Raw genomic sequence first — 57,671 nt, 5'->3', positions numbered from 1 at the left:
ATAAAAGATAAGAAAAAACAATTGTTACAGAAGCAAGAAGTCGCTTTGGAAAATAGATAGATTTTTTGTTTTATCTATGTAATGAATACAATGTTTCAGAAGGGTATTAGGGCTGTTTTATGGATAAGATATCGGATGCAGTAAGCGAAGCTCTAGAAAAGGCTTTTGAGCTCGCTAAATCACAAAAAAATCCTTACGTAAGCGAAAATCATTTTCTTAAATGTCTATTAGAAAATACTGAGTCACTATTTTATTTAATTATTAAAGAAATTCAAAGCAATCCTAAATTGCTTATTTCTGCAGTCGATAAGGCTCTATCGTTAGAACCTTCAGTTGTTGAAGGAGACTCTATGCCGAAACCTTCTCCAGGGCTGCAAAGTCTACTTTTAGATGCCAAACATGAGGCAAAAGATCTCGGAGATACTTACCTTTCCGGAGATCATGTATTATTAGCTTTTTGGAAATCCAACAAGGAGCCTTTTGCTTCTTGGAAAAACACGGTAAAAATATCCTTAGACGATCTTAAGAAACTCATTATTAATATAAGGCGTGGCAATCGTATGGACTCTCCTAGTGCGGAAAATAATCTCCGAGGCCTAGAAAAGTATTGTAAGAACTTAACTTCATTAGCGAAAGAAGGAAAGCTGGATCCTGTAATTGGTAGGGATGAAGAAATCCGTCGTACAGTTCAAGTGTTATCACGAAGAACTAAGAATAACCCCATGCTCATAGGGGAACCAGGAGTTGGGAAAACTGCCATAGCGGAAGGCTTGGCGTTACGCATAGTTCAAGGCGATATTCCTGAAAGTTTAAAAGGTAAACAGCTCTATGTTTTAGATATGGGAGCGTTAATCGCAGGAGCAAAATATCGCGGGGAATTTGAAGAACGCTTAAAAAGTGTGCTTAAAGATGTAGAATCCGTTGATGGGGAAAGCATTTTATTTATTGATGAGGTGCATACTCTTGTAGGTGCTGGAGCTACCGATGGAGCTATGGATGCTGCAAATTTATTAAAACCGGCGTTAGCACGCGGAACTTTGCATTGCATTGGTGCGACTACTCTTAATGAATATCAAAAGTATATTGAAAAAGATGCCGCTTTAGAACGGCGTTTCCAACCTATTTTTGTAACAGAGCCTTCTTTAGAAGATGCTGTGTTTATTCTTCGTGGTCTTCGTGAGAAGTATGAAATTTTCCATGGCGTACGTATTACCGAGGGAGCATTAAATGCTGCCGTTCTTCTTTCTTATAGATACATTCCTGATCGTTTTCTCCCTGATAAAGCGATCGATCTTATTGATGAAGCTGCCAGTTTAATTCGTATGCAAATTGGTAGTTTACCTCTACCTATCGATGAAAAAGAACGCGAGCTCGCAGCATTGATTGTTAAACAAGAAGCTATAAAACGCGAAAAAGCTCCCGCCTATCAAGAAGAGGCTGAAGCTATGCAACAGTCTATAGATCAGCTTAAAGAAGAACTTTCAGTCTTGCGACTACGTTGGGATGAGGAAAAAAAACTGATTTCCGGTCTTAAAGAAAAAAAGAATTCTTTAGAAAATATGAAATTTTCTGAAGAAGAAGCAGAACGTATTGCCGATTACAATCGCGTTGCGGAGTTACGCTACAGCTTGATTCCTGCTCTTGAAGAAGAAATCCGTAATGATGAAGAAGCATTAAATCAAAGAGATAATCGTTTGCTTCAAGAAGAGGTAGACGAGCGTCTTATTGCTCAAGTAGTAGCAAATTGGACAGGAATTCCTGTGCAAAAAATGTTAGAAGGTGAAGCAGAAAAACTTCTTGTTTTAGAAGAATCATTGGAAGAACGTGTTGTAGGTCAACCGTTTGCTATTGCTGCGGTAAGCGATTCTATACGTGCTGCACGTGTTGGGCTGAGTGATCCTCAACGGCCTTTGGGGGTATTCCTATTTTTAGGCCCTACAGGAGTCGGAAAAACAGAGCTTGCTAAAGCCCTCGCGGATCTTTTGTTTAATAAAGAAGAAGCGATGGTACGCTTCGATATGACTGAGTATATGGAAAAGCATTCCGTGTCCAAGTTGATCGGATCGCCTCCAGGTTATGTAGGTTATGAAGAAGGCGGAAGCCTTTCCGAAGCTTTACGTCGAAGGCCGTATTCTGTTGTCCTCTTCGATGAAATCGAAAAAGCAGATCGGGAAGTTTTCAATATTCTTTTGCAGATTTTTGATGAGGGGATTCTTACAGATAGTAAGAAACGTAAGGTAAATTGCAAAAATGCTTTATTCATTATGACCTCGAATATAGGTTCTCAAGAACTCGCCGATTACTGCGTAAAAAAGGGGAGTGAGGTAAGTAAGGATACTGTGTTGTCGGTAGTTGCTCCGACATTACGGAAATACTTCAGTCCTGAGTTCATCAATCGTATTGATGATATTCTTCCTTTTATTCCTTTAAGTACCGAGGATATTGTAAAAATCGTCGGCATTCAGATGCGTAGGGTTGCCCAACGCATGTTAGAAAGACGTGTAACGTTAACTTGGGATGATTCTGTCATACTATATCTCAGTGAGCAGGGGTATGACAGTGCTTTCGGAGCACGACCCTTAAAACGGTTAATTCAGCAGAAGGTAGTTACACTATTATCGAAGGCTTTACTTAAAGGTGATATTAAACCGGACACTTCTATAGAGTTAACTATGTCCAAAGATGTCATACTTTTCAAAAAAGTTAGTGGTTAATTTTCAAGAAGTACGCTCTTCGAGATTCCCCTTGATTGTGACAACGAGTTTTTTCGTGTTGTAAAGAGATCCTTAGCCTAACAGGCTGAGGAGGCCCTACCCCGTGAGAGCGGGGTAGGAGAGGTGGATGAGATTAGAACTGGATCTTGGATCCGAGATCTACGTTATAGGTTCGAGAAGAGCCCCTGAGTTCGAAACCGAACTGGCTGAACAATTCTATGTTGTGACTTAAAGACAAATAATTTCCTGCTTGTAGTATGAAAGCACTTCGAGCGAGGTTATTAGCTTTAGTTACCCAGACGGCAGAGGTTGGGCTCACTAACAGAGAAGTGGTACAGTCAGGGTTGCTTCTTACGATATCTGGAGCATACGCAGCAGTGAGATGATAAGAAGCAGTATCATTATGAGCGAATCTCTCTAGTTTCACACCGATAGGCATAGACAGGTTGGTGAGATTGCTACTTTCGAAATATCTTCCCTGATCACTATTGTTTTCCTTAAAGTCATCTTGGTGCGCATGCACAAGTTGCAACTTCAAGAAAGGTGAATACATATCGAATATGAGAGAAGATTCTGTTTGGATAGGCACAGTTGCCCCAAGCTCGACTCCGAAACAATCGTTACCCCAATCACCCTTGATTTCTGAATACGTTGTTGTAAGAGGAGCGTAGGTAGTTGTCATGTTTGTTTTCATGTCATTTGAAGCATGACAATAAGTTAACTGTGCGTTAAGGACTAACGGAGCTTCCGCACCGATAGTGTTTTGTAGCAGATTCTGCCAAGCATTCCAGTAAGAGATGTGTTGATAATATAGGGAACCTGCATAAATATTGGCGTTGTTTTTCGACACTAAATAGTCTTTGTCCTTTCCGAAGAGCTGGCAGAAAGCTGCACTGAAAATATCATCAGAAGGAGTTTTTGCGTAGACGCCTAAAGCGTATCCGGCGCTATTGTGACGGAACTTGCGTTTAGTATCAGAACCACTTTTGTGTAGGAAGTTGGCTAGACCGGATACCCAGAATCCTCTATGGTAATCAGCACCATTGACGCTGAGATCCATTAAGTTTTGTATGGCACGGATATCCGAGAAGGAACCCCAAAGAGTGTTAGGAACCAAAGGTCCTTGACGTTCTGGGTTAGGGGAGTAGCCAGTTTGTTCCCAAGTTAGAGTGGCTGTTTGTTTCGTTGTTTCGTTGTTCCAAGTTACTGTCCAATTTCCTTGATAACCGTAATGAGTAGGAGGGGTATAGTTTTCTAGATTGGTTGTGGGTGCAGTAACTGTACTAGTGTTAGTTGTAGCTACTATTGCTGTGAAAGGTTGAGACGTAGCAAGAATGGGATATTCGTAAGCATTACCGTCAGTATCGACTAGATTGACAGCACTGATTGTAACTGTTTTATTTGAGGTTTGTGATGTGACTTTAGCAGGATCTGGAGCAACCCCCCCCCCCCCAACGAGGCGATGTTGATATCCAAATTAGTTAGAGTAATGGATTCTCCACCTGAGGGAGGCGTCTGTAACGTAGTTCCTAAATCCATGACAACAGTGCCTGCTGTCTGTGTGACTTTTTTTGCTTCTAAAGTGACACCATCCTTAAGGACTAAAGAACCGGAACCAATTTTCAAGGGTTGTTTGAAATATGATTGTAGATTGGCCGGAACCTTTTTCTCTTCATCGGATAGCCTTTCTCCTGAGAAAACTATCTTGCCTGTATAATTAGTGCCGCTTTCAGCTTTATTTAGCTCTATTGGGTCGCTAGTATCACCTTGATTAGCGATGGGGTCATAGAAGAAAATCCCGAAGCCATCTTTAGCTCTTAAATTGGTAAATTTCCCAGCAGAACCAAGATCGATGGAATTTCTTGTTACTGAACTATCACTAGTTTTAATGATTTTGTTTCCATCGAAGGTAATATCCCCGAGATCAGCGGTTAGGTTACACTCACTGCTGGTATCATCTAAACAAATAGCTCCGCCTTTAGGTGTCGAATCATGGGACACAGAGTTATTAGAAAATAACGTAGGCCCACCGGAAGTTATGGTGAGTTTTTGAGTAAATATAGCCCCGCCTTTGGTGTTAGAAGAGTTCTCTGAGAAAACGAGGTTCTGATTATTTTCTATTTTTAATTCTGTGGTACCACTGCTTGCTTTACAGTAAATGACGCCACCTTCTGTTTGCGAACAGTTTTTATGGAAGACAAGACTAGAGTTATCTTTGATAGTGGTATTCCCTAAAGTTTTAATAGCTCCGTAACCGGTTGTGCCCGGAGGACAATAAGCACATGAAAATAATGAAAATCCTGAGACGTCTAAGGTTTTCTCGTTACTACTAACATTAATGGCTCCTGGGTTACTGGCTTTAGTAGTAATATTATCAAAACACAAGGTATAACCATTTCCTACGAAGGCAAGGTTACCAGCAGTATCAGTAAAGCAACTATTGGTTAAGCCTTCTCCGCCTAACCCCGCATAGGAAATACATATATTCCCTGTACACGTGTATGTTGTCCCTTCAGATTTGGAGGTTTCTTTAGGTTCAAATTCTTTATCCCCAGCCGTCTTCCCATTATAGCTATCAGCAGAGGTTAAGGTTTTTTGCTCTGCGTCAGCAAAACATAATGAGTTCGAGACAAGTAGGCTCGAGGATATTAAGAACCAGTAGACTGGATGTTTCATAAATTCATGCTTTGGGTGATTTGAGATATCCCAAACCGATCATAAAAATAATTAAAAGTCAAGGGTGTTGGCAAGAGTAGAAAGAGGGAGGCCCTACCCCGTGAGATCGGGGTAGGAGAGGTGGATGAGATTAAAATTGGATCTTCGATCCGAGATCTACATTATAGGTTCGAGAAGAACCTCTGAGCTCGAAACCGAAGTGACTGAAGAGTTCCATGTTGTGACTTAAAGCGAGATAATTTCCTGCTTGTAACATGAAAGCATTTCGCGCAATATTGTTGGCTTTAGTTACCCAAACGGCAGAGGTTGGGCTAACTAATAGAGAAGCGGTGCAGTCAGGATTGCTTCTTATGATGTCGGGAGCATAAGCGGCAGTAACATAATAAGAAGCTGTGTCGTTGTTAGCAAATCTCTCAAACTTCATACCGATAGGTAGGGAAAGGTTAGTGAGATTGCTACTTTCGAAATATCTTCCCTCAGAGCTGTTGTTTTCCTTAAAGTCATCCTGGTGTGCATGCACAAGCTGGAGTTTTAAGAAAGGTGAATACATATCGAAGAGGATAGAAGATGGCGTTTCTATAGGTGCCATAGCTCCAAACTCGACTCCGAAACAATCGTTACCCCAATCACCCTTGATTTCTGTGAGTGTGACGTTTTTAGGAGTATATGTATTTGTCATGTTTGTTTTCATGTCATTTGAAGCATGACAATAAGTTAACTGTGCATTAAGGACTAACGGAGCCTCAGCACCGATAGTGTTTTGTAGCAGATTCTGCCAAGCGTTCCAATAAGAGATATGCTGGTAATAGAGAGAACCCGCATAGACGTTGGAACTATTTTTAGAGACGAAATAGTCTTTGTCTTTTCCGAAGAGTTGGCAGAAAGCCGCACTGAATACGTCTTCTGAAGGAGTTTGCGCGTAGACGCCTAAGGCGTATCCGGCACTATTGTGGCGGAATTTGCGTTTAGTATCTGAGCCACTTTTATGTAAGAAGTTTCCTAGACCGGATACCCAAAAACCTCTATGGTAATCAGCACCATTGACGCTGATATCCATTAAGTTTTGTATAGCTCTGATGTCAGAGAAGGAACCCCAGAGAGTATTCGGAACTAAAGATCCTTGACGTTCTGGGTTAGGAGAGTAGCCAGTTTGTTCCCAATTTAGAGTGGCTATTTTCTCTTGAGCGCCTGATCCTTGTGCCCAAGTTACCGTCCAATTTCCTTGATAACCGTAATGAGTCGGAGGGGTATAGTTTTGTAGATTGGTTGTGGGTGGAGTAATAGAGCCGCCAGAACCAGATTTTACTTCTATTGCTTTGAAAGGCTGAGATGCAGCAAGTATAGGATACTCGTAGGCATTACCGTTGTCATCGACTAGATTGACAGCATTGATTGTGACTGTTTTACTTTCAGTTGTTGCTTCGACTTTAGCAGGAGTAGGAGCGACCCCCCCCCCCCAATGAGGCGACGTTAATATCCAAATTAGTTAGGGTGATGGTTTCTCCACCTGAGGAAGGCGTCTGTAACGTAGTTCCTAAATCCATGACAACAGAGCCGGCTGTCTGTGTGACTTTTTTTGCTTCTAAAGTGACACCATCTTTAAGGACTAAAGAACCGGAGCCAATTTTTAAAGGCTGTTTGAAATATGATTGCAGATTGCCCGCAACCTTTTTTTCTTCATCGGATAATTTTTCACCTGAGAAGACAATCTTACCTGTGTAAGTAGTAGAGCCCTCTTCAGCTTTATTTAATTCTATTTCTGTAGATCCTCCTGTGTTAGAGATGGGGTCGTAGAAGAAAATCCCGAAACCTTCTTTAGCATTTAGTTTTGTAAACATCCCACCGGAGCCGAGATCTATAGAATTTCTTGTTACTGTACTATCACCAGTTTTTATTGTTTTGTTTCCGTCGAAAATAATATCCCCAAGATTAGCGGTTAGGCTACATTCACCGCCTGAATCTTTTATGCAAATAGCTCCGCCTTTAGGTGCCGAATTATGGGATACAGAGTTGTTAGAAAATAACGTAGGTCCACCTGAGACAATAGTGAGTTTATCAGCATAAATAGCGCCGCCGCTTGAAGAGGAGGAATTTTCAGAGAAAACCAGATTCTGATTATTTTCTATTTTTAATTCAGCTTCACTGGTTCCTTTACACTGAATAGCTCCACCGTCTGTTGTCGAGCAGTTTTTATGGAAGACAAGACTAGAGTTATCTTTAATAGTAGTATTCCCTCCAGCTTTGATGGCTCCGTAACCGGTTGTGCCTGGAGGGCAATAGGCACATGAAAATAATGAAAATCCTGAGATGTCTAAGGTTTTATTGCTACCACTAACATTAATGGCTCCCGGGTTACTTGCTTGTGTAGTAATATTATCAAAACAAAGAGTATAGCCGTTTCCTAAGAAGGAAAGACTGCCAGAGTTATCAGAAAAGCAACTACTAGACAAACCTTCTTCACCTAATCCTGCATAAGAAATGCACACATTTCCCATACACGTGTATGTTGTTCCTTGAGATGCAGAGGTTACTTTCGGTTGAAATGCTTGATTCCCCGCCGTGTTCCCATTATAGCTATCCGCAGAGGTCAAGGTTTTTTGATCTGCCTCAGCGAAGCATAAGGAATTCGAGGCGAGTAGGCTCGAAGATATTAAGAACCAGTAGACTGGATGTTTCATAAATTCATGCTTTGGGTGATTTGAGATATCCTAAACCGATCATAAAAATTATTAAAAGTCAAGGGTGCTGGCTAGGATAGACAAAGGGAGGCCCTGCTCCGCACATACGGAGCAGGGGAGGTGGATGAGATTAGAACTGAATCTTGGATCCGAGATCTACGTTATAGGTTCGAGAAGAACCTCTGAGCTCGAAACCAAACTGACTGAAGAGTTCTATGTTGTGACTTAAAGACAAATAGTTTCCTGCTTGTAGCATGAAAGCATTCCGTGCGAGGTTATTGGCTTTAGTTACCCAAACAGCCGAGGTTGGGCTCACTAACAGAGAAGCGTTGCAGTCAGGGTTGCTTCTTACGATATCCGGAGCATAAGCCAGGATGAGGTTATAGGAAGCGATATCCCCTTGAGAGAATCTTTCCAGTTTCACACCGATGGGCATAGATAGATTGGTGAGATTGCTACTTTCAAAGTATCTCGCCTGATCGCTATTAGTTTCCTTAAAGTCATCTTGATGAGCATGAACAAGTTGTAGCTTCAAGAAAGGTGAGTACATATCGAAGAGGATAGAAGATGGTGTTTCTATGGGTGCCATAGCTCCAAACTCAACTCCAAAACAATCATTACCCCAAGAACCTTTAATTTCAGAGTAGGTACTATATTTTGGAGCATATGTATTTGTCATTTGAGTCTTCATATCGTTAGAAGAATGACTATAAGTGAGTTGTGCGTTAAGAACTAACGGAGCCTCAGCACCGATAGTGCTTTGTAGTAGATTCTGCCAAGCGCTCCAATAAGAGATGTGTTGATAATAGAGAGAACCTGCATAGATATTGGAACTATTTTTGGAGACGAAACAGTCTTTGTCCTTTCCGAAGAGCTGGCAGAAAGCCGCACTGAATATGTCCTCTGAAGGAGTTTTTGCGTAGACACCTAAGGCATACCCAGCACTATGGTGACGGAACTTTCGTTTAGTATCAGACCCACTTTTGTGTAGGAAGTTGGCTAGACCGGATACCCAGAATCCTCTATAGTAGTCAGCGTTGACGCTTACATCCATAAGATTTTGTATGGCTCGGATATCTGAGAAGGAACCCCAAAGAGTGTTCGGGACTAACGAACCTTTACGCTCTGGGTTAGGAGAGTAACCAGTTTGTTCCCAAGTTAGAGTGGCTGTTTTTGTAGCTGTTTCGTTGTTCCAAGTTACTGTCCAATTTCCTTGGTAACCGTAATGAGTAGGAGGGACATAATTGGTTAGATTCTCTGTGGGAGGTGTGACTGTACTTGAGGAGGTTGTGGCTGTTATTGCTGTGAAAGGTTGAGACGTAGCAAGAATAGGATCTTCATAAGCATTACCGTCGGCATCGACTAGATTGACAGCCTTGATGGTAATAGCTTTACTTGAGTTTTTTGTTTCGAGTTTAGCAGGAGCAGTACCCCCCCCCCCCCCAACGAGGCGATGTTAATATCTAAATTAGTTAGGGTGATGGTTTCTCCACCTGAAGAAGGCGTCTGTAATGTGGTTCCTAGATCCATAACAACAGTAGAGCCTCCTGTCTGTGTAATTTGTTTTGCGGTTACAGATACACCATCTTTAAGTACAAGAGATCCTGCTGATAATGTGATGGGCTGATTGAAAGTAGAAGCTAGGTTGTCTGTTTGTTTTTTTTCTTCATCGGATAATTTTTCACCAGAGAAGACAATCTTTCCTGTATAATCAACAGTATCTTTTTCATTGATGTTTAGTGCACTAGATCCTCCTCCAGTAATAGGATCATAGAAGAAAATCCCGAAGCCATCTTTAGCACGTAGCTTTGTAAATTTCCCTGTGCCGAGATCTATCGAATTTCTTTTGACTGAACTACCATCAGTTTTTATTACTTTGTTCCCATCAAAGGTAATATCTCCGAGATCAGCGGTTAAGCTACATTCACCACTTGAATCTTTTATGCAAATAGCTCCGCCTTTAGGTGAAGAGTGGGATACGGAGTTGTTAGAAAATAACGTAGGTCCACCTGAGACAATGGTGAGTTTATCAGCATAAATAGCCCCGCCGCTTGAAGTGGAGGAGTTTTCTGAGAAAACAAGGTTGTTATTATTTTCCAGTTTTAATTCAGCGGTAGAGCTTCCTGATTTACATTGAATGGCGCCACCCTCTGCTGTCGAACAGTTTTTGTGGAAGACAAGACTAGAGTTATCTTTGATGGTAGTATTCCCTGCAGCTTTTATGGCTCCGTAACCAGTGGTTCCTGGAGGGCAGTAAGCACATGAAAATAAGGAAAATCCTGAGACGCCTAAGGTTTTATCGTCACCACTAACACTAATAGCTCCGGGGCTATTAGATGTAGTAGTAATATTATCAAAACAAAGAGTATACCCGTTTCCTAAGAAGGCAAGGTTCTCAGTAGCTGTGAAACAACTTTTATTTAGACCTGAATCTTTCCCTGCATAGGAGATACACACATTGCCTTCACAAGTATACGTTGTTGCTGATGAAGTTTCTTTTACACTGAACTCCTCAGATGTTGTATTTCCATTATAACTATCGGAGGGAGTTAAGGCTGTTTGAGCGTCTTCAGCGAAGCTCAAAGAATTCGAGGCAAAAAGGCTCGAGGATATTAAGAACCAGTAGACTGGATGTTTCATAAATTCATGCTTTGGGTGATTTGAGATACCCCAAACCGATCATAAAAATATTAAAAAGTCAAGGGGATTGTCCCTAACTTAGGCAGAACTAAAACCTCTTATATATGTGTATTTGTGATTGCAAAGATAAGTAGGCTTTTGGAAGATGATGAAATAGAAACTATTCCTTATTTCTTTTCATGATCTATCTGTGATCTAAATCATTAGTAAATAAAGAATCACAATATGAGAGAAACCGTGGTATAATTCTCGCATCAGTAAGTTCAGATTAAAGATACTCAGGAAGTACCATTTATGATGCCAAGGTCACTGTTTGCTGTTTTTGTGTTTGTTATTGCTATAGAAGGATTTGGCTCAAAGATATTTTGTGAAGGTACGACTATCCCGCAAGATCAATATGAGGATTTTTGGAATCTTGATCCCTACTGTTTGGAAAGCTTGTGTGCGTATTTTGTGATACATGGTGATCATCAAAGTAGAAAGAAACTAGAAAAATTTTTTCCTCAGCTAACTGTTAATGAACTAAAAACTTTATCTAATTGCGTTTTACTATCTAAAAATCCCGATTATGTTTTTTCAAAAGAAGATGTTGAAGTTATGAAAAAACTAAATCTGCAAGGGATCTCTTTTCTATGCCACAATGATGATGCGTCTTTTCTTCCTGAAAAAGATCTTGCGCGAGCTCTTGTATACGCTGAATTTCCCGGAGAAGAGGGAAAGAGTAAGGCCGAACATTATACACAATATTTAGATATTTTAGCTCTGCGTGCTTATATAGAACGTCAGCGACACTTAGATGGGGAACACAGTCCAGTAGGATCAGAGGCTTATCATAGAGCAACTATAGAAGCTCTGAATACGATTCTATTTTATGAAGAAGGGATTCGTTATCCATCGAAAAATGAAATGTTTTCCGATGAATTTTCTTTTCTATCTTCAGTAGCAGACCGAAAATTCGGTGTCTGCTTGGGGGTTTCTTCTCTTTATTTGTCTTTAGCGCAACGTTTAGATCTCCCTTTAGAATCCGTTACGCCTCCAGGACACATCTACTTAAGATACGGAGGGGGAAAGGTCAATATTGAAACAACTGCAGGAGGAAGACATCTTCCTACAGAGCATTATTGTGATTGTTTAAACGTTGATGAATTAAGAATACGTTCTGAAAAAGAGCTTATAGGCCTAACTTTTATTAACCAAGGGTCTTTTGCTTTGCAAAAGCAACAATATCATGAAGCTGATCTAGCTTATGAAAAAGCTAAGGAATATGTAGACGATCATGAACTCGAAGAGCTTTTGGGTATTGTAAAAATCCTAAAAGGTCAGAGAAAAGAAGGGGAGGCTCTTCTTAAAAGCTCTTCACAAGCACAGACGCTAGGGTCAGTAGCTCATGATTACTTGCAAGGGCACATAGATGAAGCCACATTGAAACTCTTGTTTACACATCCAGGATCTACATACGAAGAGGTCCTTTCTTACCAAGAGGCTTTAAAAAAGGCTGTGCAACGCTCACCCAAATGTTGTGAATCTCGTCGTAGACTGGCTTCTGTATTCCTTCATCTTGGGAAAATAGCTGAAGGCGTGGCTCTTTTAGAGCAGAGCGCTAAGGAAGCGCCTGAAGACATCGCTCTGCATTTGAAATTATCGAAGGTCTTTTGCGATCGTCATGATTATGCAAAAGCTCAAAAATATTTTTTAATAGCGGAAGGCCTATTGAAAGATAGGGGTATACAGGATGAGGATAAGAAGTCGTTTACTCTGTATCACGAAATTCGTAAAAAAATGTTTTCAATAGCACCTTGATATTAATACTTTGGTTTATTGAGATTAATATTAATTTTCTATATACTTAGTTATCCTTTATTTTATTATACATGTTTTATGGCTGCTAGTGTAGAGGGAAATCCAATACCTGCCCGATCGAGTGTTATGGATATTCGCTCTAGGTGTGCAGATCTTATATTAATAATGAACCAGAGAGCTTTGATTGTTCCGCGATGTAGAGTTATTTTAGAACTTGCGGCTGCTATCATAGGAGCAGGGTGTTTCGCGTTATCGATCGCCTCTGCAACTGGTTTCTTAGCTGTTAGTTTGAGTGTTTGGATAGTGCCCACAGGATGTGCTCTAGGCGCAGCTTTGCTAACTTTCGCGATTACATCCACTCTTTTACGACAGGGTGAACTCACTCGAGAAAGAGAATGGAGAAGTATTACTATGCGCTGGTATGACTTAGTAAGTGAAGGATGCATACAGCCTAAAACACGCATAGGACACCCTAAGACTCGCCTAGGAAATACAGCTCATCCTTCTTGAAATGGAGGTGTACTTAAGACGAGTGGATAATAAATTTTTTATTATCCTGTGTTTATGTTTTTTCCTGAAGATGTTTCAATAGAAAAATTATAAATCAATGTTTTAGGTGTATTATGTCGTGTCAACAACTCGTTTCGGACATACGTGATGGTTTAGGTTTTAGTGGTTTTACTTCTGCTCATCTCGTGCAGAATAAATTGTCTGTTAATGTGACTCGCCTGGTGATGACCTTAGTCGCCATGCTTCTTGGTTTAGGTGCTTTAATCTGTGGTATTGGGACTTGCACAGCAGCAGCGCTTACCGTTATTTCTTTAGCTGGTGGTGCTTCTATAGCCCTAGGACTAGTCTTGCTGATGTTAGCTAGCTATTGGGGGTACGGTGCGATATCTAGTTATCGTAATAGATCAGCACAGCTTGCCCAAAATGCATAAACCCTCTAATTCAGTTTCTCAAGCAGAGTGTCAGATTTATTGAGATCAGTAACTCAAGTTTGTTGAAAACCGTTCTATAGTTTTAAGACGATAGAACGGTTTTTTTTATGCGTGAATGTCTTCACGAGCTGATTTTCAATAAATATAGGAAGCGCATAGATATGCCTAAGGGTATGTGTCTCTCCAGTTCACCAATAACTTCTTCTTTGTGATGGTTCCCAAAATGCTTTCATGCTTTGGTTATCCCTATGTAGGCAGCTCTGGTTGGCTTCTGTTTTTATATACTTAAAGCTTAACATTTTATATTGTTCTTTTGAAATTTAAGATAGGAGATGGTTATGGGTTTCGTATCGAACTTCAGCGTAGCTGCTAATGGTTTAGGAAAAATTGATTTATCAAAAGACGCTATTCCTGCTTTTAATAAAAACGAGAATTTATGCTCCCATGTAACCCGAGTTGCTATTGCAGCACTAGTAGCCATCGTAGCAGTAGCATCTCTTATTGTAGGTTGCATGAGCTGCTCTGTTGGTGGAACAGCTGCATACTGTGGTGTTGTTACAATTGCTACATCTTTGGTTGGACTTGCTTGGTCTGCTATTGCATTAAAACGTATGTTTATTAAAGGATAAGATAGGATGTCACCCTTTGGAAATTACTCTATAAAGGGCTTATCTTAGATTAGGGAGAGTCGACTTTTCTTAGAGCATCTCTCTCCCTAGTAAGGGCAGGATGTATGACGATTTTGGAGAGTACTTGGATTTGATAAATCGGCATTTTCCCCATTGTAGCATGAATCCTTGCCCGTAGACTCTATTTACAGATGCATTTTTGAGAATTGTACTACAGTTTTCATGTGATTCATCTTCTCTTTGTCTATGTTTATATCGAAACATAGAGTGGTTGGAGAAGCCACTTGTATCCCGACAGTTTTAAATAAATATGGATCTATTTTTAAAGAAAAGTAGGGGTTCTTGGGATATTTCTAGCTTTATAGAAAAGACTTTTTCTTTTTTCATAATTTAAAAAATATCTCTCTAGTGCTTCAAGAAAATAGATGTGTTTTTTGAAGAGGATGATCAAAGTTTTGTAGCAGGTAAGATTTGCTCTAGAGCGGTTTCTTTCTCGTTATTTTTATAATCAGAGAGGAATCTCTGATTGAATGTTTGAATCTTGTTATATAATCTATGTGCTGTCTCTGGGTATTTATGAAAATAGAGAGGTTTTGATGCCTTTTATTGAAAATGTGAAAGATGTTTTTGGCGGTTTAGGGAGTTGTGATCTATCCGTAGACAAAATCCCTGCATTTAGAGCAGAGCGTAGATGTGTAGATATCAGTAGGGTGGTTATTGCTATTGTTGGCGCTATATTTTCTATTGCAATTTTAGTTCTTGGAGTGACAGCTTTAAATTTATGTTGTCCGACTTCTGCATTGGCAGGCGGATGTGCCATTGTTTCGGGGATCCTTTTATTGTCTTGGGTTGTAGTCATGATTCTTCGTTTATGTGGCGTGGGGAAAATTACTAAAGAACCTTTGGTAAGAGTTGCAGGTATAGAAGAAGGAGATAGGGCCGACCGCGTAGTGACCGATATGCGAGCTGCCGAAGTTTGTAGTTAAGTGACTATAGAAATAACAATAGATTGTAACTAACTGTGGTTAAGAGAGAGTGATGAGCACACAATCTTTTCGCGTGTTGTTTATTCTTAAGAACAAAGAAGGACTTTAGGAGAATCTTTCCAAAGTCCTTCTTTGTTATTCTTGTATATTGCAATCATCCCTTTCCCTTACTATAGTTAGCTCAATATAAGCAGAAGATAGAAAATCTCAAAAAGGCAAGGAGTTTGCTCCATGGAAAGCGAGCAGAATATTGGAATTGAGTTTTTAGGTGACTATAAGATTCTCTGTTATTTGCGAAAGGACTTATGGTGCCAAGATATCCTTGCTGAGCACCGTTTTATAAAAAAACGGTATATTTTAAAACTACTGCATTCGGAATTTTCCTCATCAGAAGCATTTATGAATGCTTTTCATGAAACTATTATAAAATTAGCAACAATAAAACATCCTGGCATTCTCTCTATAGAAAATGTTTCACAAGCAGATAATCAGTATTTTTTAGTCACTGAAGAAAAAGAAGTTCCCACGCTTTCCTTAAGTCAATATCTTTCTAGTTTCCCTCAGGGATTATCAGAGTTAGAAATTCAAGAGATTGTTGTACAGTTGGCAGAGGTTTTAGATTATGCACACTCTAGAGGGTTAGTTCATGGTGGCCTGAGTTTAGACTCTGTACATGTGGATCTTTCAGGAGAGTCTCCTACGGTGTTTTTACCTGAGTTAGGATTTTCTTTTTTGCTCAAGGATCACTATACTCAGCATCTTTTAACAAAGTTTCCAGAGAGATCATCTTTAGATAAGTTAAAGGAATTACTTGTATTTCAAGCTCCAGAACCTATGTCAGGAACAATTTCTGAAGATGTTTATGCTTTTGGAGTGATTGTTTACTTTTTATTATTTAGAAAGTTCCCTCAGGGAGTCTTTCCTTTGCCATCGGAAGCTTTCCCTGATTACATTTATTCATGGGATCAATTAATTAAATCCTGTTTGAGTTATTCTATAGATAAAAGACCCAGGAAACTGACTCCCTTAATTGTAAAAAAAACACTGGGAGAACAGCTCCTTACTGCGAAAATGCAGTGTAAGGAAGAACAATTGAGGGAAATCAGTGACGAACCGCAGGTCCCTAGCGTTGCGAATATTTACCGGGAAGGTGAGAGCAGAATACATCAAGAATCTTCTGATCATTCAGCCTTTGTTCTTGTAGAAGCAAAATCTATAGACGAAGCTATGGATACTTCTGTAGATTCTAAGGAAGAGGTAGTTAGGGAAGACGAAAGCTATGCTAATGCATTGCAGTCCTTATTAATACGCGAGCCTGTGGTTAGCCGTTATGTAGAAGAAGAAAAAGAAGAGGTGAAACCTCAACCCTTGCTCACAGAAATGGTATTTATCGAGGGAGGAACTTTTATCCGGGGGAGTCGTGAAGGACAACGAGACGAACATCCTGTACATGAGATTTTCCTGCAGAGCTTTTTCTTAGATATCCATCCTGTGACTAATGAACAATTTGTGCGTTATTTAGAATGTTCGGGAAGTGAACAGGATAAATATTATAATGAGCTTATCCGTCTTAAAGATTCACGAATACAACGGCGTTCAGGCAAGCTGGTTATCGAGCCAGGTTATGCTAAACATCCTGTTGTTGGTGTTACTTGGTACGGTGCTTCTGGCTATGCTGCTTGGGTAGGGAAGCGTCTCCCTACAGAAGCTGAATGGGAAGTAGCCGCGTATGGAGGTGTTGCTCAACAGCGTTATCCTTGTGGTGAAGAAATAGATAAGAGCCTGGCGAATTTCTTTAGTTCTGATACAACAGCAGTCATGAGTTATCCTGCCAATGCCTATGGATTATATGATATGGCAGGAAACGTCTACGAGTGGTGTGAAGATTGGTATAGCTATGATTTCTATGAACTTTCTGCTCAAGAATCACACGCGCCTCAAGGCCCTGCTCAAGGAGTGTACCGCGTCTTGCGTGGGGGATGCTGGAAAAGCTTAAAAGATGATCTCCGTTGTGCTCATCGTCATCGTAATAATCCTGGTGCGGTAAATAGTACCTATGGCTTCCGCTGCGCAAAAGGAGTTAAGTAAATACTGCATGCAAAGTACATATTCCAGAGAACAATATCTCTCTCTGTGTAAAGATATCGAAGAAGATGATTATCGCTATTATGTTCTTCATAATCCCACAATCTCAGATTATGACTATGATATGAAAATGCGGCAGCTTCTTTCTATAGAAGCGCAGCATCCTGAATGGAAGGTATTATGGTCTCCATCGATGCGTCTTGGGGATCGAGCTTCAGGAAGCTTTCCTATTGTAGCTCATGCCCACCCCATGCTTTCTATTGCTAATGCCTATACTTTAGAAGAGCTTTATGAGTTCTTTTCCCGTATGGAGAAAGCGTTGGGGTATACCCCGAAATACACTCTAGAAATAAAAATAGATGGTATTGCCGTAGCTCTTCGTTATGAGCAGAGAGTCCTTTTACAAGCTTTAAGCCGTGGGAATGGACGTAAGGGAGAGGATATCACAGCAAATATCCGTACGATACGCACGCTTCCCCTACGTTTATCAAAAGAGGCTCCAGAATTTCTAGAAGTTCGAGGTGAAGTATTTTTTTCACGAGCAACTTTTCGTCAGATTAATGCGGCACAAAGGCAAGCGGAGAAACCTGAATTTGCTAATCCAAGAAATGCTGCTGGTGGCACTTTGAAATTGTTGTCTGCTAAGGAAGCAGCACAAAGAAACTTAGAAATTTCTATTTATGGATCGTTGGCAGAAGAGAATAAGCGATCACATTATGAGAATCTCCTGTTGTGTAGAGAGTGGGGATTCCCCGTATTGGGTCAGCCACGTCAATGCCAAACTATCGATGAAGTCGTCGCCTCTCTCCATGAGATAGAAGCTTTGCGAGATCAACTTCCCATGGAAATCGATGGTGTGGTGATCAAAGTAGATGATATAGAAGATCAAAAAGTCTTGGGAATGACGGCGAAGCATTATCGCTGGGCACTCGCATACAAGTATGCGCCAGAACGCGCTGAAACTATTTTAGAAGATATCTTAGTTCAAGTAGGCAGAACGGGAGTATTGACCCCAGTGGCTAAGCTGCGACCTGTAGTTTTGTCAGGATCTAGAGTTTCTAGGGCTTCTCTATACAATGAAGATGAAATTGAGAGAAAAGATATCCGTATAGGTGACACCGTATATGTAGAGAAGGGCGGAGAAATTATTCCTCAAGTTGTTGGTGTTTGCCTAGAAAAGCGTCCGGAAGGCTCACAGCCTTGGGTTATGCCCGAATACTGTCCTGTGTGTCATGGGAAGGTAACTCGCGAATCCGATAAAGTTTCTGTTCGTTGTACGAACCCCCTGTGTTCTGCAGGAGTTATTGAAAAAATCCGCTTTTTTTGTGGAAGAGATGCTTTAGATATTGATCATCTTGGTGAAAAGGTTGTTACGAAGCTATTTGATTTAGGGTGTATTCATCGACGCTGTGATATTTTTCAAATCACTGAAGAAGATCTCCGCCATGTTCCAGGATTTAAAGATAAATCCATAAGAAACGTCCTTAAAAGTATAGAGAAAGCTAAAAGTGTGCCTTTAGATCGTTTTCTTACTGCTTTGGGTATTCCTTATGTGGGTATAGGCGGAGCCAACGCTCTTGCACAACATTTTCTTTCTTTAGAGTCTGTGATGTCTGCCTCTTTGGATGATCTAAAATCTGTAGAGGGAATTGGAGATAAAGTTGCAGAATCTATAGTTGCTTATTTTAATCAACCAGAACATCGCGAAGAGATTCAAATAATGCTTTCTCTAGGGGTGCATGTTTTACCTTACCGCAGGGAAAGTTCTTCGTGTTTAGGGAAAACCTTCGTAATTACGGGCAGTCTTGAAAAATTGACGAGATCCGAAGCAGAAACTTACATTCGCAATTGTGGAGGTAAGGTAGGTTCTTCCGTGTCTAAAAACACCGACTATCTTGTTGTGGGCAAGGATCCTGGGTCCAAGTTACAAAAGGCCCAAGAACTGGAAATTCCCATTCTTAGTGAGGATGAGCTGTTAAAAATTCTTTACTAAAGTTACATTATCCCATTTGTTAAGTTCTTAATTATTTTTATTAATTAAAAATTATAAGAACAATCCTTACATATATGATTTAATATAAATTCTTTTAGAGTTACAATGCTTATCTGAAAGTTTAATTTTTTCTTAAAATTAGTATATTTTTGAGGTTGTCTGTGTCTATTTTTCTAGTTAATGGAGACACTAATCAAAATTCTCTGAGAGAACAGCTGGATTCTGTTTCCTCACCATCTCCATTGAGCCCGGAGGCACAAGGCCTGCGCGCGGGATTAACAACTCAGCAAGCTCTTTTAGAAGCTGTAGAGGGAGAGCTCTCCTCTATGGAACAAACGGATCTGAAAAAGATGCGTTTGTACAAGATTGCCCTGATTATTTTGACACTAGTAGGACTAGCAATTCTTTTTGTTATTCCTGTAATGATGATTTTCAATATCAGTTTATGGATCCCTGTCGTTATTACACTAGGTGTGTCTTTATTTAGTGGGCTTGTCAGCACGAAATTACGCGCACGTTGTCAAGAGATCAGATCAAAATATCGTTCTTTACAGGTGTATCACCGACATCTGCTCAGTAAGCATCAGGATTTAAGGAGCTCGACGTTATCTAAGTATCATATTGAGATGCCTAAGGGGGGATCTTTAAAAGAGAAGCTCCTTGCTAAGCTACGTCCAGACATGAGCCAAAATACCTATGATGGAGGAGCCAATCTTGATAAGACTCTTGGGATATCTGGGGAAATTAACTCACGTTATCAATGTAACGCACTTTTAGGTATTGATAGGGTTGATGATGCAGCCTGGCAAAAACGCCTTTCTGATGTGTTGAATGCTAAGGTCGAGTTATTAAAAAATAATTCCGCATACTCTGCTTTACGCACACTTTCTAACTCTGCTCTTCAAGAAACTGGGGTAAATTTGCCGGCACTCCTCCCAGGAGCAGATTTCGTAGACCTTGCAAAATCTTTGATGAGTATCTGCGGATTTGGAAATAAAGTAGGCCTGGAGATTCGTCAGACTATAGACCAGTATGAGCGCACATACTTATATAGCAAGACGCTGTCGTCCTGGTTATTAGATATCACACCGGCTACACGTTTATATTTATCTCAAGAACAACAAACTGTGGATATGACCTTAGATATATTCACAAAGCTGCAAACGCATATAACTAAGGTCCAACTTGCAGATTGGTTAGAACAGTTTGAATCTTGGAAAATGGATGTATATGCTTTATCCGAAAATCCTACGTTAGCTGATCTACATCAAAAAATTAAAACCGGCGCTCATAAGCTAAATACTCATGAGAGTATCGACTCTGCGCGTCAGTTGATGGTTAGAAATATTTTAGATCAGCTTGAGAATATCATTACAGAACACTCATCCGGGAATATTGAAGAGGCAAATACGATAAAAACAACTCTGCAATCATCGATACAGACAGAGGTGAAGAGCCTACGTAAATTCCTAGGGGATAGGCATGCAAATGCTGCAGATTTATCTAATAAAGTGCAGACAGAGTTGATCGGGTATCTTGCGAATCTTGGCAACCTGAGTTCTTTATTTGATAAAATCCATAGGTGTATACAGCTTGGAAAGTTTGTCCGTATGGACATAGAGAAGGCTGTCAAAAAACATCCTGATAATCAGCGTGTGAGAATTCTGAGTTCTATCAACCAACTGTTAAACTTAGTGAATAAGGATAGTTGGGGGGCTGTATCTACGAAACCTGTGGAAGAGATTCTCCAAGAAAAGCAGGCAATTATTCAAGACTTAGGAAAAGCCCGTCAGAAGGTTGAAGAGTGGAGCGAGAAGTATAACACCTTTAAATCTCAAAAGATGTCTCTAGTCTTGATGAGTGATTTCTCAGAGAACTATTCTACTATAGAGTGTGAAATTGATAATTTAAGGACATCGCATCATCAAGCTGAGGCTGTCACAGAGTTTATAGACAGATGTCGTACTTTCTTGGATACGACCTATGATGCTCTTGGAGGGGCTGCTGCTCTTCCTACTAAAGAAGATATAGCTGCATGGGCCGAAGAGTTTAAAGCTCTTATGGGAGAGTTGGACGCTATTATTCCTGACGTTCAGAGTATTGGGCAAAGAATTCAAGTTGAAGGGACAACTACAAAATCCTTGTTATGGCAGGCACTGACCAGTAGAGAGTCTTCATTAAAGGAAGCATCCAAGAAGAAGGAAGGAGAGCTCGTAGCCGCTATTAAAGCGAATCAACCGGGAACTCAGGAAAATATCGATGTTTTACTTGATTCAGGTATTGATCATATACAAGCGATCCTCGAGGAGATGACTCATTTAGAGCAATCTTTAAGTTCTCCCGATAATATTGCTGTTGAAGAGGTAATACGCGCATCTAATCAGCTATTTTCAGTTATACGTGATCCTAGATCTGATAAGTTAGCAGATTTAGAAACAGTATTGTCATCCTATGGTGAACAGAATGTCCCTACCGCGGTTGCAGAACTTGGAGAGATCGCCGAGAGTACAGCGCAAACGGTTAGTGATGCTCAGAGTGTAAACAAGAGCTTCTGGGAAACACGCAATAAAGACTTAAGCAATTTCTTGAGTCAGGTACAAAAAATAGCCAGTAAGTGGAACAAAACACAGTCTTTGGTGACGTTTGTCTTGGGTCTGGGTATGCTGATCGCCAGCTTATCTCTATTGTCTCTGCAAATGGTATGGTTGCCGATAGGTCTTAGTGCTGCGGCACTGGTCTTACAAATCGTTCCCATGGTTTTTGACCACATCATCGAGAAGAAAACTTTTGATGTCCGTGTAGCATCATTAGCTAAAGATTTACTACCTGCAACAAAGATTCTCCCTTCAGAATTTAATAATCCCGATGTGGAGCGTCTTTCTCGAGTTCAAGATATTTTACAACTAGAAGGTTTTGAGTATAGCTGGGCTAGGGGAGTAATTCGTGATTTAGATAGAGATCCTTCTAATAAGAAGGACGATTTCAAAAAATCTATCCAAGATCTTAAAAGTTTTTCAAAATCTTTAGATAAAAGGATTCAGAGACGCTTCGGCACTACAGATCTTCAAAGTGTTATAGATCGTAAAAAAGCAGCTGAGGAAACCGCTAGAGTCCAAGAGTCATTAGTTCCTGATCAAGGGGAAGCCGCGGATCACATAGATCACATTGTTCCGCAACCCACAGATGCTGCTAGAGAAATGGTCTTAGCTAGTGGTCAACGACGTTTAGATGAGATTACTGTAGAGATCGGTCGACTAGAAGAAGAGGAAAACAAGATAGTCAACTATCGCATGCGTTATGATAATGAGATGCTAAGTTATCGTCAGCAGATGTCTTATAAAAATCAGCTACAACAGCGTCTTGAAAATACTAAAGCACAGTTTCCTGAGTTAGAACAGACGCTTGTTGAGAGTCAAGCTGTGGCGGATGTCCTATCTCAAATAGTGTCTCAAATACCAGATCAGCAAGTCGATACTAATGAGGTAAAGAGTAGGGTAGACACTCTTACTCAACTGATGTTTAGAATTGCTGACCCAGATGCTTCTGATGATATTGTCAACGAAGCTAAACGTTTATTCGATAATCTAGTTAAAGAATCTGCTGAAGCTGGGTACCTGCACGAGATTCAAAATGCATTAGAACTCTCTTCCTGCTTAGGGAAAAATGACGTCAGACTTGATCAATACCGTAGGGATCAGCTAGCACGTTTCGAAGTCTCTAGGGCAAGAACTTTAGACGATCTATCTCAAAGAACGGTTGTAGGTGAGCAAGAGCTCCAAGTGCGTAAGAAAGCATTGGAGTACTTAGGTATGAGTCACATCTCTCCATTCTTGGAGTTTTCTTCTCCTATTCCTGGTAAGGGATGGTCGCTAGCTCAAGATGCTCTACAAGAGCTTCAGCTCTTAAAGCAAAAAATTTCTAACGGAGAAGAAGTTTCCATAGAAGAGTATCGCAAAGCAAAAAGACTACTTGCTTCTTACTTAAGAGTAGAAAGAAACTTATCCCCGCTAGCTTATGGGACGTTGCTAGGAGACGAAAACTTCGTTAGAAGTACACAAATTATCAGAGAAGGGAAATCGCTCCAAGAGGTTGTGACGGTAAACGCAACCCTGGGTAGACACCACTTGTGTTCTTTAGCATCGCAACGTATTGATAGTTGGATAATGAAGAATGTACAAAAGAGAAGAAATACACGATTAGTTGCTAGTTTACTAGAACGTATCCGTGCTAATGAGAGTGCAGACGGTCAGAATCAGGATCTATTTCGTAATGTGTACGAGACATTCTTGCAACAGCCGAAGTATATTTTGACGCGTTTGGTGAAAGATTTCAAAGTCAAAGCACTGATGGCCACACAAAAGATACAAAATGCTAAAGAAATCGAGAAACAATACATGATGGCCTCGAGTATAGTTGGCGAAAAAGATAAGATGTTTGCCCAGGGCCGTGCGGCATGGGAAAGAGAACTAGAAGTTTTATCTCAAGCTCTTCAAGAGTTACAGGAAAGAAAACGAGCATTAACTCAAGAAAAAGTTACGCTAAGTAATGCGTTGTACCCCAGCCATTCCTAGACCTTCTCGGGTTAAGGAACAAGAATCGCCATAGTACAGAGTAGTCAATCTGGAAGAGGTATTTAGAAAAGTAGAAAAACGTTGTAGCTAGAGTGCGCGCTTAATCTATTTTTTCTGTTGCGAATATCCGCAATAGATAGGAGATAAGTTCATGTAACTTGAATTTATGAGTTCTATAGCCGATGTAACAATCGGGACGGATAATAAATAATGAATCCGGATTTGCATGATAAAGATTAGCAATCTTTTGATCTTTAGTCACAATGACCTCTAACCATTCACCATACTCTTCTTTAAGAGCTTGCTCTAGATCCGTACGTTCTTTAAAGAAGATGAGTAAGTGTTTGGTACTTTTTAAACTGTCTAGTAGATAGCTGCCATTATCCAGTTGAGCATTAATGGCTCGTATGCCAGGACCTGGACCAAGAATTTCTTTATCTTGTGAAGACATCTTAATAATATCGCTATTTTGATATTTCAATGCCTTATGGGGGGGATAGTAATACTCTCCTCCAGAAACATCCAATTGACGGCAACCCTTTAAAAAATAATACATCAGAGCGGGTGCATAAAGATTGGAGAATAATAGATTTTTAGCTCGTCCTTGCCTCTTTTCGCTAAGATGCGGAAGAATGTTCCCAATCTCATGTTCTTTAGCTGTGATGAGGTATTTTGAGGCAGCCTTTTTTACCACAGGGATAAGCTTCCATGTTAAGTTAAAAGCTGTATGGATATTGGAATTTATTCCTGTAAGATAAGAAAAATTCAGATTATTAGCTAAATTACCCACAAATAGAAAGTTGTTATGGTCTGCAGGATACTGATGAAGAACAGATTTGATATGGTGATGTTCATCAGTAACAGCAAGATTGTAATTATAGAGTAATTTCTGCTTTTGCTTTACTGATAGGGGGTAAGAAGTATTGCTAAGACACAACTGCTTAGTGCCTTTCTTGTGATTATAAAAAACAAAATTTAAGAAACTTTTTGAGCTAGGAACCAGGTGAATATGGCTTTCTTCAAAAGGTTCCCCTTCATCACAATCAACAAAAAGGACTTCTTTTACTTGCTTCCGAGGTTTTAATTGATTTTTAAATAGATCGCGAATGTCAGGATCACTGTCAGCTTCGCTGGCAATAACCCATTTCGGGTTGTAAATTTCCCGATTTTCGAAATTTTGTGATGTTTTCGTACTCTCAATAAAAATGCTATTGTCTACCAAAGTCACAGGACGTGTTCCCCAATGGATCGCTCCACCATTTTCCTCGAACTTACGAATCAAGTGTTTGGTAAACTCTTGATAAGAAGTGGATAAAGCAAACGGAAAACGCGATTCTGATGCTTGATTAAACTTGAACAATACAGTGCGCTTTTTCCAATGATAGCGGGCTCCGAAGAGTTTATGCCCTTTTTCTACGAAGTCATCGATTAAACCTGCATTATCTAGAAGTTCTAAAGAAGAGCATGATAAAACAACAGGAAGATCCCTAAGATCTATAAAATCGGGTTCATCTGCAGAATCCCGATGGTCGATCACTTTTGCAAGAATGCCGTGCTGAATGAGCATGTTTGCTAAAATGAGACCTGTGGGGTTGGCGCCTATGACTAATACATCTGTCATATCGATCTCTATGAGTAGAAGACACGAATAAATCCTAGTATAGGGAAAAGGATCTGATGAATCAAGCAGGGAATATTTTTAGAAAAGCTCACAAAGTCCTTTCTTTCTGAGAAGTATTTTTAGAGATATCAGCCAAAGTTAAAACAGTCTCTATAGATGGCTATGGAAGTATTTGACTATATCTCGAATGATCTCCTGCATATGGGGAGACGTACCTAAATTGTGATCCGTATTTTCATAGATTTTAAACTCTGTATTCCCTGGAGCTGTATTTTTAAATAAGTCTATTTGAGTTAAAGATACTAAGTTATCTTCTCTACCCTGTAGATGTAAAATAGGGATTCTTGTAGGAAGAGAGTTCAAAACAATATGATCTTGAAGAGAGAGAAAAGCGCTCACGTCTTCTTCGCAAATGACTAAAGGAGCCGTGCCAAATCCGAAATCCTTTCCCAGGTTATCCACAATACTCGTATTGTCGTTCACCGACTCATACATTTCTTTAAATAAAATTGCTCCATCAGCAACTGGAGCCCAGAGGCTGATTGCACGAATCTGAAATTGGGAAGGACAGTAAAATTGTGCCAGATGTAAAGCAGTGTGGCACCCTAGAGAGAAAGAGGCAATACCCAGCCTAAAAGGATGAACTTCAGGGTACTGGATTACAGTACTAAGAATATCCTCACCGTTTCTGAGATAGGTTTGAATAGGCACTTCATGAGCAATACCCTCGCTATTTCCGCACCCAGCCATGTCAAAGCGTACACAAGCTATACCCGACTCAACTAGAGCGCGTGCAAGCTTTCTATAAGATCCTGTCAAGCCACCGACTGTACTTCCACGGAATCCGTGAAATAAAATAACAGTAGGATAACCACCTTCAGGCATAGGAGTCGTTGGTAAGTGGAGTGTGCCTACAAGGTTATGCTTACCACTTTGTATATTTACAGCCCGGCAGATTTCGTTTTTTGGAGTCTGCGTTCTGTTAATTACAATCAAGCTCTCAGGGATTTCTGGGAACCCAGGGATTTTAATTGATTCAGCTTGAGATGCATTAGCTACTATGAAAAACAAAAAAATAAATGCGAATAGTTTGCTCATTTTAACTAACATGAAAAGCAACCTAATTAAAAGATAACTAAAATAGGGTTTTATATTTTTTTTGTCAATGTATTGGGGAAAAGCGGGACAAGGGTATAACAGAAGCGAGTTTTTTATAGAAAAAATTTCATGCTTTTCAGGTTTTGATTAGAAGATTCTTGTATTTTCATCGAGTGAAGGATACACTAGCCTCTATTTTATTTTAAAAAGATCTCTTTGTCAGGATATTATGCGGTACGATCCTAGTTTAGTAGAAAAGAAGTGGCAGCAATTTTGGAAGGAACACAAGAGCTTTAAGGCAGACGAAACTGCGGATAAGCCTAAATATTATGTATTGGATATGTTCCCCTATCCTTCTGGAGCAGGCTTGCATGTCGGACATCTTATAGGGTATACCGCGACAGATATTGTCGCACGATACAAGAGAGCTAAAGGATTTTCAGTTTTACATCCTATGGGGTGGGATAGCTTTGGCCTGCCTGCAGAACAATATGCTGTGAGAACAGGAACACATCCTAGGGAAACTACAAAAAAAAATATAGAGAATTTTAGAAAGCAACTTTCTGCTATGGGGTTTTCCTATGACGAGGGGAGAGAGTTTGCTACTAGTGACCCTGATTACTACCGTTGGACTCAAAAGCTCTTCCTTTTTCTATATGAAAAGGGGCTTGCCTATATGGCAGATATGGCAGTCAACTATTGTGAAGAGTTGGGGACTGTTTTAGCTAATGAAGAGGTAGAGAATGGTTTATCCGTAGAGGGAGGGTATCCTGTAGAGCGTAGAATGTTGCGCCAATGGATTTTACGCATTACAGCGTATTCAGATCAGCTATTGCAGGGTTTAGAGGATTTAGATTGGCCAGAAAATGTTAAACAGCTCCAGAGAAATTGGATAGGGAAGTCGGAAGGTGCTCTCGTACGCTTTGAAGTAGATAACGGAAACTTTTTGTCAGTATTTACTACACGTCCTGATACTTTATGTGGCGTATCGTTTCTCGTTATGGCTCCAGAACATCCTGAGATAAATCACCTAGTTTCTGAGGAACAGCATAGTGCTGTAGAAAACTATATTCGCTGTGTGCAAAGTAAAAGCGAACGTGAACGTATCAGTGAAACTAAAGTAAAAAGCGGAGTGTTTATAGGAGCCTATGCTAAGCATCCGATCACAGGTGCTCCTTTACCTATCTGGGTTTCAGATTACGTGATCATGGGATATGGTTCCGGAGTGGTTATGGGCGTCCCTGCTCATGATGAAAGAGATCGCGAGTTTGCCAACGCATTTGCTCTACCTATTTCTGAGGTGCTTGATGACAACGGACAGTGTATCCATAGTAATCATGGGGATTTTCTTCTCAATGGCCTGAGAGGCAAAGAAGCTAGCGATTATGTGATTGCTTATTTGCAGAAGAAGAATTTGGGAGAAGGTAAAGTTGTTTATAAGCTGCGTGATTGGCTATTTTCTCGCCAAAGGTATTGGGGAGAGCCAATTCCTATTATTCATTTTGAAGATGGGACATGCCGTCCTTTAGAAGATGATGAACTTCCTTTACTTCCTCCTGAAATTCAAGACTACCGCCCCAAGGGTTTTGGTCAAGGGCCATTGGCAAATGTCAAAGAGTGGGTAGAAATTCATGATGTAAAAACTAACCGTAAGGGAAGACGTGAAACACATACGATGCCTCAATGGGCAGGATCTTGCTGGTATTACCTACGTTTTTGTGATGCGCATAATTCTCAAGCACCTTGGTCTAATGAAAATGAACGCTACTGGATGCCTGTAGATCTGTATATTGGAGGGGCAGAACACGCAGTTTTGCACTTACTGTATTCTCGCTTTTGGCATCGGGTGTTTTATGAAGCCGGATTGGTCTCGACTCCAGAACCCTTTAAAAAGTTAATCAATCAAGGTTTAGTTCTTGCTACATCATACCGAATTCCTGGTAAGGGGTATGTTCATCCTGAAGACGTTCGAGAGGATAACGGCAAATGGACTACTGCTTCTGGAGAAGAATTAGAAGTCCGTCAGGAGAAGATGTCGAAGTCTAAGTTAAATGGGGTGGATCCTCAAACCCTAATAGATGAGTTCGGCGCTGATGCGTTGCGTATGTATGCTATGTTTTCAGGACCGTTAGATAAAAATAAGCTTTGGTGTAATCACGGTGTTTCCGGCTGTAGACGCTTTTTAAATCGTTTTTATGAGTTAGTTACTTCCTCTGCTGTGCAAGATGTTGATGATCCTAAGGGAATGGCTCTTGCGCACAAACTAGTACATAGGGTTGGGGAAGATATAGAAAAAATGTCTTTAAATACCATACCATCTTCGTTTATGGAATTCATAAATGAATTTACAAAGCTTGATACTTATCCTAAATCTGCTTTAGCTATGGTCGTGCGAGCCTTAGCTCCTATAGCTCCGCATATCAGTGAGGAGTTGTGGACAATTTTAGGCTATGCTCCTGGTATAGACAAGGCAGAGTGGCCAGAGGTAGACCCTAAATATTTAGAAGACGCTTCCGTAACCTTTGTAATACAGGTAAATGGAAAGTTAAGAGCACGTTTAGATATTGATAAGAACACTTCACAAGAAGACATCTTGTCCGCAGCAAGAGAGTCCGTCGCTAAATATCTAGAAGATAAAGAAATTAAAAAAGAAGTTTTTGTTCCTAATAGATTGGTGAATTTCGTTCTATGATCAAAGGTCGACGTACTAAGCTACATACTTTCCTCTACGATTGTTTTTTAATCTTCGCATTTATGGTGGGGCTTCCTAGGATTCTGTATAAGAGATTCGTGCATGGGAAGTATACCAAGTCATTAGGTATTCGTTTTGGTTTTAAGAAACCAGAAGTTCCAGGAACGGGGCCCGTAGCTTGGTTTCATGGAGCTTCTGTAGGTGAGACAGCTCTTCTTCTTCCCTTATTAAAACGGTTCATGAAAGAATATCCGGAATGGCGTTGTGTTGTGACTTCTTGTACCGAATCCGGACATGAGAATGCTCACAGGTTGTTTGGACCTCTCGGAGTGACAACTTTTATTTTACCTTTAGATTTAAGTATAATTATTAAACCGGTTGTTCGTGCGATATCCCCATCTTTATTAGTTTTTTCTGAGGGAGACTGTTGGCTGAATTTTATTGAAGAGGCCAAAAGGCTAGGCGCTACTGCCGTGATTATTAATGGGAAGCTTTCCGCTAATTCTTGTAAACGCTTCACCATTTTAAAACGTTTCGGTAGGAACTATTTTTCCCCTGTAGACGGCTTTTTACTACAAGATGAGCAGCATAAAGCACGTTTTTTGCAGCTGGGTGTTGATAAAGAGAAAATACAAGTTACGGGAAATATCAAGACGTATACAGAAACACTATCTGAAAATAACCAGCGGGATTATTGGAGAGAAAAATTACAATTAGCTCAAGATACGGAGTTGCTTGTCTTAGGTTCTGTACATCCTAAAGATGTTGAGGTTTGGCTTCCTGTAGTTCGGGAATTACGTAGGAATTTAAAAGTTCTTTGGGTACCTCGACATATTGAGAGATCCAAAGAATTAGAAGCTCTCTTGAGTAAAGAAAATATTTCTTATGGTTTGTGGAGTAAAGAAGCGACATTTGCTCAGCATGACGCCATTATTGTAGATGCTATTGGTTGGTTAAAACAATTGTATTCTGCCGCTGATCTTGCTTTTGTAGGTGGTACATTTGATGATAGGATAGGCGGACATAATTTATTGGAGCCGTTGCAATGTGGTGTGCCGTTAATTTTTGGCCCGCATATCCAATCCCAGTCAGATTTAGCAGAGCGTCTGTTGTCCATGGGTGCAGGTTGTTGTTTAGACAAGACCAATATAGTCAAAGTGATCACATTTTTATTAGATCATCCCGAGGAAAGAGCAGCTTATATTCAGAAAGGTGCAATGTTTTTACATGAAGAGAAAGTCGCTTTTGATCGCACCTGGGAATCTTTTAAAAGATATATCCCTTGTGTAAAAATATAGAGCTTTGCTAAAGTCTTTTATCTATCGCGGGATAGAGTAGTGGTCATCTCGTTGGGCTCATAACCCAAAGGTCGGAGGTTCGAATCCTTCTCCCGCTATTAATTTTACCATCTAGTGTGGCGGTATAGCTCAGATGGTTAGAGCAGCAGAATCATAATCTGCGAGTCGTTGGTTCAAGTCCGACTACCGCTAATTTTCTTCTATAAGCATCTTTTTAGAGAGTAGTTTCTGAAGTAGCCAGATAGTTGCCTTGGCAAAGGTGCTTATTTTTCTCTACTTTTTGTTTCCCCATGACAATGTTAGTGGCCGTTGATCTATGAGGCGCTCTTCACCAAAATATTGTAATGGCCCAGGAAAAGAATACAAATCTTCCATCAAGCACGTATCACTTTGATTTAAAAGGTATTGAACTTCTGGAGCATTTGGATTTACAGAATCTGTTTTAATTACAGGTATTTCTTCACCTAAGCGTTGTTCTAGTTGCATCATTTTATATAAAGGAGTAGCCCCGCCACTCCATTCGTTATAAGGGAGAGCTAGGTTATTGATAGTCACCATATACCCTGTCCGTTGTCTGACAAGGAAAAGAGCAGAAACAATGCCTAAGGCTAGTCCGTAATTAGCATCGAAATTTGAAGGGAATCCCGCACGCGATTCATAGCCAAAAAAGTGATTCACAGGTTGGAATTCCATATTGGGTTCTATTTTTTGGATTTCTTTTTTTATTAGAGCAGCTAAGAGTTCCTCTGTAGCAATTTTAGAGACCCGTACATTCCCATAAGAATCCCTAGCGATCAGTAGCTGCTGAGCAATTTCTGTAGGTAGAGCAGAAAATGTCTTTAAAGACTCTGGAGAAAGTTGCTTATACACATTATCAAAGTTTAGGGTGTTGTCTAAAAGTAACACATTGAGTTCATTGATGAGTTTCTTTGTATTGAATATGTGTTCAAGCAACCCTTCAGGAATGAGTATCGTGCTGTAATTTTTCCCAGATCTGTAACGATTTACTAAGCCCATAGCGAGATGTTCACTAAGCTTTTGTAGGGAAATCTTTCTCATAGCGAGATGTTCGCTAATGAGGGTAATATTCGGTAAGGTCTGTAGACCACATTCTAAAGTTGTATAGGAAGCTTTTTGTCCCATAAGACGGACAAAATGATGGTACTTTTTTATAGATAGAGTGTCCTTCTCTAAATTTCCGATCATTTCTGAATAAATACGACAGGAAGTATGAAATCCTAAAGGAGTCTCAATCCAGAAGTTTTTTAGATCTCCATCAATAGTTTTTGGCACCCCGATAATGGGGATATGGCAGTTGTTCTTGAGGAAATACTCGGCGAGCATTGCTGTATCCGTATTCGAATCATTCCCTCCTATAATCAGTAAACCATCAAGCTTGAGCTTTTTTACCGTAGTAAGAATTGTGCTTTTTTGTTCTTTGGTTTTGATTTTCTCTTTACTGGAAGAGAGCATGTCAAAACCTCCGACATTGTAATAGTCATAAATTACAGAGATATCGAGATCTTTATATAAACCACGTGTTAATCCTAAAGGGCCTTGAATAAACCCAAAAAGTTTTGTTTTGGGGTTAAAGGCGCGCAGTCCTTCGAATAGCCCTATAACCACGTTATGGCCTCCGGGAGCCTGACCCCCAGAAAGTAATACACCAATCTTCAAAGGTTGAGAAGGTGTTGCCTTTCCCTTTTCAATAGTGACTTCAGGGATGTTGCACAAATGAGGAATATGCTCTTGAAGATCTTTAGGAACATGAGGAGATGCTGTAGAGGCAGAGTCGACAATATGCAAAGACGTGATACCATGTAGAAAGCTTAAGGTTTCCGGACGGTAGTGCAAACGCTGCAATTCAAAGTAACTTTTATTTACAGAGAGAAGCTCCACAGGTAGTTCCTAGGGAATAAGTTGATGTTTTAGCCATTGTACAAGTTCTGATAACATAGAGCAAGACTGAGGAATATGGTGACCAGTATGGGGATAGACGCGTAGCTCATAAGGATTGGGTTTGTTCTTGATAGCCTCAGAAAAGATTTCCTGGTGATGTAAGGATACGACAGTATCCTCTTGTCCTTGCATGTAGAGGATAGATAGGGAATCAGAAAATTTCGGGATTTCCTTAGTTACGTCCATTTCAATGAATTGCGAACAGAACGTTTTATTGATGCGCATACCTCCATAAAAAATATCTTCTGAGGATGGAGAATGTGAAATCAGGTTATTGGGAAGATGAATAGCTTCTTGTAGCCATACAGCCCCTTGAATGGTCGGGGCCCACACTGCGAGGCTTTTTACATAGTGTAGGCTAGACATATTTAAGAGAGATAAAGTAGCTCCCAATGAAGAACCAAAAACAGCTATATTTTTTGTATCGATATGGTTTAAGCCGTAGCCGTGAGAAATAATTTCATTTGCACTTAAGATATAGTCGTTGAACGAGAAGTCATAGGGATCGCCTTCTGCATCCCCATGTCCCGGAAAATCAACGCGTAAAACCGCAATCCCACATTCTGACAATTTTTCAGCAAGGTGTACGTGAGTGCGTTTAGAACCTATTTTACTTGAGGCTAATCCGTGAAGGGTAATGACCAAAGGATAGGGAGGAGAAACCTGTGCAGGTATATGGAGAACACCAAAAGTTGTAATGTTATTGAGGATGTTAAATGTAATTACATGACGATGTTCATGTTTATGGCATGTAGTGCTCATTCAGTTTTACTTTCCATAGGTTTAAGAGGGTATTTATGCGTGAATTTAATTTTTTAAAAAGAATTCGTCGAGAATAAACTCGAATTTCTCATGGTATCATCTTGTTATATCGCTAGCGGAAATTAATAATCGCAGTCAGGAATTTCCATACATATAGAACACCTTTTTTGCCATTCATTATGATTGAGGAGGAGAGTAAGAGGAGGGAAATGATCGGAATGAGAGTTGGGCGGGGTGTCAATTTGTAATGGTCCTAAAAAACGATAAGAATCTTCTAGAGCCCATATTTTTCTATAGAGTTTAAACTTAATAAAAGCAGGACTGCTAATATCAATTAAACTCTTCTTTATCAGAGGTTTTATAGTTCCATCCGACTTTTTCTTTGTTGTGAACATTTTTACAATAGGCATAGCGCGTAGCCGCCATTTATCTACAATATTAATCAGTGATTCGATGACAGTGAGGTAGCCGTTGCAGCGGTTATACGTAAGAACTCCTGCGCCATATCCTAGGGCGTAGCTGTAGGTATTATCGAATTTTGTGGGTAGGCACGACCTTCCCTCATAACCTAAAAAATGAGAAATCGCATTAAACGGAACATTTTTAAAATGTTTCTTCAGGTGGTTATCTACAAGGTGGATAAGCAATTTGTCCACGCTGATTTTAGATACATAGACGTTCCCGTGAGCATCACGATCATTAAGGAGTTGTTTAGCGATAGTTTCTGGGAAGCTTTTTAGTAATTTTTGAGATTCACGGGATAGAGAAGAAAATTTATCCGCATCTTCAGGGATTCTTTCGATTTCTTTAACAAGGTTGTTAATCTCAGGGATGAATTCGATAATGCCTTCAGGAATAAGAATAATCCCATAGTATTTCCCCATAGCGGCTCTATCAGCAATGATCGAACAGACTTTATGGATTATCGTATTTAGAGGCACATTCTTTTCTGCGATTTCTTCTCCTATAAGAGTGATATTTGGATGGGTTTGTAGAGTGCATTCTAAAGCAATGTGCGATGCAGAGCGTCCCATAAGCTTGATCACGTGGTAATGCGCTTTGCAAGATAGCGTATCTCTAGAAATGTTGCTAATAATGGAGGAATAAAATTTTGTTGCTGAATCAAATCCAAAGGTAAGGTCTAAAAATAGATGTTGAAGATCTCCATCAATAGTTTTTGGGACGCCTACAACGCACGTTTTAGGATGATGCTGAGAAAAGTATTCTGCTAGGATAGCCGTTGCTGTATTCGAACCATCACCGCCAATAATTACTAAACCATCAAGGTCTAAAGCTTGTACTGTTTTTAAGCATCGGGCTTTATTTTCTTCAGTGATGATGTTTGTTCTTCCTGTGCCTATACAGTTGAATCCTCCGGAATTTTTGAAAGACTCCATGAATTCTTCGGTAATTTCTACTGTATGATTATTGAGAATCCCTTGGCCGTTATTAAGAAAGCCAATGAGCGAGCTGTCGGGATGTATTTTCTTTAAGCTATGAAGTAATCCCCAAATAACATTATGACCTCCGGGAGCAGGACCTCCCGATAGCATCACACCTACTTTTAATGGACGAACAGGTTGGTCAAGAGTTCCTGAAGTAAATTTTAGGTAAGGACTGTCATAGGTATTCGGGAAAAGCTTAGCAACGTCGGCATCAAACTTAGGGGAAAATCGTAAATCATTTGTTGGAATCAAAGAGGGGAATTTTTGTAGTTCCCTCGGGAGGGGAGGAGTACCTGGGATAACTACGTCGTTGAGATCATTGGAGTTCACGTGCATATACAGTATTTTCGTAAATTCGCTGTGTTTTTCTTTATCGAATAAGAGAAAACCTTCTTTTTAGAAGGTTTTCCCTATCGCCGTTTGAGGATATTTCTTAGATAAGACCGAGAATTTTCCACCATAGGCTGCCGATACCTACCCAAATGGCAATATTGACAATACTTAGAACAAAACCAGATTGCCACCAATCCTTAATAGAAACGAGTTGCGAACCAAAGTATAGGGGTGCCGGTCCCGAACCATAGTGAGTGAGTCCTCCAAACAGGTTACTGGAAAAGGCTAGTACTAAACAGGCGAAAATGGGGTTGGTCCCTAAGGCTATGGAAACAGCGAGAAATACAGGGAACATGGCACCGATGTGCGCTGTGTTACTTGCAAATAGGTAATGTGAGTAAAAGTACATCAGGGCGAGGATAGGGAAGCCTATTTTCCACGATAGTCCTGTAACCGCTGAGGCTACGCTATCTCCAATTAGAGGAATGAAACCTAATTGATTGAGAAACGACGCCATCATAATAAGAGCGCCGAACCAAATAAATGTTTCCCAGGCAGTTGTATTAGCCATGACATCTTTATGCCAATCTAAAATATTTGTCAGGACAAGCAGGGATAGACCAATTAATGCTGCTGTGGTCGCTGATATTCTTAGTAGGTCTCCAAATGTCCATAGAACAACAAGCAAAATAAAAATCATCAAGATGATCTTTTCGCCTTTTTTCAAGGGGCCCATTTCTTTAAGACGTAATTTTGCTGTGCGGATGGCTTCCTCACAAGATGTAATTGTCGGTGGGTGCAGCTTATAGAGGACTATAGGCATAAGTACTAAACTCAGTAATCCGGGGATTACTGCTGCCTTTGCCCATGTTGCCCAGGTAAGAGCTATGCCTGCATTACTTGCTAAAGCTGCTAATAAGGGGTTACCAGCCATAGCAGTCAGAAACATGGCGCTGGTAATTACAGAGCTTTGATAGGCGACTTTAATGAGGAAGGAGCCAATCAGGCTTTCTGTTCCTTTTTCTGCAGAGCTGCCGAAAGATTCTGATAGTCCCATAACTACTGGATAGAGAATCCCCCCGGATCGTGCTGTAATACTAGGAATCGCAGGCGCTAAGAGAAAATCAGTAATTACCAACCCGTAGCTTAATCCCAGAGGGTTTTTCCCTAAGATGCTGACAAAAAAGTAAGCAACGCGTTCTCCGAGACCTGTTTTAATAATGCCTTTTGCTATGGAAAATGATAGAAAGACCAGCCAGGCTATAGGATCATGAAATCCTGAAAGACCTTGTTCTAGAGTTAATGTTTGAGTAAGTAGCAGTGTAGAAATCCCGATAATGACTATGGCTCCCATAGGTACGGGCTGCAGGATAATACCTAGAATTGTCGTTGTGAATACAGCAAATAGATGCCAAGCGTTGGGGTTTATTGCTTCAGGATGAGGACAAAACCATATGCCTAAGAGTACGAATGTGAGAAATAAAAGAGACAGGAACCGTTTTTGTTTTTTCACTTGGGACCTCTTTGCGTTATAGTCTGTTGGAAAATCCCGAGAGGGTTTAAGGCTCTATAGGAAAATCTTCGAGCCATTTTTCCATTTCTTCTAGGGTGTCGTTAATGAGTTCTGGTGAGGACAAAAGTTCCTGAAGACAGGACTCAATAGTTTCTTCATTTATGATATTTATTACATCTTCCATGCTTATGAAAGTTATATCTACAAGACCGGCATTAAAAGCTTTGCTAATCGGGTAGAATAATTCTCCGGGATACAAAGCACATATAGCAGCAATGAGACTATCCCAAGCAAAAGAACGACTTTTTTCTAATCTATAGTTTAGCAGTTCTCCAAAATAACGGATAGTTGCCTCTCTAGAGATTTTTTTTATTCCTACAAGATGTACAAGACTAGAAATTCCTGCAGCTTTTACATAAGGATTAATGCCTGGGGATTCTATAAGCTCTTTAATTAAAGATTCATCGTCGCATACGCTTGCCAGGATTCTTGAGAGGTCTTCAGTAAGAACGTCACCAGCAATTGCATGAGGTGTATCATCGGAGTAAGAAAAGAGCTTAATAATTAATGGAAGAGCTCGAGTTTCTCGAAACTGTGCTAGCAAATACATGGCATACAGATGCCCTTGATAACTACCGTCATTGATTAATTCCGGGACGCGTTCTGTAGCGTCTTCAAGAATCTGAAGTAGGTAGGGAGTGATTTGTGCATGTTTGACGATCGCAGCTTCTATAGCTTCTCTGGGAAGTATCCCTTCGTCGTAAGCGAGGTCTTCCAAGATATGAGAAATTTCCATCGTCAATGATGCTCCATTCTAACGGCGGTTAGTTTGATTCGTAGCACGCTCAACTTCTTCCTGTCAACGATTTACACGTAATGCCTAAAGGGCTCGATAACAGTTTTCCTATGCTATTGAGTCATAGATCTTTAGGTGGTTAAACAAGACTGTTTGTATCCTTGCAATTGTTGCTTTACAAACATCTAATTCAGGCAAATCATAAAATGAACGTGGATCGCAGTATACATAACTTTTCACATACTACAAAGAACTTTAGGTTTTCAGGCGGTGTCTAATTTTTTGTTTGGTTTTTAAATGAGTACTTTCTCATGAGCTGTATCGCTGTGGTGACATTCGGTATCTTCTAGAGAAAATACGGGGATAGCATCCAGAAGTTCTTGGGTTTTTTTATGTTTAGGATCCATGAAAATTTTTTCTCTAGGTGCGTATTCTACAAGAGATCCTTTATCCATAACAGCAATGGTATCTGCAATATAGTATGCTGCTGACATGTCATGGGTAATGAATAGAAGCGTGCTTTCACATTGCTGTTTTATTGTTTGGAAAAGTTCTAAGATTAGTGATTGATTTAGGGTGTCTAGAGCGGAGATTGGCTCGTCGCAAATAAGGAGATCAGGCTCACAAACTAAAGCTTTTGCAATTGCCACGCGTTGTTTTTGGCCTCCGCTAAGCTTATAAGGTTTTAATCGTAATACTGATAAAGGTAAGTTAACGAGACGTAAGACGCTTAGGATTTTTTCTTTTTGTTGTTCTTTAGAGTAGGTTCCTATGATATGGAGAGGTTCTAAAATAAGGTCTTCGACACTCATTGTAGGATTTAAGCTCGAGTGTATGTCTTGCCAGACAATTTGTACTGTTTTTGCCTTGGGCGTTTTCGGGTCAACATGAAAGGTAATCGTCCCGTGATTCGGCCGCATTAATCCTAAAATTGCCAAAGCTAGAGAAGACTTTCCTGAACCACTTGCACCGACAACGGTTAGACATTCTCCTTTTTTGAGTTCTAGGTTAATGTCATTGAGAATGACCTGCTTCCTAATGGAAATGGATAGGTTTTTTATGGTAATTAAGTTAGTCATATGTTGTCTGCAAAGTATCTGTATTTCTTAAATTTTCGAGCTTCGCTTTTAAAATGGGCGAAGAGCTAGCGGTTAGAGGAATTTTTGATACAGCTTTCAGAAGACGTTTTGTATAGGGGTGCTGTGGAGAAGAAAAGATCTCTTTTACACTGCCTGTTTCTACAAGTTGGCCATCTTTAATAATTGCGATATCATCACAAAGTTCTGTGACTAAAGCGAGATTATGCGTCACTAACAACATCGCGGTATGATGTTCTTTATGCACTTTACGCAATATACGCAATACCTGAGCCTGAGACACAGAATCTAGAGCTGTTGTTGGCTCATCAGCAAGAATAAGCTCTGGAGAGCTCGCTAGAGATATAGCGATTACGGTACGTTGCCGCATCCCCCCACTTAATTCAAAAGGATAAAGGTGAAAACAGCGTTCGGGATTCGGGATGCATACGCTTGAGAGTAATTCTAAAGCTTTTGCATAAGCTTCTTGTTTTGTTATGGGATTGTGTTGTCGTAAGGTTTCTACAATTTGAGCTCCTATACGCATAGATGGCGTCAGAGATCCAATAGCATTTTGCAATACTGTCGCTATTTTCTTTCCTCGGATCTTTTGGAATTTTTTATAGGACAGGGTTTTTAAATTTGTATTTTCAAAGAAGATGTCTCCTTCTAAGATTTCACAATTATCTGGAAGGAAACCCAAAATCGCTTTAGTAATTGTTGTCTTCCCTGATCCATTTTCACCAACTAACGCTAGGCTATGCCGTTTTTTTATTGAAAGGCTGAGATTATCTATGAGCAATCTACGTGGATTGTTTGATGCTATCGTAAGATTTCGTATGTTGAGTAAGGTATCAGGCATGGGAATTTTCCTCGATGAATAGTGCTTTTGCTCCTTCTCCGATGAGGTTAAAGCTTATCGAGAGCGTAATCATGAAAAATGAGGGGAAGAAAAATAGCCATGGGTAGTAGTCAATAGCGTTGATACCTTCTTTTACTAATGTGCCTAGGCTAGCTTGAGGAGGTTGGATACCTAAGCCTAAAAAACTAATAAACGCTTCTGTATAAATAGCTCCAGGAATAGTAAAGATTAATGTGGAGATGATAGGGGTTAGCGTATTAGGAAGTAAGTGTTTCCTGAGAATATGAAATGTAGAGGCGTTCATCGTCTTCGCGGAAAGCACAAATTCCTTATTTTCTAATAATAAAAATTGTCCGTATATAATTCGTGCTATGGGTATCCACCCCGTCAGTGTCATAGCAAGAATCAAAGGAAGGATTCCGTGATCAAAAATCACAAGAAGAAGAATAATAACTGGGATTCTAGGAATCGAAAATAAGATTTCTGTAATGCGCATCATGAGGAAAGCAACTTTTTTCCCCGAGGATAAGGCTACTGTAGACCAAAATAGTCCTACGAAGACATCGATCAGGGTGGCCGTAACCGCAATAAGAAGGGACAGGCGCAAACCTTGAACCGTTCTTGCTAGCATGCAACGCCCTAGAGAATCAGTTCCAAAAGGAAACATTCTTCCCGGTTGTTGTAGGGTGTGTTCTAGAGATGTCTGTTCGTAATTAGGGTAAATCCATGGAAGAAGAACTGCTCCTATGATTAAGGTTGCTAGCAATGAAGCTCCTACCATAAACATGGTATTTCCTTTCATACGTTGCCATAGAGTGAGTTGAGAAGATTTTGAAGGAATGTCCATGAAGTTTTTCAATAGCCTTATTTATTTCTTTCTTTGAATTTCTGTTTATTCTTCACCTAAATGCTATGGATTTTGTTAGAGATGTTCACTTTCTTGAGAAAAACTCACTTCTTTATCAGCTTCCTTATAGGAATAGCGCAGCTGGGGATCTATCATTGCTTGTATGAGATCTGAAAGTAGGGAAGCTAACATAAAGAAAGCGCCATAAAATACCGATAATCCTAGAGTTACTGGATAATCGCGTTGTTTAATACTACAGACGAACCATTTTCCTAAACCGGGTATGCAGAAAATATTCTCTATAGCGAATGTTCCTGTCATAACTGTAGTCACAAGAAATGCAGCGTAGGAAATCGTGGGAAACACTGCGTAGGGAAGAATGTGTTTAAGTATAACTTTTATTGGAGAGAGTCCTTTAGCATAGGCGAGCAACACATAGTCTTTATTTAAGACTGAAGATACTGATGAGAAAGTTAATTGTGTGATGAAGGCCATCGGCGCTATGGCTAAAGCAAGGGAGGGCAAAATCGTGTGGGAGAAATTCCCCCAGCAAGCTATGGGGAAAATAGGGATTTTTACTGCAAAAATATACTGCAGCATTGTGGCTAAGACAAAAGCTGGAATGGAAATTTGTAAAATGGAAGAAAGAAGGATATAGCGCCCTTGTTTTTTCTTTCTTAATGCTGCCAGAGTTCCTAGGGATATGCCTCCGGAAATCGAAAGTAGGAGACTTTCAAGTCCTAAAATTGCTGATGCTGGAAATGCTGTCGCGATAATGCTTGTTACGCTGCGATCTTTGTAAACAAGGGAGTTTCCAAAATCTAACGTGACTAAAGATTTGAGATAATGAATGTATTGCTGATATAGGGGTTTATTTAATCCGTAGCGAGACTTAAGGATCTGTAGAGTTTCTTGTGATAAGGTGTTGCTACTTTCATCATTAAATGGATCGCCAGGAATGGTTTTCATGACGAGGAAAGTTAGGGTTAGGATAATCCATAAAGAAAGCAAGTTAAATACCAGGCGTTTCTTTATATAACGGAACATTATCTACACCTTTAATGTCATTGATAAGTCAATAAGGATTCATGATCTAGAACCTTACCTAAGCTCAAATATTATATCTCTGATTTATCGTAGCTTCAATATAAAATAATTCATTGATCCGAGTGGAGAGTCGCCGTTAAGATATTTTTTTTCGAGTTTAAGTCAATATTTTGTTTGACTTAAGTAAAAACCCAAGACGTTTTTTAAACTTATAAGATGTGCATATTATTTTGAAATCTCTGCTTCTTTCAGGTCGATATGTCCGAGTAATGAGGTGTAGGAGTTGTGAATTTTGGGGTTAGCTGCGTAGGTATATTCAAAATGGTACAGAGGAATAATAGGAAGATCTTCTTCGATGAGTTCTTCCGCTATGATTTGATCTTGTATTGTTTCATCTTTTGAAAGTAGAGTTTTCAGGATACGATTGTATTGGGCATTCTCCCATTTTGTTAGTGATTTTGTTGGCTCGTCATTTTTAAGGTTTCCGAGAATGGAAAGGAACGATGTTGGCCTCGGATAGTCGGCTATCCATCTTCCGGTGGCTAAGGTAAAGTCTCCGCGACGTCTTTTATCTAAGAAACAATGATATTCCATACCTTGGATAGGGATATGAATCCCTAGAACGTTTTTGATTTGTTGTTGTATCTCTTGAACGATAGCGTTCAGACATGCAGATTCTAAAGGATAAATAATCGATAATTCTGCGATACATTTGAGTGAGAGTTCTTTCTCAGCTTCTTTAAAATACGCGCGTGCTAATTCTTTGCGTTCTTCTGGTGATTGATCTGATTGTTTAGGGAGTTGTGATAGTTCCGGCGGTAGGAAATGTTCGGCGACTTTTCCATGGCTGATAAACTGTAATAAGGTAGTTTTATCAATGGCATAGGCCAGGGCTTTTCGTAGGGCTAAGTTATTAGTTGGGCTATGTTTTAGGTTACATATTAGAGCTGTCGTTCCTAGAACGGGGTAATTGTGCAACTTATCTTTTGGGATATGATGTTGGTCTTCTTTAGAAATTGGAGAACTCCACGGGGAACCCACCCAGTCAATCAGATTTTTTTGAAGAAGTTGTGTAGCTGTATGGGTATCGGGAACAATTTGAAAAGTGATGGTATCCAGATGCACCGCTTGTTTATCGTGATACAGAGGATTTTTCTTAATGATCAGTTTATTTTGAGGTTGGTAATCTTCAATGAGAAAAGGGCCATTAGTGATATTCGGGAGTTTGGTTCCCTTTGAGGCAGAAAATTCTCTGAGGGATTTATGTACAGGGAAGAAAATCGGATAGGCAAGAATTTCTAAAAAGTGGGGAATAGGTTTTTCTAAGGTAATTTCTAATTGCGATGCATTTATTGCGCGAATTCCCAGGGTGTCTACAGGTAGCTGTTTGCTCATCACAGCATGCGAATTTTTAATCACACTGAGAAGAAAATTAGAAGAGCAGGCTACTTCGAGATTATGAATTTGTTTTATGGATTCTTCGAAATCATAAGCAGTTACAGGATCTCCATTACTCCATGAAGCCTCTTTAAGATAAAAAGTATAGACTGTTTGGTCGCTAGATATTGTGTAATACTGTGCAAGAGCGAGCTCAGGATGAGCAGAACGTTCCCTTACAAGGCCTTCATAGAGAGCTTGGGCTATCGAGATATCTTTACTTAGACAAGCACTTCTAGGGTCTAAAGACATAGGATCATGGCTAATCGCTATCTTTAGAGAGTTCTGGTGTTTAGCAGTATGTGTATAACAACCTGTGCATAGCGGTGAAATCCCCAGAAATAGAATAACCGATAGAATGGGTGTTAGGAATTTATGCATTGTTTTTATCGTCTATTTAAACAGCATGTTTGATGCTTACTCGAGGTTTTCACAGGCGGTTTTTATTTTACTCAATTGTGTAATTAGAGTCGCTCTATCAATATATCATTTAATTAAATATCTTAAAACTAGGTGTTTGCATATAAAAATATTTTAGTTTGTAAGAAATCATTATAATTTTTTGAAAAAGTTTTTAGAGGCTGCGTTATATAGGAAGAACTTCCACGTCTTTAAGTTCAACATGTCCTAAAGGGGAGATATTGAGGTTTTTGACTCGTGGATGGGAAAGGTAAATATAGTTGAAATGATATAGGGGAAATACGGGAAGATCGTCTTCGATAAGTTCTTCGGCTAGGATTTGATCTTCCTTAGTGAATGTTGCTGTATGGTATTTTTCTAGGATGTTGTTAAACTGTTGATTACTCCACTTTCCTAATTGGTGGCTCGTCTCTTTATTTTCTGGATTCCCCAGTATAGTAAGGAAATTTCTCGCATGGAGGTATTCTGCAATCCATCCTCCTACAGATAGATAAAACTCTCCTTTATTTCTTTTTTCTAAAAAACAAAAGTACTCAATGCCTTGAATGGGTATGTGTATACCGAGAACATTTTTAAATTGTTGTTGGAGTTCTTGAACTATGAACGAAAAAACGCTCGATTCTTGAGGGTAAATAAGAGAGAGTTCCGCGAGTTCTTTTTCTGATAGAGTAGATTTTGCTTCTTCAAAGTATTCTCGGGCTTTTTTTTCTCGTTGTTCTTTGCTTAGTACTTGTTGATCATGGATTTCGGACAGTTCTGGAGGTAAAAAAGAATGGGCAATTCTTGCTGAGTTGAGTAGAGGAAGGAGGGATTCTTTATCAATAGCATAGGCTAAAGCTTTCCTTAGAGCTTTATTTTGTAGTACAGGCATGTTGAGATTATAGATCAGTAGAGAAGTTGAGCAAACTGGATGAATATGTGTGATTTCTTTAGGTGTATTGTTCAACATTTCTTGTGGGATTTTTGCTATCCACGGATTTCCTAAAACATCAATCAGGTTATTTCTAAAGCATTTTGCTGCAGTATGAGAGTCAGACATGATGGTAAAGACTAGAGTATCGAGTTTCACTTTGTCTGCATCGTAGTAATGGATATTTTTTTGCATTTTCAGATGTTTTTGAGGTTGCACATCACTCAAGCTAAAAGGGCCATTAGAAATATAGGTATGTTGGTTTTTAGGGTTGGCATAGTGCTCTCTTAAAGAACGGTGGACGGGGAAAAACAACGGATGAGCGAGCATCTCAATGAAATTTTCAGATGGATGTTCTAGGGTAATTTCTAATGTTTTCGCGTCCAGAGCTTTGACTCCTAATTCTTCTATAGGTAATCCCTCTTCCATAATTGCTTTAGAGTTTTTGATAATGTATAGAAGGTTGTGGTAGGATATCGGGAGGTTTTTCGTGTGGATTTGTTTTATAGATTCTTCGAAATCATAAGCTGTTAATGGATCCCCATTACTCCATAAGGTATTTCTCAGATTGAAGGTATACACATAGCCTTCGTTAGACACTGTATATTTTTCCGCTATTCCCAGGATCACATCGTTAGAAACGCGTTCTCGAATTAAGCCTTCATAAAGGGCTTTGGCTAGGGAAACATCTTTTTTGAGATACGTACATCTAGGATCTATTGAAACAGGATCATACGATATTCCAATTCTTAAGCATCGCTCTGTATTTTCTTGAGAATGTCGATGATGACAACTCGTGAGAAGCAAACTAGACAAACAGAGGAAGTAGAGAGCATAGTGTTTTCTAAGTCGGTGCACCACGGGATCGTCCTAAAGTTAAATAGCAAATTGGAGTTAGATTACTGATTCAAAAAATAATTGCCAATTTTTGGGTCTGAAAAAAAAAGATTTTTGTATTTCTTGTTGTGTTGTGGGCGAGTTTTTAAGGTAAGCGTGCGTATTTAAGATCGACGGCTCCAGAAGCATTATGAATAATTTTTTCTATTGGAGATATAGTGATATAATCGTAGCTCATATGGTAGATAGGAATAATCTCTAAGTTTTTAATTAACCTATCTGCTTGTGGGATTAGCGAGGCGTTTGGGTAATAGGCGACTCCTGTTGCCGTAGCTATAGTAAAATCACACATTTGTCTTTTGGTTAGGAAAACATGGTATTCCAATCCTTCAAGAAATAACTCAATACCTACGGATTTACATTGTTCTTTAAGAATTTCTGCGATGCGCTGACATCGTAAAATATTTGAAGGGTAGGTTAGAGTCAGTTTTTCTGTAGGGGTAATGAGTTTTTGCTTTTTGTGTGAGTGCTGCGGAGAGGAGTGTCTAGATAGTGTATAAGCGGGATCTTGGTTGCCCTGTAGAGCATAATCTATAATTTCTTCTCTGTTAATTGCAGCGGCTAATCTATAGCGATTATGAATATGAGATAAAACCGGATCTTTTGTATTCAGTACAAGCCAAAAAGCTCCTTCTACGGGGTAGCAAGTGTAGTGATAGGGAGTATTTTCTTTTAGTTCCTTTGTCAATCCCTGATGCCAGGGCTGTCCTAACCAGTGAATTTTCCCACGATTTTGTAAAAGGGCTCCGGTATATAAATCCGGAATAACTAATAAGTTAACACAGGAGATAAGGACCTTGTCTTTATCATAGTAGTGAGGATTTTTTTCTAGTAAAAGGCAATGTCCAGGATTGTAAGTGATTAATTGGAAAGGTCCACTAAATATATTCAAATTTTCGGGGTTGAAAACAGAAAATGCGGGGAAAGCGAGTAATTGCAGTAGATTAGAATTTGGGGAATCTAGTGTTAGGGTAATGCTAGATGGTGAGCAAGCTTTAAAATCAATACCTTCAAATGCTTTGTGGTGAGGAGAGCGAGTTTTTGCATGTTGCCACGCTCGCGTAATATCCTGAGAGGTAATTGGAGTGCCGTTACTCCATAAAGCCTCATGTTTGATAAAGAAAGTATAGGTTTTTTCGTCCGCTGATACGGTATAATGACTTGCTAGGGCAAATTCTACTTGATTATGTTTATGGGGATTTTCTCTTGTCAGTCCTTCGAAAATGAGTTTAGATACAGAGAGATCTAAAGCGCGTTTTGCTTGATCAGGGGATAAAGATTCCGGGTCGTCATGGATGGCAATCGTAAGGGTTTTTGACGATCTTAAGGCCGTTGAAAAACAGCCTCCTAAAATTGAAGACGTGAATACAACAGCAATCAACCTCCATGTGTATTTCATAAAAAAAGCAAATACCTTCAATGTCGTTTTTTTAACAGAAAGACACTGTGACTTATTCCACTGTGCTACATTGATTTTATTAAAAATCTTTCAGAAGGATAAGTGGATTGCGGAACTTTCAACATAGGAGGTTAAGATTTTTTAGTTTTTTGTTCAAAGTAATTTTATTGATCCCTGAATTTAAATAATTTATATGAGAAAAAAAGATGAAATGAGAATTAATGAATAGATAAGATTTTTTCGTTGTTGTCGAGGAATCAATCGCTTCAAATAGATTTAAGAGAGTAGGTGAGGAGAACTTTCCAAGAAGCTGGTAAGAATCAGGTTTGCAGCGATACTATCCGTTTTTCCTTTTCTCTTTTTCCTACTGAGTCCGCAGTCTCCTTTTAGCATCCGTTCTGCTTCTGCTGAGGATAGCCTTTCATCCCAAAGGATCACTTCAACAGGGCAGAACTCTTGAAGTAGAGAGGACAGCTTGAGTATATCTTCTTGTAGGGCAGATTTTTGTCCTTTTTGCATGGGGATAGGGTTCCCTAAAACTACAGTGGACACATTGCGTTCTTGAATAATTCCAACAAGAAGCTTTGCTGTGGCTTCTAGCGTTTTGCCTGTGGCTATGAACCCTATAGGTAAACTAATGCACAGGGGAGATGACGCGTAGGCTAGACCTATCCGCTTCTCTCCGTAATCTACACCTAGGAAAACTTTGGCTGCCTGAGGATTAGACATAGGTTTTATTCCTAGAGTGAAGAAGTGCTGCCTCGATAAATCCTACAAAGAGTGGGTGAGGAGTTACCAACTTCGAAAGGAATTCTGGGTGGAATTGTACTCCTATCATCCAAGGATGATCTTTGATTTCTACGATTTCGCAAAGTTTTTGTTCTGGGCACATACCCACAATGTCTAATCCGTGATCTTTTAATTGTTGTACGTAGTTTAAATTCACTTCATAGCGATGTCGATGGCGTTCCATAATTTCAGGTTTCCCGTACATCGTGTATACTTTACTTCCTGGTGATAATACGCAAGGATAGGCTCCAAGACGCATCGTGCCACCTGTAGCAATTAATGAAGCTTGTCCATCCAACATACAGATAACGGGATCAGGTGTATCTTTGTCCATTTCTGTAGAGTTTGCTTGTTCTAGATTGAGGACATGACGGGCATATTCAACAACAAGAACCTGCATCCCCAAACAGATTCCAAAATAAGGGATCCCTCTTTCTCTACAGAGCTTGGCTGCAAGAATTTTCCCTTCCCAACCACGAGACCCAAAACCTCCAGGGACCAGGCAACCATCGCATAGTTCTAAGGTTTCCAGGAAATGAGGATCATCAGAATCTAAAGGGAATAACTCTACTGAGCAATTCAAGCTTAAAGCGGCGTGAGTAATGGACTCAAAAACGGATTTATACGCATCTTTATGTTGTACGTATTTACCTACTAAACCTAAGCGTATCTTATTAGGAAGAGGATTGCGCAAACGCTCGATTAGCATTTCCCAATCACTTAGATCTTCTTTTTTAGTAAATAGGCCTAATTTCTCGGTGATAAACGTAGAAATCTTTTCTTGAGATAACATTAAGGGCATTTCGTATATCGAATGTTCTACATCGACAACGTTAAACACCGCAGTGCTAGGAACATTGCAAAATAGGCTGATTTTCTTTTTTACTTCCGAGCTTAAGGGAGCCTCGGATCTGCAGAGAATCGCATCGGGGATAATGCCAATGCTTCGCAAACTCTGAACAGAGTGCTGAGTAGGTTTTGTTTTTACCTCTCCTGCAGCTTGTAAATAAGGCACATAGGTCATGTGAATACTGAAGCAGTCCTCAGCATGCTCATAACGGAATTGTCGGATAGCTTCTAAAAAAGGTAGGGATTCTATATCTCCAACAGTACCACCGATTTCTACGATTAATACATCAGGATGATTTTCCCTAGCACATTCTAAGATAACTTCGATGATTTCGTTAGTGATATGCGGGATGACTTGAACAGTACTTCCTAGATACACTCCATCGCGTTCTTTTTTAATGACTCGGGCATAGATTTGCCCGGAAGTCGCCGTAGAATGCCTAGATAGGTTTACTGAAGAAAAGCGATGATAGTGACCAAGGTCTAGATCCGTCTCTATTCCATCATTGGTAACGTAAACCTCACCATGTTCATAAGGATTCATGGTTCCCGGATCAACGTTAAGATAAGGATCCAGTTTTAACATCGCAACTTTAAGGCCTTGTCGCTCTAGTAGTAGAGCAAGCGAGGCAGCAGTTAATCCCTTGCCTAAGGAGGATACAACCCCTCCTGTTAAAAAGATGCACTTGAATGGCATGTTAAGTATTCTTCCACCTTATTTATATCTTCTGGATAATCGACTGAAGGGCTCTTAGCTTCCACTACACATACATGAATGGATCCACCGTGTTCTAATACACGTAGTTGCTCAAGATCTTCAGCTTGGCTTAGAGGAGAAGGAGCGGAAGCAATGTAACTGAACAAAGCAGATCTTCTATATGCATACACGCCAATATGTAGATAAATCGGTGTCTCTTTTTTTAAAATGTGTGGAATAGCGCTTCTGCTGAAATATAAAGCCTTTCCATTTTTATCGAAAACACATTTTACTTTTTGATTTGTTAAGATTTCATGAGGATCTGTGGTTTGAGCAACAGGAGTCACCATATGAATTTCTGGATTCTCTTCGAGTTTTCTCACAAGAGCATCTACAACGGTATGGCGTAAACAGGGCTCATCCCCCTGGATATTCACCATGATCTCAGCTTCAGGGAAATAACGCGATACGGTTTCCGCCATCCGTTCAGTACCATTGGCGCACTCTGGACTGGTCATAACACACTCGCCACCAAAATCTATCACGTGATCCATAATGCGTTGATCATCAGTAGCTACAACTACTTTATCTAGTGTTTCGCTTTGAATGATATTTTCATAAGTTCTTTGAATTAAGGATTTTCCTAGGATCATGGCTAAAGGCTTCCCAGGAAATCTGACACTGCCCCATCTCGCTGGTAAAACTCCAACCTTCTTACTGATAAACGTTTGCTCTTCCATAATCCGCAGCAACTCCTTAGTATCCAAGATTTTTTACAGTCAGGATTATTATCATGAGTTTTATAAAACACAAGATTTTTGATGATTTTGATTTTTTGTATTTTGTTATTAATAAAAGTGTCGGAAGTTATATTATTAAATTAATAAACGTATTTTATTTTTATTATGCTTTCAAAAGTCAGTAAGTTTTTATTAACCGTATTAATATCTCTACAAGCTCTATATCCAGCTTCATTAGTTGCTGGAGAATCTAAGACGAGTTTTCTCTCTAAAATGAAGAGTTGGTTCTCTGCTAAGGAGATGCAAGACGGTGACGTACGCGTTTCTAAGATCAAAGATAGTCTACCATGGAAACGGTATGATTATACGAAAAGTTGTGGCTTTTCTGCGGAGTTTCCTGGAGATCCAGAACATTCAGGACAGGTCATAGAGATTCCCCAATCAGAACTGACTATACGCTATGATACATACGTTACAGAAACACAATCGGATAACACGGTTTATGTTGTGTCTGTATGGGAGTACCCTGAGAAGGTGGATGTGAGCCGTCCGGAATTAAATCTTCAAGAAGGGTTTGCTGGAATGCTTCAGGCTCTTCCAGAATCACAAGTCCTATTTATGCAGGCAAAAGAGATACAGGGGCATAAAGCGTTAGAATTTTGGATATCTTGTGAAGACATTTATTTCAGAGGCATGTTGATTTCTGTAAATCACACTCTATATCAGGTCTTCATGGTTTATAAAAATAAGAATTCTAAAGCTTTAGACAAAGAATACGAAACGTTCACAAAATCGTTTAAGATTACGAAAGTGCGTGAGGCAAGAAATTTAGATTTAAAAAAGAAAGTTAGACTGTGAAAAACGCGTCATGTTCTCTGTAATGAATAAAGATTCATAGAAGATCAGCTCTTTCGAGTCTAGTTTTTCGCTACCTCTAGAGTCGAAAGAGCTATCTTCACTTTAGCTTTTTCATTCTCTTAAACATCATGTTTTTCTATAAGGAGCCAGAATTCTATAAGTGGAATTTTTATGGTTCTTCGCGTTGTTCTAGCTGCCGTTTTTTGTTGCTCCTTTATCTCTTTAGAATCAGCTCCTATAGATATTTTTAGTGAGAACCACGCTCCTTTATCTCGTATAGGCATTATCTTTGCTCTTCCCGAAGTTTCAGAATCTTCAGATTCCGCGTGTCCTATTCCTTGGTTTGCGAATAGCAAGAAGACAGTAGAGGGGAGGAGAACGTACTATTCTGGAGATTATTTCGGGAAGTATTTAGTAATGTCTTCTTTTTGGCCAAATAAAGTTTCTGCTGCTGTTATTAGCTGTAATATGATTCTCAAGCATAGAGTCGATCTTATCTTGATTATAGGGACATGTTACTCACGCTCAGAAACGGGGCGTTTTGGGAATGTTCTGATTTCTCATGGTTATGTTAACTATGATTCTGATGTACGCCCCTTTTTCAAGAGATTTGAAATTCCAAACATCCATCAGAGTATTTTTGCGACTAGCGAAGCGTATAGGGAGGCTGCCAAGATTGGGGGAAGACAGTTTATTGCTATGCATAAAGATTCTATCGAGCGTTTACTAAAAACCTATGGCTATCTAAAACCTACAACATCTACAGAACATGGTCTTACCGAAGGCATTATAGCTACTGGAGAGGCTTTCTCCATGTCTAAGAATTATTTTCTATCGCTTCAACAAATTCATTCCGAAATTCAAGGTTTTGATAGTGCAGGAGGAGCCGTTGCTCAGGTATGTTATGAATTTGGCATTCCTTGTTTAGGAGTAAATATTCTTATACCTCATCCTTTAGAGTCGTCAAGTAATGAAGCCTGGCTAAAATTACAAAGTGAAACTAGTAAGTTTTACACGGATTCTCTATTGAAAAGTGTGCTCCAAGAAATCTGTTTAACCCATTAATTCGTTTTTTTCTTAATTCTTTGATTGAGGTTAAATCTCTTAGTTATTAAGATAACTTTTTCTTTTTTGATCACAATAAGAGAAGAATAGACGGGGACTTAGCTTAGTTGGTAGAGCGTCTGATTTGCATTCAGAAGGTCAGGAGTTCGACTCTCCTAGTCTCCAAACTCGCGGTTATAGCTCAGTTGGTTAGAGCGCGACACTGATAATGTCGAGGTCCCAAGTTCAAGTCTTGGTAACCGCAAGCTGACTTCACTTTAAACTCTGTGGTTTCTACATGTTAGAAGTCAAAAGTCTTAGCTATTCTTATTCTGACAAGTTAATATTTCGAAACGCTTCTTTTGTATCTCATCCAGGAAAGATTACCATTATTTTAGGGGTGTCTGGGACTGGGAAAACTACCTTATTTCGTTTAATAGCGAATTTCTTATCCCCAGCCGAAGGGGAAATTCTCTGGTTAGGGGAACCTGTGCAACAAACAGATGTTGCTTATATGCAGCAAAAACATACGTTGCTTCCGTGGCGGACTGTGTTGAAAAATATACACCTAAACTCGGAATTAGGAGGGAAACATAAGCGTTTCCGTATATCCTCTGAAAAGTTGCTTGAGGTAGTCGAAAGCTTCAATTTAGGTGATTTATTAGATTGTTATCCTGATGAACTTTCTGAGGGTCAAAAACAGAGAGTCTCTTTAGCTTGTCAATGCTTATCTCCAAAGCCAATATTACTTTTAGATGAACCATTTTCTTCTTTGGACATTACGACGAAAGAACAGTTGTATAAATATATTTTAAGGTTGGCAAGAAAAGACTATAAAACTGTGATTCTTGTTACGCATGATTTTCGTGATGTGGCTTTCCTTGGTGATGCATTTTATGTGCTTAAAAATCATGGTCTTGTTCCTGTGTTCTTTAACGATTTAACGCGTTCTACCAGTAATGTCCATCTGCTTATAGAGGATATCCGGGAGTGTCTTTCAACGTGACATTACCGTTATCGAATTTACCTGCACCTGAGTTAGGTTATACTCTACTCTCTTCAGAACAAAAGCTTTCTCTTTACGGCGATATTCACACACATCGGTGCAAGGGAACTCCTCTTGTATTTATCTCTGCAATTGCCCTTGTTGTTTCTCTGGTGCTTTTATTGATAGGATCTTGTTTGTTGGGGTATCCTCTTCTAGGATTGGTTTTTGTTTCTGATATCTTTTTGCCCTTTCTTCTTCCTGGGGTTCTTTTATTCGTGCTTATTTCTGTTCCTTTAATTCTGTATGCTTTTCAGCATCATAAGGAAGCTTTAAGTAAGCATAAACAATTGGCGGAGAGTAATTACTTACAGATTTTAAATTACTGTAATAGTCAGACAGGGAAGATCACCAAAAAAGATGTAGCTGAGTTCATAGAATCTCAAGTTTTGTTGTCGGAATATACACCGAGGTTTTCTTTTGTAACGTTATTTCAGACTACGAAGGTGATTCCTGAGCGAGATTCTTTGCAATCTTCTTTACATGATTCCCTTATTTCTGAGGGGATAGACCGAGCTCAAGAGGATATTTATGCAAGCGAGCATGACAAAGAAAAACGCGATCGCTTAGAGGCCGAAGAAGAAGCGCGAGCTGCAGAGCAAAGACAAGAAGAAGCATCTTCAGGAGTGCCTTCTTTACTCATATAATCAAAGACTCTCGTCTTACTTTTTCTGTATTATTTTCCCTACTGATAAAAAGATCAAAGCGATTCCTGTGATTATGGTAGGAATCAAGATAGGGGCATGTAGGGGAATATGAAAGAAAACAGGAGAGAGTAAGATCGCTGCTGAGAAAATCACACAGAGCCAGCGCAAGTACCGAAGACTATCAGCAAAAGATAGAGTGGAGAGCACAATAATGAACCAGCAGCAGATATTGGTGTAGTTTTTCAATGTGTCTGTGATGGCGAGCTCATCGCTCATTTTGATAAATCCTATGGTTACGCAAATAGTAATCAGAAGATGGATAGGAAAGGAAATTCCCTGAAAAGCTTGCTTGCATGCTTTTATAAAGGGCAATACGGTGCGTTCTTCCCAAAATAGGGAATCCCTGTAGTATTCTGATCCAAAGAGAGATATACGAATGAGCTCGCGTTTTTTATCGAGGAATCGTGCGAGATAGTTAAATGTTGCTCTGAATTCATCGTAAGCAAAAACAAACGCCAAAGCTGGTTGTAAGGTTAGAAATAAGCATAACCAGCAATCTAGAGTGAGTTGTTGAGTTACAATAGGAATGAAAGTGAGAATGATGGTGGATAGGAGGGTAATGGCTGTTGCTATGACGACTTTAGGGCGCGTATGCCAACGACGCTCTCCTCCGGATAGAGAGAGTACAACAAGTAAAGAATATGCGGTCATCATCATGGCATAGACAAAGAAGTCGTGCTCAAAACTACTTGAGGATATTCCTAAGGCAGATGCTGTTAAATACCGCGACTGTAGCCAGGCTAATAAACTTAATATCAAAACAGCAGCGCGACGTCCTCCAGAAGATGGGTTATAGGAAATCCCTTCAGGTAGAGTTGGCCCGACTTCCAAAGCTTCCGGACGTGTAGGAGGAATGCAGACAACAGCAAAGATAGCAAAGCCTATCAGAGTATCGTTTGCAAATACGATAGAAGAGCGTTCTGGAAAACAGGGAAAAAGAGAGACCCAAATGCCTACAAATACGCCAAACCAAAGCACAGAGCGTTTATAGAAAGAAATGCATGCTAAGAGAATGAGCAGGCTGCCACAGATCCTATCGGAAAGGATAACACTAGGAGCTTGATAGTTCAGTGTATTAGGAGTGCATATAAGCAATAATCCTAAAAATGCGGGGAGAATACTTAATTTAAAAAAACGATAACGGAAGTGCTTATAAATGTTTTCTAGGGTTTCTTTATCCATACAAGGAAAAATATTGTGATTTTTCTTTCTAAATAGAATGAGAATGATAAAACTAAAAGGTTTTTTATCGATGTGGACATATCTCAATATAGAAATAAGAGAATCAAAGAGAGAGCTAGACTTCTTTGCATAAAAAATAGTTTTCAATTTTTATTTTTTTATTTTATTTCTGAGTTCTGTGTGGGCCATATAAGATAAGAGAACAGTCATTGAATAAAAAGATATTAGTCATAGTTACCAGCGCTTTTTTCGTACTATGCTTTGGATTAATGATTTATAAAAAGCAGACGATATTACCTCCGAAAGCTCATATTCCTACAAATGCCAAGCATTTTCCCACTCTTGGTAATCGTTACGCACCAATCAATATCACGGTATTTGAAGAGCCTTCATGTTTGGCATGTGCAGAATTTAGCACTGAAGTTTTTCCCTTATTAAAAAAGAACTACATTGATACAGGAGAAGTGTCGTTTACCTTGATTCCCGTATGTTTTATTCGAGGTTCGATGCCTGCGGCTCAAGCATTACTTTGTGTTTATCATCATGATCCCTATGAGCCAGATATAGAAGCGTATATGGAGTATTTTCACAGATTGCTTATTCATCCTAAAGAGGAGGGTAAGCATTGGGCAACTCCTCAAGTATTAACTAAGCTTACTGAGAATTTAAAAACGCATTCTGGTCGTAGCATTAATCCTAGGGGGTTGATGCAATGTATCGATTCTCAACGTTATGAAGAGCAAATTAAAAAAAATAACATTTATGGCTCGCAGGTTCTTGGAGGTCAGTTAGCCACACCAACAGCTGTTGTTGGGGATTATCTCATAGAGGATCCTACGTTTGAGGAACTAGAGCGTGTGATTCGACAAATCCGCTATTTGCAAGCTACGGAGGAAGACAATGATTAGATCCCTTCGTAACTATGCTTTATATTTTGCATGGTTAATTAGTTGCACGGGAACGGTAATGAGTATTTACTACAGTTACTTGTTAAATATAGAGCCGTGTGTTTTGTGCTATTATCAAAGGATTTGCTTATTTCCTTTATCGGTTATTCTAGGGATAGCTACGTATCGAGAAGATGATTTGGTAAAGATGTATGCTTTACCTTTGTCTATCATGGGGATGCTCATCGCTGTTTATCAGATTTGTCTACAAGAAATTGCCGGAATGACTATAGATATTTGCGGTCGGGTATCTTGCTCAACAAAGCTATTTATTTTTGGATTTATTACTATTCCTATGGCCTCCGCATTAGCATTTTGTGCGATTTCTTGCTTATTGATTTTGTCAGAAAGTAAAAAGAGATAGTGCCCGAGACGGGAGCATCAAAAGAGTCTCTTCTCTTGTATTTTGTATTCTCAGGATAACACAGAGAAGAGCAGGAAATTTAGACTAATGTATTGAGTGACTCAAAATGGACTCCTTCCTCTTCTTCGTAAGAAGGTAGTTCTTATAAAGTCAATTGTACTCTACGCATTTAGCTCCGTAGCATACTTTGACCTACTATGTTTCCGAACTGAGAGATACTTATTTGTATACCTTCTTCGTCATCTTCGTATAGATTTTGAATATTTGAGAGTAATTTGGTTGTGACTTATATCATGCTATCTATTATTTGTGGATTTACAGTGAGCGATACAGTTACTGGTTCTCTTTTAGAAGGATCGCCTTGTGTGCTGGTGGAAAATGCGTTCTCAAATTATTCAGGACGCATGTACTTTCAGGTTGGTTATGATCGAAATTCTCAGAAATTGTTGGAATTAGTATCTTCGCAATAAAAAGAATAATTCCTAACCATAAGGTTTCTATCATCTCTGTTAAGGTATGCAACAGTAGTTCCTTTTTATCGACTATATTGTCTTTAGTGGAGCATATGCTATACAACCTTCCTAGTCTCATAATTGTTCCGAGAATGGTGTAGCTTTTTTAATTTTTGGGATATTGCTTTTGGATAGAACGTCCGCGTGTATTGCAAGATACCATTCTCGCGTGCGCTATAGGTTTGATATCGGTAGAATTGCAGACAAATTTGGAACGGAATAGCGAGCAATCTTCTCTTTTTGCACGTAGGATATTTATTAGTAAATATAACTATATTTTCAATTTTAAATATAATTGTTAATGTCAAGTTGTTAATTAATAATGGTTTATTATTTTTTTGTTTCTTGAAGTCTTTGTTTTTAGCATTTTATAGTCAGAAGTTGAGTTTAGTAATTAGATATTCTCTGAAGTTTTCCTTACCATTTCTATCTATTCTATAAACAAGGCGGGTTAGGCATAATATGAGGATGTTTGCTAGAGCATTGTAAAAGATCTTCATAATTAAACCACAAATTTTGATAATTACCTTGGGTATTAGGATGAGGATAATTTTATCTCTTCTGTTATCTTCAAGAGTATCTGTAGACCATACACTGTAGATTTTTCCTATCCCCAGAATTGCTCCTATAAAATGGGTAAAGCTTGTAGCACTTGAAAACCACACTATCTGGATCCAAATCATCAATTTCACCGGAAAATATCCATTCAATATCCCAAGATTTTAAACCAAATTGATGAAGGACAAATCCAAGTCTAAAAAGTATTAGGTAGTTTTTTTGGGGGTGGTTAATTTCTGTATTATCGTGATCTTTATTTATGAATATAAGTTACAATTTCCTTATTATTTGTATTTATCATCGTGTAGACAAAAGACTGGTCTTTAGAAATTAAGATAAGAGCCATGATTCCAGAATACTCTCGCATGTCTTGTATTTTTTCTATAAGGAAATAGGCGATAGGCTTAATTGAGTCTGCAAGAAAAACCTGAAATATAAGAAGGTTTAGAATGTCAAAACAAAGAATATCCGGAAGTTTTGTCATCAAACATTGCTACATCCTTACTATTGAATATTGAGAGGGAAAAGGTTTATTTCTGTTTGTAAAGTATTTCAATTATAAATATAAAACAATATTAAACTTTTTAAATCAGTTATTTTAAGTGTTTTTGTATCCTGATTTAATTGGTTAATGGTTATAGTTTTTTTGGTTAATACGATTTGTTGGATATTTAGAGGAAAGAAAATCTTTTTGGGAATTGTGGCTATTAGGAAGAACTAAAGAAGCTAGTATATACATTTAGGAATTCGAGAAATTCTAAGAAATAGAAATCTGTAGTCAAGGTTATTTCTAATATTAGAGCTACTTACACCTACTCCTAGAGTTTCTAATACTTTTAGAGAGGATGAAATAGGGTGTCTTTGTATCGAGTTTCAGGATTTCTGGTAGACCACAGGCCGTACAGCTGCCCATAACCCAGGATATTACCTATGATAGAGTTGCACCTGATGAAGAGTTCTTTAATTTTATTAGAGTTAGTTATATTAATTTCCTAATCTATCTGTCAGTAACCAGTGAGCGTTTCAGTTATCATAGAAGAAACCCGTATTATTTTTATACTTATAGAAAAAACATTCCGTATTTATTAGGAGATAAAATCCTAGGTTAAAAATTCAGTTGTTTGTTGTATTTCTAGTATTAATTGAGAAATAAGGATTCTTGTGGTTTTTTGGCGATATTACATAGAGAAAACTAAGAAAAGCAATTTAAGATAATTTTAAATAAAAATCAAATTTCTCTTATTTGTTTTTCGT

At 39.3% G+C, this 57,671-nt stretch carries 41 protein-coding genes, 4 tRNA genes and 3 pseudogenes (1 of these 48 only partly in view); 22 read left to right on the top strand and 26 right to left on the bottom strand.

What is annotated here, in order from left to right; all coding sequences use genetic code 11:
* Positions 1-60, top strand: the end of a protein-coding gene (locus FI836_RS00715) for an MlaD family protein (protein WP_014943894.1). The gene continues 744 nt to the left of window position 1, outside the view; the window shows 60 of its 804 coding nt (coding positions 745-804); the start codon falls outside the window, past its left edge; it ends in the stop codon at positions 58-60.
* 59 nt (positions 61-119) lie between these two features.
* A complete protein-coding gene (locus tag FI836_RS00710; protein WP_014943893.1) occupies positions 120-2,714 on the top strand; it encodes an ATP-dependent Clp protease ATP-binding subunit in 2,595 nt (864 codons plus the stop codon).
* Positions 2,715-2,847: 133 nt separating this feature from the next.
* Here FI836_RS00710 and FI836_RS05200 read toward each other — a convergent pair whose 3' ends face one another.
* The 7 genes and pseudogenes from FI836_RS05200 to FI836_RS05275 form a co-directional block, all read right to left on the bottom strand.
* Entirely contained in the window at positions 2,848-3,831 is a 984-nt protein-coding gene (locus FI836_RS05200; protein ID WP_016982188.1) for an autotransporter outer membrane beta-barrel domain-containing protein, read from the bottom strand.
* A gap of 99 nt (positions 3,832-3,930) precedes the next feature.
* A pseudogene (locus FI836_RS05290) lies at positions 3,931-4,101 on the bottom strand (autotransporter subunit beta); the annotation flags it as partial.
* A complete protein-coding gene (locus tag FI836_RS05195) occupies positions 4,083-5,390 on the bottom strand; it encodes a chemotaxis protein (protein ID WP_181146655.1) in 1,308 nt (435 codons plus the stop codon). The gene FI836_RS05195 and the pseudogene FI836_RS05290, both read right to left, overlap by 19 nt.
* A 130-nt stretch (positions 5,391-5,520) precedes the next feature.
* Positions 5,521-8,068 (bottom strand): annotated as a pseudogene (locus FI836_RS00700) (autotransporter domain-containing protein).
* Positions 8,069-8,198: 130 nt separating this feature from the next.
* A complete protein-coding gene (locus tag FI836_RS05285; protein ID WP_235672860.1) occupies positions 8,199-9,122 on the bottom strand; it encodes an autotransporter outer membrane beta-barrel domain-containing protein in 924 nt (307 codons plus the stop codon).
* Positions 9,123-9,278: 156 nt separating this feature from the next.
* Positions 9,279-9,449, bottom strand: a pseudogene (locus tag FI836_RS05280) (autotransporter subunit beta); the annotation flags it as partial.
* The gene (locus FI836_RS05275; protein ID WP_235672859.1) at positions 9,431-10,708 is read right to left on the bottom strand and encodes a hypothetical protein; all 1,278 of its coding nucleotides are present in this window, start codon (positions 10,706-10,708) and stop codon (positions 9,431-9,433) included. The pseudogene FI836_RS05280 and the gene FI836_RS05275, both read right to left, overlap by 19 nt.
* A 294-nt stretch (positions 10,709-11,002) precedes the next feature.
* Between FI836_RS05275 and FI836_RS00690 the strand changes: the two genes are divergently transcribed.
* The 8 genes from FI836_RS00690 (at position 11,003) to FI836_RS00655 (ending at position 23,713) form a co-directional block, all read left to right on the top strand.
* Positions 11,003-12,508 carry a transglutaminase family protein gene (locus FI836_RS00690; protein WP_006343290.1) on the top strand — a complete coding sequence of 502 codons (1,506 nt, stop codon included), beginning with the start codon at positions 11,003-11,005 and terminating at the stop codon, positions 12,506-12,508.
* A gap of 165 nt (positions 12,509-12,673) precedes the next feature.
* Positions 12,674-13,018: a hypothetical protein gene (locus FI836_RS00685; protein ID WP_006343289.1), complete on the top strand. Its 345-nt coding sequence runs from the start codon at positions 12,674-12,676 to the stop codon at positions 13,016-13,018.
* Between the two features lie 113 nt (positions 13,019-13,131).
* Entirely contained in the window at positions 13,132-13,449 is a 318-nt protein-coding gene (locus tag FI836_RS00680) for a hypothetical protein (protein ID WP_006343288.1), read from the top strand.
* A 338-nt stretch (positions 13,450-13,787) separates the two neighbouring features.
* Positions 13,788-14,078, top strand: coding sequence for a hypothetical protein (locus FI836_RS00675; protein ID WP_006343287.1), 291 nt, complete (start codon positions 13,788-13,790; stop codon positions 14,076-14,078).
* Between the two features lie 530 nt (positions 14,079-14,608).
* Positions 14,609-15,064 (top strand): hypothetical protein, encoded by a 456-nt coding sequence (locus FI836_RS00670; protein ID WP_014518397.1) that lies wholly within the window; start codon positions 14,609-14,611, stop codon positions 15,062-15,064.
* Positions 15,065-15,295: 231 nt separating this feature from the next.
* Entirely contained in the window at positions 15,296-17,152 is a 1,857-nt protein-coding gene (locus FI836_RS00665; protein ID WP_014943886.1) for an SUMF1/EgtB/PvdO family nonheme iron enzyme, read from the top strand.
* Between the two features lie 7 nt (positions 17,153-17,159).
* A complete protein-coding gene (gene ligA / locus FI836_RS00660) occupies positions 17,160-19,142 on the top strand; it encodes an NAD-dependent DNA ligase LigA (RefSeq protein WP_006343283.1) in 1,983 nt (660 codons plus the stop codon).
* A 161-nt stretch (positions 19,143-19,303) separates the two neighbouring features.
* Complete coding sequence (locus FI836_RS00655; protein ID WP_139934554.1) at positions 19,304-23,713, top strand: hypothetical protein; 4,410 nt, start codon at positions 19,304-19,306, stop codon at positions 23,711-23,713.
* 100 nt (positions 23,714-23,813) lie between these two features.
* Here FI836_RS00655 and FI836_RS00650 read toward each other — a convergent pair whose 3' ends face one another.
* Entirely contained in the window at positions 23,814-25,334 is a 1,521-nt protein-coding gene (locus tag FI836_RS00650) for an FAD-dependent oxidoreductase (protein WP_139934553.1), read from the bottom strand.
* A gap of 150 nt (positions 25,335-25,484) precedes the next feature.
* A complete protein-coding gene (locus tag FI836_RS00645) occupies positions 25,485-26,432 on the bottom strand; it encodes an alpha/beta hydrolase (RefSeq protein WP_014944555.1) in 948 nt (315 codons plus the stop codon).
* A gap of 229 nt (positions 26,433-26,661) precedes the next feature.
* Between FI836_RS00645 and leuS the strand changes: the two genes are divergently transcribed.
* The 4 genes from leuS to FI836_RS00625 all read left to right on the top strand — a co-directional run bounded on the left by leuS (position 26,662) and on the right by FI836_RS00625 (position 30,614).
* Positions 26,662-29,124, top strand: a complete 2,463-nt coding sequence (gene leuS, locus FI836_RS00640; RefSeq protein WP_014943884.1) for a leucine--tRNA ligase — start codon at positions 26,662-26,664, stop codon at positions 29,122-29,124.
* Positions 29,121-30,422: a lipid IV(A) 3-deoxy-D-manno-octulosonic acid transferase gene (waaA, locus tag FI836_RS00635; RefSeq protein WP_013747376.1), complete on the top strand. Its 1,302-nt coding sequence runs from the start codon at positions 29,121-29,123 to the stop codon at positions 30,420-30,422. The genes leuS and waaA overlap by 4 nt, the downstream gene beginning before the upstream one ends.
* A 25-nt stretch (positions 30,423-30,447) precedes the next feature.
* Positions 30,448-30,520, top strand: a tRNA-Met gene (locus FI836_RS00630).
* A gap of 20 nt (positions 30,521-30,540) precedes the next feature.
* Positions 30,541-30,614: transfer RNA gene (locus FI836_RS00625), tRNA-Met, on the top strand.
* Between the two features lie 81 nt (positions 30,615-30,695).
* Here FI836_RS00625 and FI836_RS00620 read toward each other — a convergent pair.
* The 15 genes from FI836_RS00620 to kdsB form a co-directional block, all read right to left on the bottom strand.
* Positions 30,696-32,321: a diphosphate--fructose-6-phosphate 1-phosphotransferase gene (locus FI836_RS00620; RefSeq protein ID WP_006343277.1), complete on the bottom strand. Its 1,626-nt coding sequence runs from the start codon at positions 32,319-32,321 to the stop codon at positions 30,696-30,698.
* A 9-nt stretch (positions 32,322-32,330) separates the two neighbouring features.
* On the bottom strand, positions 32,331-33,143 hold the full coding sequence (locus tag FI836_RS00615; RefSeq protein WP_006343276.1) for an alpha/beta hydrolase: 813 nt from the start codon (positions 33,141-33,143) through the stop codon (positions 32,331-32,333).
* A gap of 122 nt (positions 33,144-33,265) precedes the next feature.
* Positions 33,266-34,924: a diphosphate--fructose-6-phosphate 1-phosphotransferase gene (locus FI836_RS00610; protein ID WP_006343275.1), complete on the bottom strand. Its 1,659-nt coding sequence runs from the start codon at positions 34,922-34,924 to the stop codon at positions 33,266-33,268.
* A 97-nt stretch (positions 34,925-35,021) separates the two neighbouring features.
* Positions 35,022-36,434 (bottom strand): anion permease, encoded by a 1,413-nt coding sequence (locus FI836_RS00605; protein WP_139934552.1) that lies wholly within the window; start codon positions 36,432-36,434, stop codon positions 35,022-35,024.
* A gap of 46 nt (positions 36,435-36,480) precedes the next feature.
* Positions 36,481-37,236: a DUF1186 domain-containing protein gene (locus FI836_RS00600; protein ID WP_014518394.1), complete on the bottom strand. Its 756-nt coding sequence runs from the start codon at positions 37,234-37,236 to the stop codon at positions 36,481-36,483.
* A 287-nt stretch (positions 37,237-37,523) separates the two neighbouring features.
* Entirely contained in the window at positions 37,524-38,309 is a 786-nt protein-coding gene (locus tag FI836_RS00595) for an ABC transporter ATP-binding protein (protein ID WP_006343272.1), read from the bottom strand.
* Positions 38,302-39,168 carry an ABC transporter ATP-binding protein gene (locus FI836_RS00590; RefSeq protein WP_006343271.1) on the bottom strand — a complete coding sequence of 289 codons (867 nt, stop codon included), beginning with the start codon at positions 39,166-39,168 and terminating at the stop codon, positions 38,302-38,304. Before FI836_RS00590 ends, FI836_RS00595 begins: the two co-directional genes overlap by 8 nt.
* Positions 39,161-40,015, bottom strand: coding sequence for an ABC transporter permease (locus FI836_RS00585; protein WP_006343270.1), 855 nt, complete (start codon positions 40,013-40,015; stop codon positions 39,161-39,163). The genes FI836_RS00590 and FI836_RS00585 overlap by 8 nt, the downstream gene beginning before the upstream one ends.
* 75 nt (positions 40,016-40,090) lie before the next feature.
* Positions 40,091-41,062, bottom strand: a complete 972-nt coding sequence (locus FI836_RS00580; RefSeq protein WP_006343269.1) for an ABC transporter permease — start codon at positions 41,060-41,062, stop codon at positions 40,091-40,093.
* A 225-nt stretch (positions 41,063-41,287) separates the two neighbouring features.
* Positions 41,288-42,880, bottom strand: coding sequence for a peptide ABC transporter substrate-binding protein (locus tag FI836_RS00575; protein ID WP_006343268.1), 1,593 nt, complete (start codon positions 42,878-42,880; stop codon positions 41,288-41,290).
* Between the two features lie 205 nt (positions 42,881-43,085).
* Positions 43,086-44,690, bottom strand: coding sequence for a peptide ABC transporter substrate-binding protein (locus FI836_RS00570; protein ID WP_006343267.1), 1,605 nt, complete (start codon positions 44,688-44,690; stop codon positions 43,086-43,088).
* A gap of 121 nt (positions 44,691-44,811) precedes the next feature.
* The gene (locus FI836_RS00565; protein ID WP_014943883.1) at positions 44,812-46,125 is read right to left on the bottom strand and encodes an ABC transporter substrate-binding protein; all 1,314 of its coding nucleotides are present in this window, start codon (positions 46,123-46,125) and stop codon (positions 44,812-44,814) included.
* Between the two features lie 276 nt (positions 46,126-46,401).
* Positions 46,402-46,854: a Holliday junction resolvase RuvX gene (ruvX, locus tag FI836_RS00560; RefSeq protein WP_006343265.1), complete on the bottom strand. Its 453-nt coding sequence runs from the start codon at positions 46,852-46,854 to the stop codon at positions 46,402-46,404.
* Positions 46,847-48,460, bottom strand: a complete 1,614-nt coding sequence (locus FI836_RS00555; RefSeq protein ID WP_006343264.1) for a CTP synthase — start codon at positions 48,458-48,460, stop codon at positions 46,847-46,849. Before FI836_RS00555 ends, ruvX begins: the two co-directional genes overlap by 8 nt.
* Positions 48,436-49,200 carry a 3-deoxy-manno-octulosonate cytidylyltransferase gene (gene kdsB / locus FI836_RS00550; protein ID WP_006343263.1) on the bottom strand — a complete coding sequence of 255 codons (765 nt, stop codon included), beginning with the start codon at positions 49,198-49,200 and terminating at the stop codon, positions 48,436-48,438. Before kdsB ends, FI836_RS00555 begins: the two co-directional genes overlap by 25 nt.
* A 165-nt stretch (positions 49,201-49,365) precedes the next feature.
* Here kdsB and FI836_RS00545 point away from each other — a divergent pair, with 165 nt between their 5' ends.
* The 6 genes from FI836_RS00545 to FI836_RS00520 all read left to right on the top strand — a co-directional run bounded on the left by FI836_RS00545 (position 49,366) and on the right by FI836_RS00520 (position 52,794).
* Positions 49,366-50,058 (top strand): hypothetical protein, encoded by a 693-nt coding sequence (locus tag FI836_RS00545; protein WP_014943881.1) that lies wholly within the window; start codon positions 49,366-49,368, stop codon positions 50,056-50,058.
* A 171-nt stretch (positions 50,059-50,229) separates the two neighbouring features.
* The gene (locus FI836_RS00540; protein ID WP_014943880.1) at positions 50,230-51,123 is read left to right on the top strand and encodes a 5'-methylthioadenosine/S-adenosylhomocysteine nucleosidase family protein; all 894 of its coding nucleotides are present in this window, start codon (positions 50,230-50,232) and stop codon (positions 51,121-51,123) included.
* Positions 51,124-51,215: 92 nt separating this feature from the next.
* A tRNA-Ala gene (locus tag FI836_RS00535) sits at positions 51,216-51,288 on the top strand.
* Positions 51,289-51,293: 5 nt separating this feature from the next.
* A tRNA-Ile gene (locus FI836_RS00530) sits at positions 51,294-51,367 on the top strand.
* Positions 51,368-51,400: 33 nt separating this feature from the next.
* The gene (locus FI836_RS00525; RefSeq protein ID WP_014943879.1) at positions 51,401-52,108 is read left to right on the top strand and encodes an ABC transporter ATP-binding protein; all 708 of its coding nucleotides are present in this window, start codon (positions 51,401-51,403) and stop codon (positions 52,106-52,108) included.
* On the top strand, positions 52,093-52,794 hold the full coding sequence (locus FI836_RS00520; RefSeq protein ID WP_006343259.1) for a hypothetical protein: 702 nt from the start codon (positions 52,093-52,095) through the stop codon (positions 52,792-52,794). Before FI836_RS00525 ends, FI836_RS00520 begins: the two co-directional genes overlap by 16 nt.
* A 15-nt stretch (positions 52,795-52,809) precedes the next feature.
* Here the strand turns inward: FI836_RS00520 and FI836_RS00515 are convergent, their stop codons facing one another.
* On the bottom strand, positions 52,810-54,036 hold the full coding sequence (locus FI836_RS00515; protein ID WP_014944551.1) for an SPW repeat domain-containing protein: 1,227 nt from the start codon (positions 54,034-54,036) through the stop codon (positions 52,810-52,812).
* Positions 54,037-54,305: 269 nt separating this feature from the next.
* Between FI836_RS00515 and FI836_RS00510 the strand changes: the two genes are divergently transcribed.
* Together FI836_RS00510 and FI836_RS00505 are read left to right on the top strand one after the other, a co-directional pair.
* Positions 54,306-54,944: a thioredoxin domain-containing protein gene (locus FI836_RS00510; RefSeq protein WP_014943877.1), complete on the top strand. Its 639-nt coding sequence runs from the start codon at positions 54,306-54,308 to the stop codon at positions 54,942-54,944.
* A complete protein-coding gene (locus FI836_RS00505; protein WP_014943876.1) occupies positions 54,937-55,347 on the top strand; it encodes a disulfide formation protein in 411 nt (136 codons plus the stop codon). The genes FI836_RS00510 and FI836_RS00505 overlap by 8 nt, the downstream gene beginning before the upstream one ends.
* A 1,323-nt stretch (positions 55,348-56,670) precedes the next feature.
* On the opposite strand, the gene FI836_RS00490 is transcribed toward FI836_RS00505, so the two are convergent.
* Positions 56,671-56,901, bottom strand: coding sequence for a hypothetical protein (locus tag FI836_RS00490; protein ID WP_014943873.1), 231 nt, complete (start codon positions 56,899-56,901; stop codon positions 56,671-56,673).
* Between the last annotated feature and the right edge of the window lie 770 nt (positions 56,902-57,671).

The sequence above is a fragment of the Chlamydophila parapsittaci genome (genome assembly GCF_006385615.1).
Lineage (GTDB): Bacteria > Chlamydiota > Chlamydiia > Chlamydiales > Chlamydiaceae > Chlamydia > Chlamydia psittaci.
Note: the sequence above shows the minus strand (reverse complement) of the source record. Positions and strands in the feature narration are given on the sequence as shown.

What these genes read in the sequence shown, in the direction of transcription:
- FI836_RS05285 (WP_235672860.1), bottom strand. Translation starts at nt 9,122, where the DNA reads ATGGATGTAAGCGTCAACGCTGACTACTATAGAGGATTCTGGGTATCC.
- FI836_RS00515 (WP_014944551.1), bottom strand. Translation starts at nt 54,036, where the DNA reads ATGGATAAAGAAACCCTAGAAAACATTTATAAGCACTTCCGTTATCGT.
- FI836_RS00670 (WP_014518397.1), top strand. Translation starts at nt 14,609, where the DNA reads ATGTTTGAATCTTGTTATATAATCTATGTGCTGTCTCTGGGTATTTAT.
- ruvX (WP_006343265.1), bottom strand. Translation starts at nt 46,854, where the DNA reads ATGTCTAATCCTCAGGCAGCCAAAGTTTTCCTAGGTGTAGATTACGGA.
- FI836_RS00525 (WP_014943879.1), top strand. Translation starts at nt 51,401, where the DNA reads ATGTTAGAAGTCAAAAGTCTTAGCTATTCTTATTCTGACAAGTTAATA.
- waaA (WP_013747376.1), top strand. Translation starts at nt 29,121, where the DNA reads ATGATCAAAGGTCGACGTACTAAGCTACATACTTTCCTCTACGATTGT.
- kdsB (WP_006343263.1), bottom strand. Translation starts at nt 49,200, where the DNA reads ATGGAAGAGCAAACGTTTATCAGTAAGAAGGTTGGAGTTTTACCAGCG.
- FI836_RS00665 (WP_014943886.1), top strand. Translation starts at nt 15,296, where the DNA reads ATGGAAAGCGAGCAGAATATTGGAATTGAGTTTTTAGGTGACTATAAG.
- FI836_RS00510 (WP_014943877.1), top strand. Translation starts at nt 54,306, where the DNA reads ATGATTTATAAAAAGCAGACGATATTACCTCCGAAAGCTCATATTCCT.
- FI836_RS00595 (WP_006343272.1), bottom strand. Translation starts at nt 38,309, where the DNA reads ATGACTAACTTAATTACCATAAAAAACCTATCCATTTCCATTAGGAAG.
- FI836_RS00505 (WP_014943876.1), top strand. Translation starts at nt 54,937, where the DNA reads ATGATTAGATCCCTTCGTAACTATGCTTTATATTTTGCATGGTTAATT.
- FI836_RS00585 (WP_006343270.1), bottom strand. Translation starts at nt 40,015, where the DNA reads ATGGACATTCCTTCAAAATCTTCTCAACTCACTCTATGGCAACGTATG.
- FI836_RS00675 (WP_006343287.1), top strand. Translation starts at nt 13,788, where the DNA reads ATGGGTTTCGTATCGAACTTCAGCGTAGCTGCTAATGGTTTAGGAAAA.
- FI836_RS00565 (WP_014943883.1), bottom strand. Translation starts at nt 46,125, where the DNA reads ATGAAATACACATGGAGGTTGATTGCTGTTGTATTCACGTCTTCAATT.
- FI836_RS00680 (WP_006343288.1), top strand. Translation starts at nt 13,132, where the DNA reads ATGTCGTGTCAACAACTCGTTTCGGACATACGTGATGGTTTAGGTTTT.
- FI836_RS00590 (WP_006343271.1), bottom strand. Translation starts at nt 39,168, where the DNA reads ATGCCTGATACCTTACTCAACATACGAAATCTTACGATAGCATCAAAC.
- FI836_RS00650 (WP_139934553.1), bottom strand. Translation starts at nt 25,334, where the DNA reads ATGACAGATGTATTAGTCATAGGCGCCAACCCCACAGGTCTCATTTTA.
- FI836_RS05275 (WP_235672859.1), bottom strand. Translation starts at nt 10,708, where the DNA reads ATGAAACATCCAGTCTACTGGTTCTTAATATCCTCGAGCCTTTTTGCC.
- FI836_RS05195 (WP_181146655.1), bottom strand. Translation starts at nt 5,390, where the DNA reads ATGAAACATCCAGTCTACTGGTTCTTAATATCCTCGAGCCTACTTGTC.
- FI836_RS00610 (WP_006343275.1), bottom strand. Translation starts at nt 34,924, where the DNA reads ATGCACGTGAACTCCAATGATCTCAACGACGTAGTTATCCCAGGTACT.
- FI836_RS00545 (WP_014943881.1), top strand. Translation starts at nt 49,366, where the DNA reads ATGCTTTCAAAAGTCAGTAAGTTTTTATTAACCGTATTAATATCTCTA.
- FI836_RS00710 (WP_014943893.1), top strand. Translation starts at nt 120, where the DNA reads ATGGATAAGATATCGGATGCAGTAAGCGAAGCTCTAGAAAAGGCTTTT.
- FI836_RS00685 (WP_006343289.1), top strand. Translation starts at nt 12,674, where the DNA reads ATGAACCAGAGAGCTTTGATTGTTCCGCGATGTAGAGTTATTTTAGAA.
- leuS (WP_014943884.1), top strand. Translation starts at nt 26,662, where the DNA reads ATGCGGTACGATCCTAGTTTAGTAGAAAAGAAGTGGCAGCAATTTTGG.
- FI836_RS00540 (WP_014943880.1), top strand. Translation starts at nt 50,230, where the DNA reads ATGGTTCTTCGCGTTGTTCTAGCTGCCGTTTTTTGTTGCTCCTTTATC.
- FI836_RS00580 (WP_006343269.1), bottom strand. Translation starts at nt 41,062, where the DNA reads ATGTTCCGTTATATAAAGAAACGCCTGGTATTTAACTTGCTTTCTTTA.
- FI836_RS00490 (WP_014943873.1), bottom strand. Translation starts at nt 56,901, where the DNA reads ATGACAAAACTTCCGGATATTCTTTGTTTTGACATTCTAAACCTTCTT.
- FI836_RS00575 (WP_006343268.1), bottom strand. Translation starts at nt 42,880, where the DNA reads ATGCATAAATTCCTAACACCCATTCTATCGGTTATTCTATTTCTGGGG.
- FI836_RS00555 (WP_006343264.1), bottom strand. Translation starts at nt 48,460, where the DNA reads ATGCCATTCAAGTGCATCTTTTTAACAGGAGGGGTTGTATCCTCCTTA.
- ligA (WP_006343283.1), top strand. Translation starts at nt 17,160, where the DNA reads ATGCAAAGTACATATTCCAGAGAACAATATCTCTCTCTGTGTAAAGAT.
- FI836_RS00615 (WP_006343276.1), bottom strand. Translation starts at nt 33,143, where the DNA reads ATGAGCACTACATGCCATAAACATGAACATCGTCATGTAATTACATTT.
- FI836_RS00645 (WP_014944555.1), bottom strand. Translation starts at nt 26,432, where the DNA reads ATGAGCAAACTATTCGCATTTATTTTTTTGTTTTTCATAGTAGCTAAT.
- FI836_RS00690 (WP_006343290.1), top strand. Translation starts at nt 11,003, where the DNA reads ATGATGCCAAGGTCACTGTTTGCTGTTTTTGTGTTTGTTATTGCTATA.